The 57671-nt window shown below is 47.1% G+C and carries 47 protein-coding genes (1 of these 47 running past the window's edge); 25 read left to right on the top strand and 22 right to left on the bottom strand.

The genetic code is table 11. The features are described from left to right. The 3 genes from QUA33_RS10755 to panB form a co-directional block, all read left to right on the top strand. On the top strand, nucleotides 1-649 hold a 649-nt coding region (locus QUA33_RS10755), incomplete at its 5' end, for an IS66 family transposase (RefSeq protein ID WP_333148592.1). Nucleotides 650-1066: 417 nt separating this feature from the next. Continuing rightward, nucleotides 1067-1363 carry a hypothetical protein gene (locus QUA33_RS10760; RefSeq protein WP_333148593.1) on the top strand — a complete coding sequence of 99 codons (297 nt, stop codon included), beginning with the start codon at nucleotides 1067-1069 and terminating at the stop codon, nucleotides 1361-1363. Nucleotides 1364-2106: 743 nt separating this feature from the next. Continuing rightward, nucleotides 2107-2883, top strand: coding sequence for a 3-methyl-2-oxobutanoate hydroxymethyltransferase (gene panB / locus QUA33_RS10765; protein WP_333148594.1), 777 nt, complete (start codon nucleotides 2107-2109; stop codon nucleotides 2881-2883). 61 nt (nucleotides 2884-2944) lie between these two features. On the opposite strand, the gene tatA is transcribed toward panB, so the two are convergent. Beyond that, complete coding sequence (gene tatA / locus QUA33_RS10770; protein WP_333066776.1) at nucleotides 2945-3136, bottom strand: twin-arginine translocase TatA/TatE family subunit; 192 nt, start codon at nucleotides 3134-3136, stop codon at nucleotides 2945-2947. Nucleotides 3137-3264: 128 nt separating this feature from the next. Here tatA and QUA33_RS10775 point away from each other — a divergent pair, with 128 nt between their 5' ends. The 4 genes from QUA33_RS10775 to QUA33_RS10790 all read left to right on the top strand — a co-directional run bounded on the left by QUA33_RS10775 (nucleotide 3265) and on the right by QUA33_RS10790 (nucleotide 7851). Continuing rightward, nucleotides 3265-4002: a phycocyanobilin:ferredoxin oxidoreductase gene (locus QUA33_RS10775; protein WP_333096061.1), complete on the top strand. Its 738-nt coding sequence runs from the start codon at nucleotides 3265-3267 to the stop codon at nucleotides 4000-4002. A gap of 71 nt (nucleotides 4003-4073) precedes the next feature. Then, complete coding sequence (locus tag QUA33_RS10780; protein WP_333148595.1) at nucleotides 4074-5717, top strand: HlyD family efflux transporter periplasmic adaptor subunit; 1644 nt, start codon at nucleotides 4074-4076, stop codon at nucleotides 5715-5717. 150 nt (nucleotides 5718-5867) lie between these two features. Continuing rightward, nucleotides 5868-7028 carry an ABC transporter permease DevC gene (devC, locus tag QUA33_RS10785; protein WP_333148596.1) on the top strand — a complete coding sequence of 387 codons (1161 nt, stop codon included), beginning with the start codon at nucleotides 5868-5870 and terminating at the stop codon, nucleotides 7026-7028. Nucleotides 7029-7128: 100 nt separating this feature from the next. After that, the gene (locus tag QUA33_RS10790; protein ID WP_333148597.1) at nucleotides 7129-7851 is read left to right on the top strand and encodes a DevA family ABC transporter ATP-binding protein; all 723 of its coding nucleotides are present in this window, start codon (nucleotides 7129-7131) and stop codon (nucleotides 7849-7851) included. Between the two features lie 17 nt (nucleotides 7852-7868). Here the strand turns inward: QUA33_RS10790 and QUA33_RS10795 are convergent, their stop codons facing one another. Beyond that, nucleotides 7869-8780 (bottom strand): hypothetical protein, encoded by a 912-nt coding sequence (locus QUA33_RS10795; protein ID WP_333096065.1) that lies wholly within the window; start codon nucleotides 8778-8780, stop codon nucleotides 7869-7871. Between the two features lie 413 nt (nucleotides 8781-9193). Then, complete coding sequence (locus QUA33_RS10800) at nucleotides 9194-9337, bottom strand: hypothetical protein (protein ID WP_333148598.1); 144 nt, start codon at nucleotides 9335-9337, stop codon at nucleotides 9194-9196. On the opposite strand from QUA33_RS10800, the gene QUA33_RS10805 reads away from it, so the two are divergent. Beyond that, a complete protein-coding gene (locus QUA33_RS10805) occupies nucleotides 9317-11374 on the top strand; it encodes a DNA polymerase III subunit gamma/tau (protein ID WP_333148599.1) in 2058 nt (685 codons plus the stop codon). The genes QUA33_RS10800 and QUA33_RS10805 overlap by 21 nt on opposite strands. A gap of 2 nt (nucleotides 11375-11376) precedes the next feature. Here QUA33_RS10805 and QUA33_RS10810 read toward each other — a convergent pair whose 3' ends face one another. From QUA33_RS10810 to QUA33_RS10830, 5 genes are all read right to left on the bottom strand, one after another. Then, complete coding sequence (locus QUA33_RS10810) at nucleotides 11377-12135, bottom strand: GNAT family N-acetyltransferase (protein WP_333148600.1); 759 nt, start codon at nucleotides 12133-12135, stop codon at nucleotides 11377-11379. A gap of 26 nt (nucleotides 12136-12161) precedes the next feature. Next, nucleotides 12162-13505, bottom strand: a complete 1344-nt coding sequence (gene clpX, locus QUA33_RS10815; RefSeq protein WP_333148601.1) for an ATP-dependent protease ATP-binding subunit ClpX — start codon at nucleotides 13503-13505, stop codon at nucleotides 12162-12164. Nucleotides 13506-13514: 9 nt separating this feature from the next. Next, nucleotides 13515-14204: an ATP-dependent Clp endopeptidase proteolytic subunit ClpP gene (clpP, locus tag QUA33_RS10820; protein ID WP_333066788.1), complete on the bottom strand. Its 690-nt coding sequence runs from the start codon at nucleotides 14202-14204 to the stop codon at nucleotides 13515-13517. Between the two features lie 347 nt (nucleotides 14205-14551). Continuing rightward, nucleotides 14552-15967: a trigger factor gene (tig, locus tag QUA33_RS10825; protein WP_333148602.1), complete on the bottom strand. Its 1416-nt coding sequence runs from the start codon at nucleotides 15965-15967 to the stop codon at nucleotides 14552-14554. A gap of 290 nt (nucleotides 15968-16257) precedes the next feature. After that, on the bottom strand, nucleotides 16258-16413 hold the full coding sequence (locus tag QUA33_RS10830; protein WP_333148603.1) for a hypothetical protein: 156 nt from the start codon (nucleotides 16411-16413) through the stop codon (nucleotides 16258-16260). Between the two features lie 118 nt (nucleotides 16414-16531). Between QUA33_RS10830 and QUA33_RS10835 the strand changes: the two genes are divergently transcribed. The 3 genes from QUA33_RS10835 (at nucleotide 16532) to QUA33_RS10845 (ending at nucleotide 20750) form a co-directional block, all read left to right on the top strand. Next, a complete protein-coding gene (locus tag QUA33_RS10835; RefSeq protein ID WP_333148604.1) occupies nucleotides 16532-17575 on the top strand; it encodes an aspartate-semialdehyde dehydrogenase in 1044 nt (347 codons plus the stop codon). Nucleotides 17576-17682: 107 nt separating this feature from the next. Further along, on the top strand, nucleotides 17683-18606 hold the full coding sequence (gene dapA / locus QUA33_RS10840) for a 4-hydroxy-tetrahydrodipicolinate synthase (RefSeq protein ID WP_015179190.1): 924 nt from the start codon (nucleotides 17683-17685) through the stop codon (nucleotides 18604-18606). A gap of 260 nt (nucleotides 18607-18866) precedes the next feature. Then, a complete protein-coding gene (locus QUA33_RS10845) occupies nucleotides 18867-20750 on the top strand; it encodes a ribonuclease J (RefSeq protein ID WP_333148605.1) in 1884 nt (627 codons plus the stop codon). Nucleotides 20751-20977: 227 nt separating this feature from the next. On the opposite strand, the gene QUA33_RS10850 is transcribed toward QUA33_RS10845, so the two are convergent. The 3 genes from QUA33_RS10850 to QUA33_RS10860 all read right to left on the bottom strand — a co-directional run bounded on the left by QUA33_RS10850 (nucleotide 20978) and on the right by QUA33_RS10860 (nucleotide 23327). Continuing rightward, entirely contained in the window at nucleotides 20978-21253 is a 276-nt protein-coding gene (locus QUA33_RS10850) for a MoaD/ThiS family protein (protein WP_006632924.1), read from the bottom strand. Between the two features lie 144 nt (nucleotides 21254-21397). Next, the gene (thrC, locus tag QUA33_RS10855; protein WP_333075066.1) at nucleotides 21398-22696 is read right to left on the bottom strand and encodes a threonine synthase; all 1299 of its coding nucleotides are present in this window, start codon (nucleotides 22694-22696) and stop codon (nucleotides 21398-21400) included. A 370-nt stretch (nucleotides 22697-23066) separates the two neighbouring features. Beyond that, the gene (locus tag QUA33_RS10860; protein WP_015179186.1) at nucleotides 23067-23327 is read right to left on the bottom strand and encodes a MoaD/ThiS family protein; all 261 of its coding nucleotides are present in this window, start codon (nucleotides 23325-23327) and stop codon (nucleotides 23067-23069) included. Nucleotides 23328-23821: 494 nt separating this feature from the next. On the opposite strand from QUA33_RS10860, the gene QUA33_RS10865 reads away from it, so the two are divergent. After that, on the top strand, nucleotides 23822-24109 hold the full coding sequence (locus tag QUA33_RS10865) for a hypothetical protein (protein WP_006632921.1): 288 nt from the start codon (nucleotides 23822-23824) through the stop codon (nucleotides 24107-24109). A gap of 539 nt (nucleotides 24110-24648) precedes the next feature. Here the strand turns inward: QUA33_RS10865 and QUA33_RS10870 are convergent. Further along, complete coding sequence (locus QUA33_RS10870; RefSeq protein ID WP_333148606.1) at nucleotides 24649-26025, bottom strand: cytochrome P450; 1377 nt, start codon at nucleotides 26023-26025, stop codon at nucleotides 24649-24651. Between the two features lie 138 nt (nucleotides 26026-26163). Next, complete coding sequence (locus tag QUA33_RS10875) at nucleotides 26164-26769, bottom strand: hypothetical protein (protein WP_333096160.1); 606 nt, start codon at nucleotides 26767-26769, stop codon at nucleotides 26164-26166. 686 nt (nucleotides 26770-27455) lie between these two features. Here QUA33_RS10875 and QUA33_RS10880 point away from each other — a divergent pair. The 6 genes from QUA33_RS10880 (at nucleotide 27456) to QUA33_RS10905 (ending at nucleotide 33175) form a co-directional block, all read left to right on the top strand. Beyond that, nucleotides 27456-28022: a COP23 domain-containing protein gene (locus tag QUA33_RS10880; RefSeq protein ID WP_333096159.1), complete on the top strand. Its 567-nt coding sequence runs from the start codon at nucleotides 27456-27458 to the stop codon at nucleotides 28020-28022. A gap of 175 nt (nucleotides 28023-28197) precedes the next feature. Continuing rightward, entirely contained in the window at nucleotides 28198-28362 is a 165-nt protein-coding gene (locus tag QUA33_RS10885) for a hypothetical protein (RefSeq protein ID WP_333148607.1), read from the top strand. Nucleotides 28363-28407: 45 nt separating this feature from the next. After that, nucleotides 28408-28722: a hypothetical protein gene (locus tag QUA33_RS10890; protein ID WP_333148608.1), complete on the top strand. Its 315-nt coding sequence runs from the start codon at nucleotides 28408-28410 to the stop codon at nucleotides 28720-28722. A gap of 99 nt (nucleotides 28723-28821) precedes the next feature. After that, the gene (locus QUA33_RS10895; RefSeq protein ID WP_333148609.1) at nucleotides 28822-30045 is read left to right on the top strand and encodes a COP23 domain-containing protein; all 1224 of its coding nucleotides are present in this window, start codon (nucleotides 28822-28824) and stop codon (nucleotides 30043-30045) included. A 210-nt stretch (nucleotides 30046-30255) separates the two neighbouring features. Then, complete coding sequence (locus tag QUA33_RS10900; RefSeq protein ID WP_333148610.1) at nucleotides 30256-32496, top strand: phosphoketolase; 2241 nt, start codon at nucleotides 30256-30258, stop codon at nucleotides 32494-32496. 79 nt (nucleotides 32497-32575) lie between these two features. Next, nucleotides 32576-33175, top strand: coding sequence for a Uma2 family endonuclease (locus tag QUA33_RS10905; RefSeq protein WP_333148611.1), 600 nt, complete (start codon nucleotides 32576-32578; stop codon nucleotides 33173-33175). 600 nt (nucleotides 33176-33775) lie between these two features. Here QUA33_RS10905 and QUA33_RS10910 read toward each other — a convergent pair. From QUA33_RS10910 to QUA33_RS10920, 3 genes are all read right to left on the bottom strand, one after another. After that, the gene (locus tag QUA33_RS10910; RefSeq protein WP_333148612.1) at nucleotides 33776-34597 is read right to left on the bottom strand and encodes a methyltransferase domain-containing protein; all 822 of its coding nucleotides are present in this window, start codon (nucleotides 34595-34597) and stop codon (nucleotides 33776-33778) included. Nucleotides 34598-34819: 222 nt separating this feature from the next. Continuing rightward, nucleotides 34820-36781 carry a cation:proton antiporter domain-containing protein gene (locus QUA33_RS10915; RefSeq protein ID WP_333148613.1) on the bottom strand — a complete coding sequence of 654 codons (1962 nt, stop codon included), beginning with the start codon at nucleotides 36779-36781 and terminating at the stop codon, nucleotides 34820-34822. A gap of 493 nt (nucleotides 36782-37274) precedes the next feature. After that, nucleotides 37275-38537 carry a GH25 family lysozyme gene (locus tag QUA33_RS10920; protein ID WP_333148614.1) on the bottom strand — a complete coding sequence of 421 codons (1263 nt, stop codon included), beginning with the start codon at nucleotides 38535-38537 and terminating at the stop codon, nucleotides 37275-37277. Between the two features lie 115 nt (nucleotides 38538-38652). Here QUA33_RS10920 and QUA33_RS10925 point away from each other — a divergent pair, with 115 nt between their 5' ends. Together QUA33_RS10925 and QUA33_RS10930 are read left to right on the top strand one after the other, a co-directional pair. Further along, complete coding sequence (locus QUA33_RS10925) at nucleotides 38653-39147, top strand: DUF427 domain-containing protein (RefSeq protein WP_333148615.1); 495 nt, start codon at nucleotides 38653-38655, stop codon at nucleotides 39145-39147. A gap of 401 nt (nucleotides 39148-39548) precedes the next feature. Beyond that, entirely contained in the window at nucleotides 39549-40658 is a 1110-nt protein-coding gene (locus tag QUA33_RS10930) for a diguanylate cyclase domain-containing protein (protein ID WP_333148616.1), read from the top strand. A gap of 73 nt (nucleotides 40659-40731) precedes the next feature. Here the strand turns inward: QUA33_RS10930 and QUA33_RS10935 are convergent, their stop codons facing one another. Continuing rightward, nucleotides 40732-40971, bottom strand: a complete 240-nt coding sequence (locus QUA33_RS10935) for a helix-turn-helix domain-containing protein (protein ID WP_190735342.1) — start codon at nucleotides 40969-40971, stop codon at nucleotides 40732-40734. Nucleotides 40972-41232: 261 nt separating this feature from the next. Beyond that, on the bottom strand, nucleotides 41233-42198 hold the full coding sequence (locus QUA33_RS10940; protein ID WP_333148617.1) for a methyltransferase domain-containing protein: 966 nt from the start codon (nucleotides 42196-42198) through the stop codon (nucleotides 41233-41235). A gap of 636 nt (nucleotides 42199-42834) precedes the next feature. Here QUA33_RS10940 and trxB point away from each other — a divergent pair. The 4 genes from trxB (at nucleotide 42835) to rpoD (ending at nucleotide 48288) form a co-directional block, all read left to right on the top strand. Then, nucleotides 42835-44205 carry a thioredoxin-disulfide reductase gene (gene trxB, locus QUA33_RS10945; protein WP_333148618.1) on the top strand — a complete coding sequence of 457 codons (1371 nt, stop codon included), beginning with the start codon at nucleotides 42835-42837 and terminating at the stop codon, nucleotides 44203-44205. Between the two features lie 177 nt (nucleotides 44206-44382). Next, nucleotides 44383-45267, top strand: coding sequence for an ABC transporter permease (locus QUA33_RS10950; RefSeq protein WP_333096144.1), 885 nt, complete (start codon nucleotides 44383-44385; stop codon nucleotides 45265-45267). Nucleotides 45268-46268: 1001 nt separating this feature from the next. Continuing rightward, entirely contained in the window at nucleotides 46269-46433 is a 165-nt protein-coding gene (locus tag QUA33_RS10955; protein WP_333096143.1) for a hypothetical protein, read from the top strand. Between the two features lie 688 nt (nucleotides 46434-47121). Then, nucleotides 47122-48288: an RNA polymerase sigma factor RpoD gene (gene rpoD / locus QUA33_RS10960; protein ID WP_190735350.1), complete on the top strand. Its 1167-nt coding sequence runs from the start codon at nucleotides 47122-47124 to the stop codon at nucleotides 48286-48288. Between the two features lie 214 nt (nucleotides 48289-48502). On the opposite strand, the gene QUA33_RS10965 is transcribed toward rpoD, so the two are convergent. The 3 genes from QUA33_RS10965 to QUA33_RS10975 all read right to left on the bottom strand — a co-directional run bounded on the left by QUA33_RS10965 (nucleotide 48503) and on the right by QUA33_RS10975 (nucleotide 52977). After that, nucleotides 48503-48655, bottom strand: a complete 153-nt coding sequence (locus QUA33_RS10965) for a chlorophyll A-B binding protein (protein WP_172186457.1) — start codon at nucleotides 48653-48655, stop codon at nucleotides 48503-48505. A 121-nt stretch (nucleotides 48656-48776) separates the two neighbouring features. Beyond that, a complete protein-coding gene (locus QUA33_RS10970; RefSeq protein ID WP_333148619.1) occupies nucleotides 48777-50234 on the bottom strand; it encodes an ATP-binding cassette domain-containing protein in 1458 nt (485 codons plus the stop codon). Between the two features lie 190 nt (nucleotides 50235-50424). Further along, a complete protein-coding gene (locus QUA33_RS10975; RefSeq protein ID WP_333148620.1) occupies nucleotides 50425-52977 on the bottom strand; it encodes a DNA topoisomerase (ATP-hydrolyzing) in 2553 nt (850 codons plus the stop codon). A 1567-nt stretch (nucleotides 52978-54544) separates the two neighbouring features. Between QUA33_RS10975 and QUA33_RS10980 the strand changes: the two genes are divergently transcribed. Continuing rightward, nucleotides 54545-54940 (top strand): response regulator, encoded by a 396-nt coding sequence (locus tag QUA33_RS10980; protein ID WP_006632892.1) that lies wholly within the window; start codon nucleotides 54545-54547, stop codon nucleotides 54938-54940. Nucleotides 54941-55251: 311 nt separating this feature from the next. Here QUA33_RS10980 and QUA33_RS10985 read toward each other — a convergent pair whose 3' ends face one another. After that, nucleotides 55252-57671, bottom strand: partial view of a DNA-directed RNA polymerase subunit beta'' gene (locus QUA33_RS10985; protein WP_333148621.1) — the 3' portion only. The gene runs 1708 nt beyond the window's last position; 2420 of the gene's 4128 nt are visible here — the last part of the coding sequence; the start codon falls outside the window, past its right edge; it ends in the stop codon at nucleotides 55252-55254.

Here is a 57671-nt window from a genome sequence, read left to right on the forward strand (position 1 = left end):
TGTACTCCTGTTAGCGTCTACCCGCAGTAGTGCTGAACTAAAACAGTTATTAGGAGAAGACTTTGGGGGAATTCTCAGTAGCGATTGTTTCAGTGCTTACAACCCACAGTCGGCAGCGGCGAAACAGAAATGTTTAACGCATTTGGAACGTGACTTGGAAGCACTAAAGCTGAGTCGGTTTGAAGCTAATCGTTTGTTTGCCCAAACCGTGGGTGAGATTTTAACTACTGCCAGAATCTGTCACCGAGACTATCATACCGGGAAATTGAGCCGTCAAGAAATTGCCCAGCAGCGTCCGGTAATTGAAGCGCAACTGCTTGCTGTTTTGCACCATCCACCAGTTACAGGATGGCCGGCTGATGCCCAACGATTAGCCAACCGGATTCAACGTCATTGGAGAGAATGGTTCACTTTTTTAGATTATCCAGAAGTTAAACCCGATAACAACGATGCTGAGAGAGCTTTACGTCCGGTAGTTGTACATCGGAAGGTAACTGGAGGAGCCAGAAGTGACTGGGGCGCTCAATTGGTAGCTCAAATGTTTAGCTTTTTAGAAACAGTCCGGCTGCAAGGGGGGGAAGCGATCACTCAATTATATGAGTTACTGTCTTTAGCTGGTCGTAGTCCTCCAGGCTTACAGTTAAATTGAACTTTTCGTCGAAAGAAATTGCCTCAACCAGTTTACCACAAACTCCTTCTTGCTTGTGGCAACAATTTTGTCTGGAATACCACCTATCTGGAGTGCATACCTATCGCTGACATCATTGGCGATACCGCAATGCAGTTGCGGTGAGCAGTTACAACAGGAGTAAGTTATTGTTCTAGAGATGGATGGCAACAAAAGATTGATCGCCAGCTATATCGGGGAAGTTCATAATTTTTATTGGGTTTAATCGTCGTGCTAATTAAATCTCTTTCAATTAAGTCAAGATCGAAGTTTTTAGGGGTGTGTGCGTTAGCTATATCCCTTGTAATCGGTGGTTCCAATCTAGATAGTGCTACAGCGCGCGATTATGAATCACGCACTCAAGCTGTGGATAGGTTTACGGATTGGTTTTTTTATAAAGTGAATCCTCAATTAGGAGGTCGCAAATTGCGATCGGACGATTCTTCTGCCTACATCCGCGAATGGAATGCTATTCGCAATACAGTCGATCGAGAAATGATTACTACACAAGGAGATTGCGTCGGTGATGCTTTCTGGGACTTCGATTATCGTTCTCACGGGCGATCGCTCGATCGGATTGCAGATACAATTTGGGATATCCGCGATCCATCGGGTGACAAAACTCGTGCAGATGTTTCTAAACAAGAATGGCAGAAGCTTCGTGATTCAATAATTAGAGAGCATTTTTGCTATTAATTTGCAACAATTGTTAACCATTATTAAACAATAAAGAACAACAGCGCTCTCAGTTACAAATATTGTTAAAACATAGATACAATATGTACCCTGAATTGTACGATTGCTCAGTTAAGTTTAACATTAGTTGGTGAAATTCCAGGAAAGACAGCAATAGGAACCAGAAAATTTCGTCGGTTCAAAAATGTTGGTCTTGCGGTAGCTGGACGAGAAGGCAGGTATGGTTGTGTAGAACGTCCAGCAGGAGAAGAACCTTGAATCGGCTTAATTATCCAGGAAGATTTGGGTGGAGAAGGGGACTTGAAAAATCAGGGGTTGATTGTTTTGCCTGCTGAGGGAATGCAAAGTTATATTGGCGTATAAAATTTATATAATTTTCTCATCTTACTCTTAGTCTCCCTCTGTTGGAACGAAAGTTTGACTCTTAAGCGATTTCAATAGTCAAATGATAAATAATAGACCTCTTGCAAAATAATTTTGTGCTATTATGGAAAGTTTAGCCAATTTTATAATCTAGCAGGCTGGGCAAGTTTAAGGAGAGGCCAATCAACCCAATAATTCAAAGTTTGACCTAAACTTGAGCAAACTTTTAAGTATAACACATATTTTTTTTGCAAGAGGTCTATTGAAAACTTTCTATTATAGCATAGATTTTTTTTGCAAGAGGTCTAATATAACCTGCGATCGCCCGGATTTGATATCATAAGTAATAGCGGGAGATAATATTATATTTTTGCACTAAAATGTCAGTCACGACTCATCAATTAATTCAGTGGAAACAACAACGGCGACCAATTGTCGCGCTGACAGCTTATGATTATGCGATCGCCCAACTCATCGATCGAGCAGGCGTAGATATCATCCTAGTCGGCGATTCCCTCGCCATGACAGTCTTAGGCTACGACACAACCCTACCCATAACCCTCGATGAAATGCTGCACCACGCTAAAGCAGTGCGCCGTGGTGTTAAACAAGGATTAATTGTGGTGGATTTGCCGTTTTTGACTTACCAAGAAAGTCCCCAGCAAGCCATGCACTCTGCCGGGAGAGTTTTGAAAGAAACCGGCGCTCAAGCTGTAAAATTAGAAGGTGGATATCCAGCAATGGCTGCCACAATTTCGCAGCTAACATCCGCCGGAATTCCGGTGATGGGCCACGTTGGTTTAACTCCGCAGTCGGTACACCAACTCGGCTACAAAAAACAGGGAAAAACTGTTGAAGATGCCGATCGCATCATAGCAGAGTCGATCGCGCTTCAAGAAGCAGGTGCCTTTGCGATCGTCTTAGAACACATTCCCGCCGACTTAGCCGCTCAAATTACCCAAAAATTAACTATTCCCACCATTGGTATCGGCGCCGGGCCGCACTGCGACGGTCAAGTTTTAGTTACTTCCGATTTGTTGGGACTTTCTGAAAAACAGCCGCCTTTTGCGAAAGCTTACGCCAATTTGCGAGAAACAATTACCCATGCTGTGAAAGATTATTCCCTTGAAGTTAGAGAAGGCAAATTTCCCGAATAGGTTGTTAGTGAGGGCTTCAACCCTTAAAAAGGAGGACTAAAATCCTCACTACAAACCTAATTTACACTTTCGGCTGGCCCTCTTCCTCTTTATCCTTCTCAACAGGTTCATCCTCAGATTGACCAACCCCTTCCTTAAAACTCCGCAGCGTTTTGCCCAAAGCATTTCCTAACTCAGGAATCTTCTTGGGGCCGAAAATTAGTATGGCCACCACCGCAATAATGCCCATTTCGGGCAATCCCAGACCAAACATACAAAATCTCCTCTAAAACTTGCTCGATCGTAAGTCAATCTACTGATATTGTTAAAGTATCTACCTTTTTTCCTGCATCCTGCAACAGTAGAATCAAGTTTTATTAAGCTATCCCCCGATAAATAGGAATGTTAGAAATATCCCAGCCTTCCCTCCGCGAACAACAGCACTACCTCATCCGCAATTTAGCAGACCGGATGGAAGCAGTATGGCACCGTTATCTAGACCTGGAACCCTACCACCTGCCCGCTGAGTTGGGATACGTAGAAGGGCGCTTGGAAGGAGAAAAACTGATCATAGAAAACCGCTGCTATCAAACGCCCCAGTTCCGCAAAATACACCTCGAACTCGCTAAAGTCGGGCCGGTACTTGACATACTGCACTGCGTGATGTTTCCCAGACCGAATTATGCTTTGCCGATGTTCGGTACGGATATAGTAGCAGGCAAAGGCCAAGTTAGCGCCGCGATCGCAGACCTTTCTCCCCTCAATCGAGATCGAACTTTGTCGGAAACCTACCGAACCCAACTGGAAATTTTGCCGGTCAACCAATTTTCTTGTCCCCGCCAAATTCCCGAATGGGGGGATATTTTCTCAGAATTTTGTCTGTTTGTGCGGCCAGAGTCGATGGAAGAAGAAAACAGATTTTTGGACATAGTTGAATCCTACGTGGAAATTCACTGCAAACAGGCAGTCGCCTCTGAACCAGTATCTGCCACCGAAGAATCGAAAATTCTCGACGCTCATATTTACTACTGTAGCCAGCAGCAGCAAAACGACAAAACCCGCCGCGTACTCGAAAAAGCTTTCGGTCAAGATTGGGCCGAACATTACATGACCGAGGTGCTTTTTGATTTCCCTAAATAGCTGAAATTTGTTTACAATACTTAATAGTAGGTGGGCAAAACTTAATTAGGAAATCACCTACTTTATAAGTAATGGTAAAGGAATCACGGGTCAAGGATAAATCATTTTTAAAACCCCCAGGGCGAGGAATCATCGGTTTAGCGATCGCCGCTACTGTGATTACCACAGGAGTAGGTTTTTGGCAAGTATCTCAAATTAGAAAAGCCGAAGAGTTAAAGGCTGCTGCTGCAACGGCGGCTGCAACTTCCGTCGCCACCCGCACCAGCGTTACCGCTTTGGGTAGGTTGACTCCGCAGGGGGAAGTTATCAAATTGTCCGCCCCTTCGGCTTCGGAGGGAGCAAGAATTGAACAGTTGCAGGTGGAAGAGGGCGATCGAGTCAGTCAAGGACAAATCATAGCAGTTCTCGATACGCGCGATCGGCTCCAAGCAATCCTCCAACAAGCCGACAAAGAAGTCAAAGTCAAACAAGCAGAATTAGCGAAAATTCAAGCAGGCGCAAAAACAGGCGTTGTCGGCGCCGGGAAAGCCGAAGTTGCCAAGTTTGAAGCACAAGTGCAAAGGGAAACCGAAGGCGAAGCAGCCAATATCGCCCGCTTAGAAGCTCAACTGCGAAGAGAAACCGAAGCCGAACAAGCTAACGTCGCCAAATTCGAGGCACAACTTCAAAGAGAAACCGAAGCCGAACAAGCTAATCTTGCCAAATTGGAGGCACAACTCGAAAGAGAAACAGAGGTGCAGCAATCCAAATTGGCTAGGCTAGAAGCTCAATTGCGCGGCGAAATTGCCTCTCAAAACGCTACAGTCGATCGGCTAAAAGCCGAATTAACCAACGCCGAAGCCGAGGAACAACGCAACAAAGAACTTTCCGAAACAGGCGCAATTTCTGCTTCCGCCTACGACACCAAACGCTTAGCAGCAGAGACGGCTCGCCAGAGAGTCAAAGAAGCTCAAGCTGTATTAGAAAAAACAGTGCAAACACTGCAAGAGCAAATAGTCGAAACTAAAGCCACAATCAAACAAACAGTAGAAACAGGCAAGCAGGAAATCAATCAATCCCGCGCCAATCTCCGACGCAAGTTAGAAACAGGTAGGCAGGAAATTAACCAAGCCAGAGCCACCTTAAATCAAAAGATAGAAACCGGTAGAGAACAAATCAATCAAGCCGAAGCAATACTAAAACAAAAAGCAGAAACTGGCCAAGAACAAATCAATCAAGCCAAAGCAAATCTAGACCAAATTGCCGAAGTACGTCCCGAAGACGTGCAAGCCGCCCAAGCCGCCGTCGAAAGTGCGATCGCCACCAAACAAAAAGCTCAAGTAGACTTAAACTTAAGTTACGTCAAAGCACCCGTATCCGGCTACATCCTCAAAGTGCACAGCCGACAAGGAGAACGTGTCAACACTCAAGATGGCATCGTAGAACTAGGCGGCACCGACCAAATGTACGCCGTAGCAGAAGTTTACGAAACCGACATCGCCAAAGTGCGAAACGGTCAGCGCGCAACAGTCACCAGCCCGGTTTTTACAGGCACTGTGGAAGGAACAGTCGATCGCATCGGCAAACAAGTCGGCAAAAAAGATGTCCTCAATACAGACCCCGCAGCCGACACCGATGCGAGAGTTATCGAAGTAAGAATTCGCCTCAATCCAGAATCTAGCAAGAAAGTTGCAACCCTAACAAACTTGCAGGTAGAAGTAAAAATAGACATCTAAAATGGGTAATTTGTAATTTGTAATTTGTCACAGGAGCGATCGATCTTGTTACTCATTACTCGTTCTTCCCTCTTACTCCTTCCTTATTCCCTTTTCCTTATTCTTCCTCCTTCCTTCTTCCCTCTTCCTTCTTCCTTATTCCTTGATTGTATGGCAAAAATACCACTAGCTTGGGCACAATTAACCCGCGAAAGAATGCGTTTAGTAATCGCGCTAGCAGGCATTGGATTTGCCGACTTACTGATGTTTATGCAGTTTGGATTTAGAGACGCGCTATTTGAAAGCTCCATCACCTTTCACTCGAAGTTAAAAGGGGATATTTTTATCACCAGCACTCAATCTACGGCTTTAATAGCCATGAAAAGTTTTCCCCAGCGTCGCTTGTATCAAGCTTTGAGTTTTGACGGCGTTACAGAAATCAGCCCGGTATATTTAGGCTTTGGATTGTGGAAAAACCCCGATCCCAACCAGCGAAATACTCGCCAATTGATGGTCATCGGTTTTGACCCCGCTCATCCCATCTTTGATCTGCCTGAAATCCAAAATAATTTGGACAAAATCAAAATTTCGGATGTGGTTTTATTTGACCAAGCTTCCCGGCCAGAGTTTGGGCCGGTAGCAGAATATTTTAAACAGGGAAAAGTTGTTGAAAGTGAAGTTGACAATCGCCGCGTTAGGGTAGATGGTTTATTTACTATAGGGGCTTCTTTCGGTGCCGACGGAAATCTTGTCACCAGCGATTTGAACTTTATGCGAATTTTTTCGACCCGGAGAACAAGAGGTTTAATCGATATAGGTATTGTTCACTTGCAGCCGGGAACAGATGTTAAGGTGGTTGTTGATAAAATGAGGGCAACTTTGCCGAAAGATGTGAGAATTTCTACTAAAGAAGAGTTTGTAAATTTTGAAAAAAAATATTGGCAGGAAAGTACCTCAATCGGATTTGTTTTCACTCTCGGCGCGGCAATGGGCTTTATCGTTGGGATAGTGATTGTTTATCAAATTCTTTATACTGATGTTACCGATCATTTACCAGAATACGCTACGCTCAAGGCGATGGGATATAAGGACATTTACTTTTTGGGTGTGGTGTTTCAAGAGGCTTTGATTTTGGCAATTCTTGGCTATTTGCCAGGGTTTGGAGTTTCTTTGGTGCTGTACAATTTAGGGAGAAGTGCTACGAGTTTGCCAATGTATATGACTTTGGCGAAAGCTATGACTGTTTTTATTATGACAGTTGTCATGTGTTCTGTGTCGGGGGCGATCGCAGTTAGGAAGTTGCAGGCGGCAGATCCGGCAGATATTTTTTAAGGAAGGCACGACACGGATTCTGACACGGATACACGGATTGAAGAAGGAGGAATTATGAAATAAAAAACCACTAATAACTAATAACTAATAACTGATAACCATGAATACTTTACCAGTAGTCTCAATTAAAAATCTCAATCATTCCTTCGGCGAAGGACAACTTCGCAAACAGACATTATTTGGCATCAACCTCGAAATTTATCCCGGCGAAATCGTGCTGATGACTGGGCCTTCTGGGTCTGGTAAAACAACATTGTTAACCTTGATTGGAGCTTTGCGATCGATCCAAGAAGGTAGTTTGAAAATTCTCGACCAAGAATTGCGGGGAACGCCGAAAAATAAATTAGTTAAAGTCCGGCGCGACATCGGCTATATTTTCCAAGCTCACAATTTGCTCAAATGCTTGACAGCTAGGCAAAATGTGCAAATGTCTTTAGAACTGCACAGTCATCTTTCTCCCCAAGAAACTAATGATAGAATAGAGGGAATGCTGCAAGCTGTAGGCTTGGGAGAAAGAATAGATTATTACCCAGACAGTCTTTCTGGCGGTCAGAAACAAAGAGTTGCGATCGCCCGGGCATTAGTCAGCCAGCCAAAATTAGTTTTAGCAGACGAACCCACAGCAGCACTAGACAGTAAATCAGGTCGAGATGTGGTAGAAATTATGCGAGGTTTGGCAAAAGAACAGCACTGCACTATTTTGCTTGTCACCCATGACAACCGCATTTTAGACATAGCCGATCGCATTATTCACATGGAAGACGGCTACCTCGCCCAAGATACATCAACAACGGCGGCAACCGGCGTTCTTTCGGGAAAATAATATTAATCCACCTCAATTTATTTCCTCGAACCTGGACGCTTTCCTCCTACCTTGGCAGGACTTTTTGTTGCACCTTTGGCTGTAGTTTTAGAACTACTTTTGCCACTTTTTTGACCCTTAGCTCCTACCAATTGGCTATCATTGGCATTGGTAGGCCGCCCGGCAGGCGTTCTCGTAGTCCTAAAGGTAACATTCACCCCTTCATTCGACTGTTCCAGCACCAACATCGGCGTCGGCTTGGCTTTTTGATCCCACTCAATATGAACGATGCGACCTTGAATTGTTGGCTGCCAACTGTCGTGATCGTCTGAAGGACTCAGATAAGTTTCCAAACAGTCAATAATTTGATTAATTGTCGCTGATGTTGCCTGAGTCGGCAGTTTCATCAACTTAATTTGAATCCGAAACAGCACGCGTTTTTCTATTTTTATTGCCGGATCGCCAGTTTCGTATTCGATATCAAACATCGAATCCACTTGCCTGCCGCTGCCCGCATTCCCATTTTTATCTCCCACTGCCCCCTGAGTCGGACGCAGGGCAATACTAATTTTTTCTTTAACTTTTACCTTGATCTGGTTCACAATGGCAAAGTGAAAGACTTCTTCCGCCATCCGCATTCTCAGGTAGTCTAAATTAAAGTCTCGCGAGTGGATAAGGTCGGGATTCTTTTCCATCTTTAACATGGTTTCCAGAGCCATTTTGTATTTTTTCTGGAGTTCTCGATTTCTAAACTCCTCAAATTTGAGCTTTTTACTCAAATCGTCGAGTTTTAGCTTGGTAAACACCGCTAAACCGATAAGCAATAACAACAGTAATCCCGACCCTCCCATTAAGAGTTGGTCTGAGGACGGATCTCCGGGTTTAGCCTTTTTAGGTTTGGGAGAGGCTACTGCCAACCTTGGTTCTACAAGGATTATTTGGGTTGACATGGGCTTTTAAAGGGTAAAATTTGACGCTATATTTATACAGGACTCCAGAGTAGAGCTGGTAGTGCAACTGGATCAACCAACATTGACATCATTCCACCATCATCTTGGTACAACTGGATTTCTGCAACTGGAGCACGCACCCTCTAATTAATACTTTATCTTTAACTGCAAGCAGGTTTCCGAAATATCGGAAAATCGCGCGCTGGCACTGGCCAATAGAAATGGTGAATTGTCTGTAATATATTATACCTATACAGCTAAAAAAATGTTTGTTCGACGGTCTCCGTTTCTAGCAAAATAAAAAGAAATACACATAAATTAATAGTAACTCTGGGAGCCAGCAGCGGAAAACATCAAGGAGAACAGCCGATCGCCCGGACGATCGAGGGGCGGACGTTGGAGAGTGATAATTCCTACTGTTGGCTGACTGCCGCCGTGCCAGCCCACCGGGCGGCTTGCTGTGAAAGTCGAGCTGCGGTGCGATCGAACAACGTCTCCTTAGCTAAGATTACAGCTAATACCACCAATATTCGATCGTGACCTACGAACCCCTGCACCACAAATATCGCCCTCAGACATTTGCCGAATTAGTCGGTCAAGAGGCGATCGCCCAAACCCTCACCAGCGCCATCCTACAAGAGCGCATAGCACCAGCATATCTATTCACCGGCCCCAGAGGCACCGGTAAAACCTCCAGTGCCAGAATTTTCGCCAAATCCCTCAACTGTATTTCTACGGTTTCCCCCACCCCGACACCCTGTGGCAAATGCAACGTTTGCCAAGAAATTGCCCGAGGTTCGACACTAGATGTCATCGAAATTGACGCCGCCAGCAACACGGGAGTAGATAACATTCGGGATTTAATCGAAAGATCTCAGTTTGCTCCCGTACAATGCCGCTATAAAGTATATGTAATCGACGAAGTTCATATGCTCAGTACCCAGGCATTTAATGCCTTATTAAAAACATTAGAAGAGCCGCCCGATCGCGTTGTATTCGTTCTCGCAACAACCGATCCACAAAGAGTATTACCAACTATTATTTCTCGTTGCCAAAAGTTTGACTTTCGTCGCATCCCCCTCGATGCAATGATTGCTCACTTGCACAAAATTGCTAAATTAGAAAATATCAATATTGCCAGTGATGCAGTACAAATGGTTGCTCAACTTGCCCAAGGAGGTCTGCGAGATGCCGAAAGTTTGCTCGACCAACTAAGCTTATTTCAGGGTGAAGTAACAGTCGAAAAAGTTTGGGATTTAGTCGGCGCAGTCCCCGAAAATGACTTAATGGATTTGCTGCAAGCTATTGATACAGATAACGCTACAGCACTAATAGACATGACCCGCCACCTCATGGATCGCGGTCGGGAACCGTTAATCGTGCTGCAAAGCCTCGCGAGCTTTTACCGAGATTTGCTAATAGCCAAAGCTGCCCCGAAACGGTCAGATTTAGTAGCTTTAACATCTGCAACTTGGGAAAAACTGCGGGATTTTGCCCGCAATTGGGAGGCGGAGTTAATTTTGGCAGGCCAGAAACATTTGCAAACCCACGAAGTGCAAATTAAAAACACTACTCAGCCGCGTTTGTGGCTGGAAGTAACCCTGTTGGGATTGTTGCCCTCAGCAATTAGAACTCAGCCACAACCAACAGCCGAACCAGGTAGAAATATTGCTCCATCACAAATTCACCCCCCCCAGCCCCCCCTTGCTAAGGGGGGGAGCCAGACATCTAATATCGAACCGCCTCCCGCTGCCAATTCGCAAAATCCTCCACCTCACTCGCCGCCTGTGGCTAATCGAACAGAAAGCACACCTCCTGCACCGATTCCCGCACCTGTACCAACTGCTGAAACGAATCAAACAAATTATTCACCGACTAATTCAGGCGATGAAATCGATTTAAATCTAGTGTGGGAACAGGTACTTGACCGCGTGCGACCGTTCAGCACTCAAGTCCTGCTTCGCCAACAGGGAAATCTAGTAATTTTTACCAATGATACTGCTTATGTTAAGATTAGTTCGCAACCGTTGCTCAATATAGTTAAAAACAAAGTAGCTAATATTGAAGAAGCTTTTGTGCAAGTTTTTAACCGTCGAGTAAAAGTAACAGTGGGCGTGACAAATCCCGCTGAAACTAATAGTTCCCGCGCCAAGGATTTGCCAACTTCTAACGGACGTGTTGGCGAAAATCCCAGGAATTCTAATCCTGCGGATGATGCGGGCCAACAGGTGCAAAACTCGGCGGGTTCTGAGATTACAGATGATTTTTTGGGGAATGGTGGAGAAGAACAAAAATACCCGCCAGCGGCTGAAAATACCGCCGTTAACGTGCCCCTAATTTCCGAAGTGCGATCGCCCACAAACGGCTCTACAGACTCTCAAAATGACTTTAACGCTCAGGCTATAGCGGTGCGTGATGACGCTCAATATGTCGCGAATACGGCTAGGAAATTGGCTGATATGTTTGACGGGGAAGTAGTCGATTTGTCGGATGACTTGGAGATTTGGGAGTCGGAAACTTTTAGATTGGAATCTGAACCGGATTTTTCCGAGTTATCTTCTGAGTTAGGTGAGGATGATTTTATAGATTGGTAAATCTATGCTTGCGGGAGCGAAATGTGCAAAATTTCGCCGGTCGCACAAAATCCAGCGCGGGTGTAAACTCGGAATCCCTCCTCGTGTCCCGGCATCAGAAACGCCACCGCAACACCCGCGTCGAAAGCTTCTCGCACCAGCCGGGCCGTCAAAGCCCCTGCTATGCCCCGCCGGCGAAAAGGGACGCGCACGCCGATACCGGCGATTTCTGTCGTCTCATTTGCCGGCACAGTACACATTCCAGCCCCCGCAGGTTTGCCAGTTGCTGCTACGCGAGCGAGTACCGCGATGCTGCCTGCAGCCAGACTTTTCCGAAGACTGTCAACGTCTTCAGGGCTTGGTGCAGCCTCTGTAAAAGCCTCGTGTTGCGCCGCCACTGTACCGAGGATCTCGGCCTCGGAAACTGGCAAAATTAGTTCGATGCCCGGGGGGACGGGAAGCAATTTCTCGGAACCCGGAGTGCAAGTCATCAGCGGCAAGCGTCCCTCAACGGTGAAACCCGCCGATATCAGCGTTTCTTCAACAGCAGGCGCTAGTTTCGCGACATACTCCAAACGCGGCTTTCGCCCGCGCACAGAGTACGCAGCGATTAAGGCGTTGACATCAGCGAGCGAGGGTGCGGCGCCGTCGTCGGGAATCGCATAGTTGAGATAAGGGTTGGCGCTGTGGCGGCTGAAGGTAGCGAGGAACGGCCCGATCCGCTCGGTGTCGCGCTGCTGGCTCGCGGCAAAGCGCAGGTATGATTGAATGCGAGATTCCATAAGTGGCTGTGCTGAAAACCTTGCTTTTAAGCTGACTCTGGCTTGGGCAGCGAAGACGGAAGTACCAACAGCTCGGCGGTCGATCGCTTCTCGACCATTTCCTTAGTAATCGTACACCGGGCAACATCCTTCCGCGACGGCAACTCGTACATCACATCCAACATCAATTCTTCGACTATTCCCCGCAGCGCCCGCGCTCCAGTTTTGCGGCGGTATGCTTCCTGGGCGATCGCCCGAATCGCATCCGGCTTAAAGTCCAACTGCACGTTATCCATCTTCAGCAGCTTTTGATACTGCTTAACCAAAGCATTGCGCGGCTCAGTCAAAATCGCCATCAGCGTTTCCTCGTCCAGCGGCTCTAACACCGCCGCCACCGGCACCCGCCCAATAAACTCGGGAATCATCCCAAACTTCACCAAATCATCCGGTTCCAGTTGCTTGAGTACATCAGCAGCCCGCTTTTCCTTCGGCTGAGCTTCTCCGGGCTGAATAAAACCCATTGACTTTTTACCCGTTCTCTGCTCTATCACTTTTTCCAGACCGACAAAAGCACCGCCGCAGATAAACATGATATTGCTAGTATCAATTTGGATGCAGTCTTGATAGGGATGCTTGCGGCCGCCTTGGGGAGGTACATTGGCGATCGTCCCCTCCAGCATTTTCAGCAGCGCCTGCTGTACGCCTTCACCCGACACATCCCGCGTAATCGAAGGATTTTCGCTCTTGCGGGCAATTTTGTCAATTTCATCAATATAAATAATTCCGCGCTGCGCCTCTTCCACGTCCATATCTGCCACTTGCAGCAGCCGCAGCAAAATATTTTCCACATCTTCCCCGACATAGCCTGCTTCCGTCAGCGTCGTCGCGTCAGCCACCGCAAACGGCACGTCCAGCATATCCGCCAACGTCTGAGCCAGCAGAGTTTTTCCGCAACCAGTCGGCCCGATTAACAAAATATTCGATTTTTGCAGTTCTACTTCTTCCGGCGGGTGTTTGCCGCTATTTTTTGCATGAATAAAGCTGAGGCGCTTGTAGTGGTTGTAAACTGCCACCGAGAGCACCTTTTTCGCCTCATCTTGCCCGATCGCATTTTCGTCGAGGTAATTTTTAATTTCCCTCGGCTTGGGAATTTGGCTCAGCGACATACTTTTGCCCGAGGTACCGCGGCGCTTTGGCGTCGTTTCCTGCTTCGGAGCCGTCGCTGCTGCCGGAACTGCACTCGAATCAAACAACTCCTCATCTAAAATTTCATTGCACAAGTCAACGCATTCGTCGCAGATATACACCCCTGGCCCTGCGATCAACTTGCGTACTTGCTCTTGAGACTTGCCACAAAACGAACATTTTAGATGGGAGTCGTACTTAGACATAACAGCCTCTTAATTCAGTGCAGTGACATTCTCTCCCGCCGCCGGAAGGTTTTCTTTAGCGATAACTCGATCGACCAAACCGTAATTTTTGGCTTCCTCGGCTGACATAAAAAAGTCGCGCTCTGTATCAGCCTCTAATTTCTCGATCGGTTGACCTGTGTGGTGCGCTAGCAGTTGATTCAGCTTACGCTTATGATAAAGGATTTCTTTGGCTTGAATCTCAATATCAACTGCTTGACCTTGAGCGCCTCCAAGCGGCTGGTGGATCATAATTCGGGAACTCGGAAGAGACATCCGCTTACCGTGAGCTCCTGCTGTCAGCAGAAAAGCGCCCATACTCGCTGCCAAACCGTAACAAATCGTCACCACATCGGGGCGGATTTGCTGCATTGTGTCATAAATTGCCATGCCGGCCGTCACCGAGCCGCCGGGGGAATTTATGTACATTTGGATATCTTTTTCTGGGTCTTCGGCATCCAGATACAATAGCTGAGCCACTATCGAGTCAGCAACTTCGTCGGTTACGGGAGTTCCTAAAAACACAATTCGCTCCCGCAGCAAGCGCGAGTAAATGTCAAAAGCCCGCTCGCCCATCCCCGACTGTTCTAGTACCATCGGCACTACATTGCTGGGGCTGGAACTGACATCAAAATCGTTATAGCTTGTAATTAGGTAATTGGAAGATTGAGATACAACCATAAGACACCAGTCAAGGATTCTAGACAATTTGCTGCTGCTGATGAAAGCTTTAAATTAAGCCGCCAGCTTTTAACTATTATGCCTCTTCTGAACAGAGATCGGGGGAATGGGGAGTTTTGAGTTCTGAAATTGCTTTCTGCGCTGGACACAACGCTGGAGTGACTTGCAAGGCTAGCTGGGTGAGTGAGTTAAAACACCTACTTGTAAATCATCGCTGCTTCCAGTGGACACTCCGAGCTTTTAGTAAGAATCAGGCGCACCCGGAGCTTGTAGTTAAGGATCAGGTGCGCCGTTAAAATCACAGTTGATTTCATGTCCCCAATTAGGACATTTGAACACATTAAGTTCTATTCTTCGCCTACGACTTCCACTTCAACGCTCGTGGCTGCTTCTGCTGAATCTTCAGCATCCGATTCTTCTGATTCTGCTGCTGCAGGAGTCAGAGAGCCTTCAGGTACGAGTTCGATTGTTCCTTTTTCTTCCAACCATTTCAGGGTTTTTTGTTTGAGCAAGTCTTCTGCTACAAATTCCTGCAACCTTTGGGGGTCAAAATCTCCTCTGGGAAACTGCTTTCTGATTTTTGCTACTTCTGCTGCTACTTCTGCGGGTTCAACAGATAAGGATTCCAGCTTGGCTACTTCTGCCAGAGCTAAATTCTGCTTGAGGCGCTCGACTGCTTCCGGGCGCGAGCGTTCCCGCATCGGGCCCATATTTTCTTCGGTAAACAGTTGGTTGATATCTATCCCGTAATTTTTCAATTGGACGGCTTGTTGATTCAGCAAATAATCGATTTCGCGATCGACCATTGTTTCGGGAATTTCCACTTCTATTAGCTGCGCGAGTGCTGCTGATATAGCTTTTTCCTTATTAGCTGATGTCTTGTTTTCTTGGTCTGCTTTAAACCGAGTTTCGAGCGATTCGCGCAGTTCTGCTAAAGTTTCAAACTCGCTGACTTCTTGGGCAAAGTCGTCGTCCAACTCCGGCAATTCTTTTTCCTTAAGTTCTTTGAGAGTAATCGTAAAGACTGCTGGTTTTCCCGCTAGTTCTTCACTGCTATACTCATCTGGAAACTGCACGGAAACTTCTCTAGTTTCTCCTGGATTCATCCCGATCATGCCTTGGATAAAGCCCGGTACAAACTGATTTTCCGACAATTCTACTTGGAAGTCTTCTGCTTCGCCGCCGGGAATTTCTGCAGGAGTTTCGCCTTCGGGTGCTTCCGCAAATCTACCTGAGAAATCAACCAAAGCCGTGTCTCCCAACTGAGCCGGTCGGCCTTCTACGGGGATTAAAGTAGCTTTGTCCGATCGATATTTTGCCAATACCTCATCTACCTGACCCTCATCATACTTAGCTTCTTCTGCTTGAAGCTGCAAACCTGTGTACTGACCCATTTTCACTTCGGGTTGTACGTCAACCTTCGCCGAAAAAATCAGAGGCTGTTCTGGATCGAACTTCTCTAGTAATTCTTCAAACTCGGTGCGAAGTTCAAAACTGCCAATTGCAGCAATTTTTTCTTGTTCGAGGGCTTTTTGCAGGGAATCATTAATCAAATTTTCCAAAGCCGTCGCTTTCAAGCGAGTCTGGCCTAGGCGCTGTAGCAAAACTTGACGGGGAACTTTGCCTTTGCGGAACCCAGGAATATTTACCTCGCGAGCAAATTGTTTAATTACTTGCTCGTAAGCTTGTTTTGACTTTTCTGACGGTACTTCGATTTCCAGACCAATTTGGCTAGCTGGAAGTTTTTCCTGGGTTACTTTCATCGGCTTTTGTGATATTTAACAATAGTGTAATAAAATACATACAAATCTGACTTTGCCTGCATTTTAATTTTGTTACGCTTTGACTCGTAACGGCACAACTACAACACCTTTACCGGATGAGACTGTAAGTCATTTCCGGCTACTTTTTTGGCTCTTGCCAAATAGTTTTGGTTTGACGATACTAGCTTTTGCTGCTAGGAATGTGGAGGTTAAGTCCACTAATTGCCGATGCACCATAGCACATATCGCCCTGTGATGTCAATCTTGCCGGCCTCTGTGGCCAGTCAAAGTCAATGGATGCGCCTGCGAAAATGCAGATATATCGCAAAACTTAACCGGATGCGGATTGGGCGTGGGCGAGCTGCAAAAGATGCTAAACTGGCATTGGCTACGATCGCACGGATCGATCGGGAAGTTCGATCGCCTGTTTCCGTTAACTGCACCATTGCTATCCTCTCATGCTCCCGATCTGGCATAACATTAATTAAGTTTGATATTGAGAATTGCAGTTATTTAAATTTTTGATTTCGATCGTTGAAACTATAATTTCTGGAGGAAACTAATTTGTCTCAATCCTATCGAGTTGCCATTTTAGGAGCTACCGGCGCTGTCGGTGCCGAGTTGCTAGAACTATTGCACAGCCGGAGTTTTCCGATTTCTAACTTGAAGCTGCTGGCTTCGGAACGTTCAGCAGGCACAACTTTGCCTTTTGGCGGTGAGATGCTGCCGGTCGAAGCAGTTTCGGGGCGATCGTTTGATAATGTAGATCTGGTGCTCGCCTCTGCCGGCGGCTCTACTTCTAAATTATGGGCTCCGCAAGCGGTGGCAGCCGGGGCATTGGTAATTGACAATTCTAGCGCTTTCCGCATGGATGCGACGGTACCGCTAGTGGTTCCCGAAGTCAATCCCCAAGCAGCAGCAGCTCACCGAGGTATAATTGCTAATCCCAATTGCACGACTATTTTGATGGCAGTTGCGGTTTGGCCACTTCACAAAGTTATGCCGGTAAAGCGCATAGTTGTAGCCACTTACCAGTCTGCCAGCGGGGCGGGGGCGAGGGCAATGGAGGAAATGAAAGCTCAAGCAAGAGCAATTTTGCAGGGGGAAACGCCCAAAACAGATATATTTCCCTACCCTTTAGCATTTAATTTGTTTCCGCACAACACCCCGATTAATGATTTGGGTTATTGTGAAGAAGAGATGAAAATGGTAAACGAAACTCGGAAGATATTTGGTACGGACGAGATTAAAATTACGGCAACTTGTGTGCGGGTTCCCGTACTGCGGGCTCATTCGGAAGCGATTAATCTAGAGTTTGCAGAGCCTTTTAGCGCGATCGAGGCCAGGGAAATCTTAAAGCAGGCAAGCGGGGTTAAGCTGGTAGAAGACTGGCAAGCTAATTATTTCCCGATGCCAGCAGAAGCCAGCGGTAAGGATGAGGTGTTAGTTGGCAGGATTCGCCAAGATATTTCTCACCCCTGCGGGTTGGAGATGTGGCTGTCTGGCGATCAAATCCGCAAAGGGGCGGCTTTAAATGCGGTGCAGATAGCTGAGTTGCTGGTCGAAAAAAATTTGTTGCGAACCCAAGTGGCGGCGGCTTCTAATTAGCGGTAGCCCTGGCAATTTGGAAATTGAAATTGGGGATTTTAGATAAACCTTTCATCTGAAATCAAAAATTTAAAATCAAAAATCAACAGTCTAAAATCGGAGAAAGTGTGGTAAAGTTTGGACGGGTTCTGACTGCAATGATTACGCCGTTTAAGGAAGACGGCAGCGTTAACTATGCGGTAGCAGAACAATTGGCAGTTCATTTAGCCGATCGCGGTACAGATAGCTTGGTAGTGTGCGGCACTACTGGCGAGTCTCCCACTATGACCTGGGATGAAGAGTACGAATTATTTCAGGTGGTACAAAAGGCGGTGGCCGGTAAGGCGTTGGTAATCGCCGGAGCCGGATCGAATTCTACTTCAGAAGCAGTCGCAGCTACGAAAAAAGCAGCTAAACTCGGGTTAGACGGCTGTTTGCAGGTGGTTCCTTATTACAACAAACCCCCGCAAGAAGGTTTATACAATCATTTTCGGGCGATCGCGCAATCTGCTCCAGAATTGCCTATAATGTTATATAACATCCCCGGTCGCACTGGTCAGAATATGTTGCCGGAGACGGTGGCTCGATTGGCAGAAATCCCCAACATTGTGGCCGTAAAAGAAGCAAGTGGCAACTTGGATCAAGCAAGTCAAATTCGGTGCTTGACATCCCCTGAATTTGCCATCTATTCTGGAGATGATTCCCTAACTTTGCCAATGTTGGCGGTAGGAGGATCTGGTGTAGTTAGCGTAGCCAGCCATCTGGTAGGAGAGCAACTGCAACAGATGATCGAAGCTTTCGAGGCCGGTCAAGTTCAAGTCGCTACCCAGATTCACTTGCAACTTTTTGACCTGTTTAAAGCTCTTTTTCTCACCACAAATCCCATTCCCGTCAAGACAGCTCTCAAACTTCAAGGCTGGGATGTAGGCTCCACCCGTCCGCCCCTGTGCGATCCGCCCGTTGAGGTAACTCAAAAGTTAAAGGACGTACTGAGTCAGCTAGCAGCAGTATCAGCTAGCAAGACGAGCGAGAACGAGTTTTCAGACAACTGAATATTGGTTGTTATCAGTCATTAGTTCTGAGTCATCAGTCATTAGTAATTAAGTGTTAGTAAGTAGCTAACAGTCAAGGATTAAAGACTGAAGATAGAAGAATGAAGACCCAAGACAACTGACTGTACGGGATAGTAAAACCCGCCAGGGAGTTTTCCATAAATATTTGGAAAAATATCGCCCTACCAACGAACAGTAGACGAAAGACGAAAGACGAAAGACCACAGACCAATAACAAAAATAACTAACAAAGGATACGCATGATCAAAAATACAACTGCATCTGCTCTAAAAGTTATTCCCCTCGGCGGGCTGCACGAAATCGGTAAAAACACTTGTGTGTTCGAGTACGGCGACGAAATAATTCTTTTAGATGCCGGTTTAGCGTTCCCGACAGATGGAATGCACGGGGTAAATATTGTCCTCCCAGACATGACTTACCTGCGGGAAAACAGTCACAAAATTAAAGGTATGATCGTGACTCACGGTCACGAAGATCACATAGGCGGTATCCCTTATCACCTCAAACAATTTGAAATTCCCGTCATCTACGGCCCCCGTTTGGCGATGGCTTTGTTAGCGGGAAAACTCGAAGAAGCCGGAGTGTCTCACCGCACTGAATTGAGAACGGTTCGACCCAGGGATACTGTCAGAATTGGCAAGAATTTCTTAGTAGAATACATTCGCAACACTCACTCGATGGCCGACAGTTTTACTGTGGCAATTCACACTCCCGTGGGAATTGTGATCCACACCGGAGACTTTAAAATTGACCACACTCCTGTAGACGGCGAGCATTTTGATTTGCAAAAGCTGGCCGAGTACGGCGAGAAAGGCGTGCTGTGCTTGATCAGCGATTCTACTAACTCGGAAGTTCCCGGTTTTACTGCTTCGGAACGTTCTGTTGCTCCGAATTTAGACAGAATTATCGCTCAAGCACCGGGACGGGTGATGGTGACAACGTTTGCTTCCTCGGTACACCGATTGCAAATTGTTTTGGACTTGGCTAAGAAAAACAATCGCTATGTCGGAGTAGTTGGCCGGTCGATGCTTAACGTCATCGCTCACTGCCGCAATCTCGGCTACATCAAATGCGAAGATAGTATTTTCAAACCGCTGAAAGAAATCCGCAATTTGGCTGAAGATAAGGTACTGATTTTAACTACAGGTTCCCAAGGCGAACCGATGGCGGCGATGACTCGCATTGCTAACGGCGAACATCACGAACTGAAAATTAGGAAGGGCGATACAGTCATTTTCTCAGCTAATCCGATTCCGGGAAATACGATCGCAGTGGTAAACACGATCGATAAACTGATGATGCTGGGAGCACACGTGGTTTACGGCCGCGACAAAGGCATTCACGTTTCCGGCCACGGCTGTCAAGAAGACCAAAAGTTAATGATTAACATGACTCGTCCCAAGTTCTTCTTGCCGGTTCACGGGGAACACCGGATGCTGATCCAGCACTCCAAGACGGCTCAAAGCATGGGCATTCCCGCCAGCAATATGGTGATTATTGACAACGGCGATGTCGTAGAATTAACTGAAAATTCGATACGGGTGGCTGGTCAAGTGCCTTCAGGAATTGAATTAGTAGATGCTTCTCGATCGGGCGTTGTCAAAGCCAGCGTCCTCAAGGAACGTCAGCAGTTGGCCGGAGATGGCGTTGTAACTGTAGCGGCGGCTTTGAATTGGGAAGGCAAATTAGTTGCAAAACCAGAAGTCCACTTGAAAGGCGTAGTGACATCAGCCGATCGTGCGGAGGTGATCAAATTAATCACTCAAACCATTGAAACAGTTTTGAGCGATCGCTGGTCAGAATTTGTCAAACCCGCCACTGCTGACTCACAAGTTGATGTTGACTGGGTAGGAGTTCAAACGCAAATAGAAAAGGCTATTCAGCGAGTGATGCGCCGGGAACTTCAAAGCAATCCGCTGCTGGTATTCCTGATGCAGATTCCTGAAGAAGCAGTGCGATCGGAAAAAGTAGCAGCATCTCCCGGTTCCCTAGAAGCACCTAAGCTATTATCCTCCCCATCCTCGGCATCGCCATCATCGGCATCATCCCCATCCTTGCCATCTCCTGCCAATCAGGTGACGGGCCGGCGCCGTCCCCGGACTGCTGCAAGGGCAGCTTCTTAGGGCGATAATTCTCGGACGCACTGCGAACCAACAAAGGAGTTTTAGGTTTTGTAGTTGCGCTTGGACGCCCAAGCGCAACTACAAGCCTAGATTTGATTTCATAAATACATTTCCTCACTAAATGAGGGAATAGTTTTTAACCGTCGATAAACGCAAATGAACGCAGATAGTAATTAATTCTATCTGCGTTCATCTGTGTTTATCTGCCACCATCTGCGGTTGCAAAATCAGCCACCAGCAACTGCTGGAACAATGCTGACTTCATCGCCATCTTGAAGAGCAGTTTTTGAGCCGTCCAAAAAGCGGATGTCTTCGCTGTTGACGTAGAAGTTGAGAAATCTGCGGGGCTCTCCTTTTTCGTCGCACAGGCTTTTTTTGATGCCGGGACAATTTGTTTCCAGCGATTCAATTAGTTCGGAAATGTTATCGCCGGCGCATTCGATGGTGGCTTGATTGTTGGTGAATTTTTGCAGGGGGGTTGGAATTAAAACTTTAACAGTCATGGTTAGTTGTTAGTTGTTAGTTGTTAGTTGTTAGTTGTTAGTTGTTAGTTGTTAGTTGTTAGTTGTTAGTTGTTAGTTGTTGATCCCAATAACCAATAACCAATAACCAATGACCAACAACCAATAACCAATAACCAATAACTATTAAACAGAAACTTGTTGCCATTCTAAGCGTTCCAGTGTGCGGGCGCGTTCTAGGGCGCGCTCGAACGCTTCTAGTTTCGGTTCGAGGGTGATGGGTTCGCCGATGTAGCCTTGAACTGCTTCTTGCGTTTTCAAACCGTTGCCGGTGATGTAAGCGACGGTGGTTTCATCGGGATTGATTTTACCTGCTTCTACGAGTTTCTTCAAGACTGCGATTGTGGTGCCGCCTGCGGTTTCAGTGAATATGCCTTCTGTTTCTGCTAGCAGTTTCATGCCTTCGATGATTTCGGTGTCGCTGACGGATTCAATGTTGCCACCTGTTTTGCGGGCGATTTCCAAGGCGTACATACCGTCGGCTGGATTGCCGATCGCGATCGACTTAGCAATTGTATTCGGTTTCACCGGTTTCACGAAATCACGGTTTTCGCGGAATGCTTGGGCGATGGGGGAACAGCCGTCAGCTTGGGCACCGCTGAACCGTACTTTCTTTTCATCAACTAAACCGACTTCGATGAATTCATTAAAGCCTTTGTAAATTTTTGTGAACAAAGAGCCGGAGGCGAGGGGAGCGACGATGTGATCGGGCAATTGCCAGCCTAGCTGTTCGGCAACTTCGTAGCCGAGGGTTTTTGAGCCTTCGGAATAGTAGGGACGCAAGTTGATATTGACAAATCCCCAGCCATGTGTATTGGCGACTTCGCAACAGAGGCGGTTAACTTGGTCGTAATTGCCGTGAACTGCCATGACAGTTGGATTGTAAATCAGAGTGCCGAGGACTTTGCCTGCTTCTAAGTCTGAGGGGATGAAGACTACGCAGTCGAGTCCGGCGTGGGCGGCGATCGCAGCGGTGGAGTTAGCTAAATTGCCGGTGCTGGCACAGGATACCGTTGTGAAACCCAATTCTCTGGCTCTGCTGAGGGCTACTGACACCACTCTGTCTTTAAAGCTCAGAGTGGGCATATTGACGGCATCGTTTTTAATATAAAGATTTTTTAGACCGAGGCGGCGCGCCAAGCGGTGGGATTTTAATAGAGGAGTCATGCCGGTGCCGACATCGATGACGTTATCTGTAGCAACTGGTAAAAATGCGCGGTAGCGCCAGATTGAGTTGGGGCCGGCTTGGATGGTTTGGCGAGTGACGGTGCGGCGGATGGCGTCGTAGTCGTACTTGACTTCAAGCGGGCCAAAACAGCAATCGCAGACGTGCTTGGCTTGGAGTTCGTACTCTTCACCGCATTCTTTACATTTAAGGGCTGTGAAGGTTGCTGCTGTGGATTGGGTTCTGGTCGCCTGGGTCATAGCTCAACTCTCTAGTTTTGCGATGTTTTCTTAGTCTTGTGCAAGATTAGCACGGTCAATTTAGCCCGTCAACCATACCCGATTTTTTTAGTCGGGATTGATTTTTCAGTTACTTTTGAGTTAAACAGCGGTGTATTTAACTTAGATATTTGGGCGAGCAGAACGCCCACTCCACAAGGATTTGACTTGTTTTCAGGATCGGGCTGGGAATCCAGATTGTCAGGCCCGCACCCGATCCAGATCGAGTTCAAGGATGATTTGCCGACGAAATTGTTACAAAACTTAATAAACCTTTTTTGGGATCGCAATTGGGCAGTCGTGCGATCGAACACAACTACAAAACCTCGAATTTTTGATTAACCAACTCAGCCTAGCCGCCGCTGACGGGAGGGATGAGTACAACTTCGTCGCCGTCTTGGAGGATGGTGTCGGGGGAGACGAATTCCAGGTTGAGGCCGAAGCGGGTGCGATCGCGCCATTGTTCTAATTGAGGATATTGGGCGATCGAGCTTTCGAGCACTTGAGACACTGGGGTTTCGGGAGGAAGTTCTAATGTAAGTTCCGAAACGCCGTAGGCTTCACCGAAGGCGGCGAAAAGTTTAACGGTGATGGTAATCGAAGAGTTAGACACGGCTGTTGAGTGCGATCGACGGTTTGGCAATTATCAACTACACCATACAATTAATTAGGAATTAGGCGCGCCGAGGCTTAGAATTGAAAGCAGCAACCTCTAGTTAAGTTTTACCCCATCGGGTAAAGATGATAGTTGATTGCAGCAAAAATTCTTAACAAGATTGTATGCCGATCGCTCTCACCAACCCGGCGTTAGAAGCAGTTGGCATCCAGTTAGATGCAGCTAGCTAAGGTCTAGTAGGCTGCTGTTGAGGCTAATGCGAGAATAATTTTTGAGGATGCGGTATAGATACTTGACAGTAATTGTGGGAGAGTACAAAAAGCTCGCACTACATTTAGCGGGCAACAACGCAGACAATGCCTTATCAACCCGCTTCTCTTGAATAAAAATCAGGTTATCTAGTGCGGCTTGGAATTGCAAAACCTTTGCCCTGCTTAGTAAGCTAGCAGTTCTATCTAAGAAGAATACTGAAGTTAACGCGATATAAATATATGGCAAATAACGATTTTAAAGTGCTTCAAATTATTGAAGCGAAAGGCTGGTATGCCTTTGGGAGTACGAAGCAAAGCCAGCACGTTGAGAGATGGGTAAGACCTGTCGTGTGTTGGGTTTTAATAGAAGATAAAAAAAAGCGACGGGTTGTGACAGCTACCGCTAGCTATCAGATCCAGATTGACGACAAAGAAGTCGAGTTCTTTGCCCACGAAAGCGAAATTCAAGATCTGGAGAGTCTCCCGAAGTCTGTCTCGGTATCGGAATTTCTGAAAACAGAAGATTGAGAAAAGGGCAGAAGGAGATAATTTAACAAGTTATTAATTATTCCTTAGTGATTCCTTAAACTTGCTGTCGGATTCTATTGGAATTAGAGGCAGAAGCTCTAGATTGGGGACAGGGGTAGACGAGGACAGGGGGAGAATTTATACTTTTGCCTTGCCTTCTGCATCTTGTCCCCAATGCCTCAAGTAGCCCAAAAAATAAAGAGGCCGGAAGATTGCTGGCAATGCCAACACGCTTCCGACCTTGCTGAATAACAGGGTATGCATATGTTTTTAAAGTATGGCAGGCAGGCTTTTGAGATATCAAGAGGACTATTGCAATCACCCACTTTTGCTTTCAGGCTGTGTTTGCAAGGCTGCAACTATTTTAGACTGAAAATTTGAAAATTGAGATGGGCGATGGTTACAGGTTAAGGATTCTAGCTATTTATCTGTAGCGGGTGCTACAAAAAATGGTGGCATTTGCGGACGATCGCACATTCTCCCTCAATTGTTTGCACTCAAAGCTGAAAGTTCGATCGCCCGCTGCAACTGCTGCGACTTTAAACCCCACTAACAACAGGTTCAGGCTTCTGCTGCCGCATCCGCCGCCCCAGCAGGGCCATCCGCACGCCGCCGGCAGGCCCTAAAGTCACCCCTCGGCGTTTGGCCTGTACGGGCTTTTTCTCGGCCAATACTAGGTCGAAATCCCGCAAAATGGTTGCCAGCACGAGTTTCATCTCCAACTGCGCCAGCGCCAAGCCGATACAGCGGCGGCTGCCGCCTCCAAAAGGCAAATACTCATAAGGCGAGAATTGCCTCTCCAAAAACCGTTCCGGTTTAAATTGCAGCGGTTCTGGATACAAATCCTCCCGTCTGTGGGTCAAATAAATCGAGCCGATGACAACCGTCCCCGGTTCGAGTCGATGTCCCATCAGTTCCACGGGCCTGAGAACTTCTCGCGAAAACGTCAGCATTGCCACGGGGTAAATTCGCAGGGTCTCCTGACAAACTGCACTCAGGTAAGGTAAGCGGAAAATCTCCATCGGGTCGGGATTTTCCCCCAAACTGTCCAATTCTTGCAGCAACTTCTGGCGCACCGAGGGCAAACTGTGAATCCAGTAAAATGCCCAAGCTAGGGCCGTTGCTGTGGTTTCGTGGCCTGCCACCAGCAGCGTCATCAACTCGTCGCGCAATTCTTCATTGGTCATTGGTTGCCCGTTTTCGTCGCGGGCGGCCATCATTAAGCTGAGAATGTCGGTGCGGTTGGCGTCTGGTTGCTGTCTGCGTTCTTCAATTTCCGCGTCGATCAGTGCGTCAACTTTCCGCTGCCGCTGTTTCATGCGTCCCCAAGGACTCCAAGAGCCCCAATCTTGCTGCATCCAGCCGAAAAACAGCATACTCGATCGCAGGGGAGAGTTGGTCATATCGAGGACTGAGGCAAGTAGGGGCCTGAGCTCTTCCAATCGCGGCCCGTCATCGAGCCCGAAGACAGCTTGCAAGATTATCCGCATGGTGACTTCCTGCATCGCGTTGCGGGCCACAAAAGGTCGATCGACCGACCATTTGCTAGCAACATCTTGAGCAATATCGCAAATTAGTTGGCCGTAATTCCGCATCCGTTCCCCGTGAAAGGGTGGCATCAATAATTGGCGCTCGCGTTTGTGCCTTTCTCCTGAGAGGAGAAACATGGATTGTTCTCCCACGAGCGCTTTGAGAATACTATTCAGGCGGCCTGGAGCGTGAAACGCGCTGCTGTTGAGCATCTCCTGGACAGCTTGCGGGTGGTCGATCATCACCAATGGTTGCCCGTTGTTCACTCTAGCTGTGAAAATGTCGCCGTATTGTTTGGCACATTTATCCATGAATGTCAGGGGATCGCCGATCCATTGAATTAGCTGCACAAGGGGTGGAGCTTTGGGGCCGTTAGGTAGTGTCATAGGAATTACCTGGGTTTGGGTCACAGGACTTAGCAGCATCAAGAAATCTCAAACGGTTTGAAGGTTTGTTCAATCCCTCCCAACCCTTGTTTTTAAGGGGAGAATTGCGTAAGTCCCATCTCCAATAATTTTAATAGCTTATTCTCGAACGGTACTCAAAATATCCTCTCCAAGCTCTGTAAAACGAACAGTTTTGATTTGCCAAGGAGCATAACTGGTTAAAGTTTGGCGCACGCCCCCGAACAAACCTAACATCTGACAACTGGACAGATTTTGCAATTTCTGCCGCGAATTTCCGGAGGCTCGCAGATCCACGGTAGCTATTCCGAGGTTGCGATCGATCTTGAGGCGATAACCAGCCAAACCAAGACTATCGAAAATCTGCTGCTTTAACACTTCATTAACCGCGGATGACATTAACTGTTTGTCTGGGCCTGTAACTGTTTCCGGCTTCAGAGTTTGACACAGATTGTCTACCTTATAAACCGTAACGGTGGCAGTATTTTCTGAGAGGGCAGCACTGCCTAAAACTGAGGCAACAGAGTTAGAAGGCTGCGTTAATTGGCTCGATCGAGCCTCAATTTGATTTCCCATTAGCTGTAAGTGTGGGAACTGACGCCCGCTTGCTGGGAATTGCCTCTGGTTTTCGGCCGAGTTAGCTGCATCATAGCTAGAACAACTGCTAGCGCCAGTCAGAATTAATCCAGTCGCTAAATACCCGAACTGTTTGCAGATACGGTTCATAGTTTTTAATACTCAACTAAACGTTAGTGTACCGAGGATGAACTTTGGTGGTAGAAAGCACTTACTCCCTGATTACACTCACTTAGAAGTATTTCTAGGTATCCCTAATCCGGAGATGAAAACAAGTTAAGAGTTCTGGTTAATACGTTCAATTTAGTGTTCGATCAGGCACATAGGGTAATACCCCTCATACGTGCAACCCAGGCGTCTCCGTATCTCAGCAGATAAAGCTAGCGACCTAGAGCTTAAGTGATACCAAATACCGTGTCAGTGGTCAGATGTACCGTTGCAATTCGAGCCATCCCAATGTCTGAGACCAAGAGCCTCTTTCCGGTTTGCGACAGCCTGAGTTGGATTAGTAGTAATGACAACATAGTTCAGACTGGCGGGGGCATTTTAAGCTCGCCTTCGGAGCGCTTTTTTAACAGCGCCGAAATCGCCGTTAGAGGGAATGTGCAAGTCGCGAACAATATCAAAACTTACGAATCAAGAGCAAAGAAACCGGGTTTTTTAACCAGGCATAAGAGCTGCAACGAAGTGTTTTCGTAAAAAAAACTGCTTTCTGGTCAAGTCGTGAATCACATAATTCCCCAGTCAGCCGATCTGTAACGAACAGGCGTGTCAAGGGTGTTATAGGAGCGTTCGCTGATTTTGTGCCAAATCTCATAAAACACAGTGAAAAAATCATGAAACAGCAATTATTGACAAAAGTTTTGGTGGCAACAGCGATCGCCCTCAGCGGCTTGACGGTTGCTTCTCAACCTAGTTACGCTCGGCGAGCACAGGGGGAAAGTGGATTTTGGTGCAGTACCTCGACCGGTGCGCCGGTGACGGTGTACCAAAACGCTCAAGGTGCCGTAGAGCCTTGGATTGAGTGGACTTCCGATTATTTCTCCGGTTCTGGGTACGATCCGGTAACTCGGTGTCAATTAGTGAGTCAACGCCTCGAAACCTATCGCCGCCGACGAATGCTTAAGTACATTACTGCAGGTCAGATGAACGGCCAGAACGTCATCTGCACGGCGAATCAAGTCAATGGGCTGTGTCAAAATTTGATTTATACCCTCAGACCCGGCCAAGACCCGATCGGCTCTTTGTATAATTTGTTGGCTTGGCGCCAAGGATATGTCGGGATGCCGTCTTTTGATGAAACCAGTAAAATTCCTTACATTGATGTCAGGGAAAAGCTAGGGGAAAAAATGGATGATGAGGCGCAACTGCCCCCTTTTTCCCCGCCGTCGGGACTGCCTTAAAGATGGAAAAATTTTCCATTTCGTCACCAATTCCAAGGGTGGATGTGGAAAACTTGGCACGTTAAACAGCGGTACGCATCCAGACGGGGAAATCTTGGGGTTCGGGGACGATCGTCCGGCAGCAGGGCCACACCTATAGAGTGCTGACTAGCTGGTAGGTTGTGGCGATCGGACAATGGTCGCCGACGACGGTCTCCTCCACCCACTGCTAGGAGTTCTGAGGCGGCTGGGCGATATCGATCTGGCGATCGTTCAGTTTCCCAGGGCGATCGAGTATAAAATAGCACCATTCAGCAGCGAGCCAGGATCGGTGTCAGATCCCGTGCTGGCAGTCTCCTAGGGTTGCTGAGGTTGGGGCTTGGGCGGCGGGGCGGACTTCGTTTCGGTGCTGCTACCCAAATCTTTGGCTCAAGGTTATAGCTTGGGCTATACAAATGAGGTTAAAATCGGCATGAGTGGCAGCCCGATTTTTAATGCCAAAGGTTTCTTGGTTGGGATTAACGGTAGGGGCAAGTATCGAGATCCAAATTTTGGCGTCTATGCTTTTGAAGATGGAAGTGATATCAAATTCGGTAGCATCGAAATTAATATTACCCACAGCTTTCGACACGGCAGTGCCGTTTCCCTACCGCGATTAATTGTAGGGAAACGTCAGTGCCGTTTCCTCTATATCATTCCGATGTACCCGGATTTGATATGAATTAATAGCGGAATTATGGAAGAAAATGGTTAAATCCAGTTGGGGAATTCCGCTCGGTATATACTTGCAGTTCGCCTCGTCTTATCTAGGGAGTTATCGATGAATGTGTGGAGTTTGCGGTTTGACGCGCTAACAATCATCTTGACAGGTGCATTAACAGTGACGGCGGTTGTCAGCCAACAATATGCTGCCTGTGCCAAAACAGCCGAAGAAATTGCCCAGCTAGCGACCTTGACAACTGTGGAAGTCAACAATACGCTGGGTTTTTTTGCTAGCGGATCGGGAGTAATTATTGCCAAACAGGGTAATATTTACACTGTTCTGACAGCTAATCATGTAGTGGCAAGCCTCGCTCAAAAATACAGCATTCGCACTCATTTGGAGAAGGACTATGCTGCGATTAGAATACAGCGACTACCGAAAAATGACAGGGATATAGACTTGGCATTGATACAGTTTCAGAGCCGAGAACAGTATCCAGTAGCACCAATTGGCCAGTCAGAACGTGCTGTTGTTGGTTCTGCTATTTACGTTTCTGGCTATCCGCTGCCAATTTCGGGATTTGAACGAAAACTTGAGTTTACTGCTGGTATCATCTCTTCTCGCTTGGGCAGCGCCTCATCGGGGTATCGTCTGCGCTACCAAGCTGTAACCAGGCGCGGGATGAGTGGCGGGCCTGTATTTGATGCTGATGGCAGGGTGGTAGGAATTCACGGCCAGGGGGATACTGTTGGCACAATTAGAAGTCAGTGGAACGGTCAGATTGAGGAGATAAAAACGGGGTTGAACGCAGCAATCCCGATCGATGCTTTTAGGGAGTTGCTATCACAAAATAAGCGTAACGGATTTGATATTCTCAGCAATCTTTCAATCAGCACCGCCTCTGGTCAAAACCAGCCGAGTCTGGGTTATGGAGGATTTGTGTGCGATACCTCGACGGGCGAGCCCGTCACTGTGTATCAAAATCCGCAAGGGTTCAGGGAGCCTTGGATTCGCTGGAATTCTAATTTCTTTTCTAGTTCGGGCTACGATCCTCTAACTCGCTGCCAACAAGTGACTCAGCGCCTTGAAAATTATAACCGAAATAAACAGCTAAATTATGTCACGGTGGGCATTGTAAATAACCAGAAAGCGATTTGCACTACAAGCCGCGTTAATGGGCCTTGCGAAGGTTTGATCTACACGCTGCGCCGCGATCAAGATCCGACTCCTGCACTTAGCAGTTTTTTTGTTTGGCTGGGGAATCAAAAGGCTGTGCCTTCTCTTTCTGAAAGCGGTACTGCGCTTTATATCGATGTCCGGGAACGGCTGGAACAATTTTAGATTTGGGATTTGAGATGGATTAGTAATGGGTAAACACAGAAACCCGACTTATGCAAAAAGTCGGGGTTCTCAAACAACTACTTGTTAGCTTAAAAATTGAGATATTTTACTTATTTATCACTGACATAATAGAACTCATGATTTTTTGGAACGCGGAAGCTATAAAATTACTCTTACATTAATCGAATTCAAATTTTTTAGGTATCAAGCATGACAGCAACTACCCCGCAGGCAACGTCAACAACGCCCGCTTTTTGCGAAGGCATTCAATATTTTTCGGAAACACTCCCTGGTTTTGAGACTTACGGGAAAGCACCTGCGATCGCCGAGGGGAGCAAGTCGATCGCCGATCCTGCCGATCCCGCCGCCGTCTTTCAAACTATGCTGGGAGCAGACGCCCTGCGCTACCTGACGCTGCAAGTTACCGCCAGCAAGGCATCGGGACATCCGGGGGGTTTTGCTAGCCAAGCTGAGGCTTACGCAGCGCTGGTAATGCTCGGACACAAGAACATTGTCACCGAAGTCGGCCATCACGCGCCGGGATTTTACAGTGCCATGTTTCTCGATCGATCTTTGGAGGATATGGGAATTTTCAACGTGCAGCAAGTACGCGATAAATTCCGAGAAAAAGACGGTTTGTTAGGACATCTTTCCGGTTTCATTCCCGGCCTTTTAGCGCCGGCAGGCCCCCTCGGACAAGGGCAGCATTTCGCAATGGCTGGAGCGCTTTTACACCCCGAAAAACTGTTTGCTTTCACAATGGGCGACGGTGGCATGGGCGAACCGTATCCGATGAGCAGCATGGCGCATTTCCACACTGCTTATCCCAAAGCTACTAACTTTTTGCCAGTGTTAGTTTGGAACGGATATTCTCAGGAACATCACAGTATGGTTTCGACGAAAACTAATGCTGAAATGATAGCTTATTGGCAAGGCAACGGTTTTGAAGAAGTTATCTTAGTTGATGCTAAGGAATTTGACGATAAAAATCAGCCGGAAGATTATGTTGACAGCACTGCTTTTTCGCTCGAACAGCGCATGGCATTTACCAAAGCTGTTTTACAAGGAGTTGACAAAGCAGCCAAATCTGCTCTCGGCGGCAAATTAACTGTATTTATCATCAAACAGTTGAAAGGTGCCGGCGTCCACGCGCGCGGCGCAAAATCTCACAACCTTTATCCGAAAGATACGCTGGATGCTCCGCACATTATCAGTGCTTTAAAAGAGCGCGCTTTGACTGCTGGTGCTTGGGAGTTGGTGCGGACAAATTGCGAGCGTGCGGGCGGCGGGCCGGCGGCGAAAACAGTTGTTACTGAGTTTACATTGCCGCTGGCAGATTTAGGCGAATTGCCTTTAGAAGAATTTGCAGTTGGGGGAGAACCGAAGATTTCGACAACAGCAATGGGGGTTTTGGTAGGGAAAGTTGGCGAGCGCGATCGTAATTTTCTTGTTACTAATGCTGACGGCAATGAAGCATCGGCAATTGCCAATATCAACCAAGCTCTCAAAATTATTCACCCAACGACAGATGACCTGTACAATCAATCGCCAAACGGCCAAGTTTACGAACCTTTGAGCGAAGATGCTTGCGCCGGTTTAGCCGTAGGTTTATCGCTATTTGGAGCGCGGAGTTTGTGGTGTTCCTACGAATCTTTTGCTATCAACGGTTTACCAATTTGGCAAACTGTAACCCAAGCAATGGCAGAATTGCGCCGTCCAACTCCGGCAACTGTCACCTTATTTACAGCGGGTGCATTGGAACAAGGCCGCAACGGTTGGACGCACCAGCGGCCGGAAATTGAGGCTTATTTTGCGGCGATGATGCGGAACGGAAATGTATTTCCTTTGTTTCCACCGGATGCTAACAGCATTCAAGCTTGTTACGAGTGGGCTTTGACTGCTAAAAATAAGGGAGTTGTGATTACTGCGAGCAAGTCGCCGCTGCCAATTCGCACTACTTTTGAACAGACTCGCCAAGCTTTGCAAGACGGTGCAATAGTGCTGCACGAAGTCGATTCCCCGCAAGCTTCCCAGAATCAAGGGGGGAGCAAGAAAGTTGTGTTTGCAGTTGTCGGCGACATGACGTTAATGCCAGTGTTTGAAGCGGCGGCATTTTTGGAAACAGAAGGGATTGGAGTGCGGATTGTTTCTGTTGTGAATCCCCGGCGTTTGTATCGTGCTAGCGATGTTGCTTGGGATACTTGTTCGGAAGCTGACGGCGGCTTTTTGAGCGATGAGAAATTTGCCGAATTGTTTGGCGGAGATGCTTTGATTGGCGTGACAGGCGGTGCTTCTGGGATGTTGGAACCTGTGATGCTCCGCAGCAATTGCAAGCGGGATACTTTCGCTTGGAAGCGGGGGGAAACTACTGCTAGTGCTGGTCAGTTGATGGCGTTTAATGGGTTGACTGCTGAGGCGTTGACTAAAAGGGCGATCGAGCTAGTTCATTAAGTTAGAATATGAGTGAATGCCCCTGCCTGGTTTGTCCTGGGTAGGGGCTAGTAATATTTAAAATAGGATGGTGATACCTGTGACTGCACAACTTTTAGAAGAAAAAGGTACGCTTGCGGAACAGCGATTGCTTCTCCCCGGTTATTATACTTGGGAGCAATTTGAGGATCTCGAATCTTTAATGGCAGACTCTCCGGGTTTGCGGATAACTTATCTTGATGGGTGGATCGAGTTTATGACACTGGGCGAAGCACATGAGACAATCAGTTGTATTCTTAATTTTTTGCTACAACTCTACTTTTGTGAAATGGGAATTGAATATATTCCTGTAGGTAGTGCGACTCGCAGAAACCGGGCAAGAGATGTATCATTTGAACCAGACGAGTCTTATTATATAGGTTCAAGAAAAGAACATCCCGATTTAGCCGTGGAAGTAACGATTACTAGCGGTAGCACAAATAAACTAGCTAAATATCTGCGACTTCGCATTGCGGAAGTTTGGTTTTGGGAAAATAATCAGCTTGCTGTCTATCGGCTGCGCGAGGATGATTACGAGCAAGTTTCAAGAAGCGAGTTTTTGCCGGAGTTGGATTTAGAATTGTTGGTACGCTGCGTTTTAATGCCTTCAAGGATTGAGGCAAAGACAGAGTTTCTTAATGGAATTCGGCAAGTGGGTTGAATGCTGAGGAGTTGGTAGAAAGTGCGATCGTCTACGAGGGCCTCGCTAAGGACTTGATTGGTTAAGCTAAAATGTGACAGACAACCATTGGCTCTCACAAACAGCCTTTGCGCGATCGGCTCCAATGATTTGTTAGATTAGTAGGTGTAAAGTTACTAAACTCAGAAATAGGAAGAAATTTTATAGCTTTTATATGCAATTTTTTAGGATCGGAATTATTCCTATCTCTATTCTGTTGAGCTGCCTGAACCTGCGTCAATCTCTTGTCATCTGCGATCAGAAAATTTCTCTTTTTAAAACCGCAGATGAGGGCAGATAAACACAGATTAACGCAGATGAATTAGATCGAGTTCGGTAGCAGCGTCCGTGATGCTTGACTGTTGACTCGATTTGACCAGAACGATTCTACCGGATTTGAGCGGATACGATTCTAGAGCTATAGGTGCAGTTTTAACCTAATGCTGAGGGGAGAATTTATTCGGAAGTTTTTCTTGTTTTACTGTTAGATAATTTTGCTTTGTTAGCTGCGAATTTAGCGATAGTGCTAGAAGCTTCGCTGTGGCGGAATATCAACGTTTAGTGAAAAAAATTGCCTTAATTTTATTCATTTTTTTCCCCGCAAGCCATTAGCCAAAAACTCATCATTAATCGTCTATCGCCCGCAGCTAAAAATTCATCCCGCGAAACCAGGTAGCTTTCTATGTCTGACTCTGAAATTAACCCCTGTTTGACCATTTGTAAAATGGGCCCGGAGTCCAGCAAAGGTTCAAATGCTTCAATTCCGATAATATCGCTGTGGCTGACAGCCACTTCTAAATCAACGCTAACAAATCCAACTTCTTTCAGAAGCCGACACAGATGTCGTCCAAAGTATCCATGGCCACCCCTCAATGCCGTTACCTGGTTTAATTTCTTCTTGAGAGTCTCCACTGACAAAGGTGGATCTGTCAGCCAAAACAGATCCCCATCGGCATCGATAATTACCAGTTTTCCCCCAGGCTTCAAGATGCGGAATATTTCTCTAGCTGCTGCGACAGGATCGGGGAGGTGAAGGAACAGCAAACGGGCGATCGCGAAATCAAAACTGTTAGCAGGTAGACCCGTATCCCCAACCGATGCTTGCACGTAATTTACTCGATCGTCCGCTTTTCGGTGCAAATATTCTGCTGCTTTTTCCTGCAGTACGGGGTCAATTTCTACCGCTGTTATCGAACTGTTGGGCAGGAATTCTACAAGTTTTTCCGTGAAGAATCCCGGCCCGCTACCCGCTTCCATAACATTCATCCCGTCGGTCAAGCCGAACCACTTTAAAGTGCGCGCTTCCTTTGCCCAACTGAGGTGAACTTGAGCTTTTAACCGCTGGATTTCTGTCTCAAGGTCTCGATTGAACGTACTTGCTTGATACGAACCTTCTGCTGTCATAAAATTATCCTTCTTCTTGCTGGACGCCTAGATTTTATACGATTTTTCCAATCGTGCAACAGTAATCTTCAGGTGCGTAGCTGGCTCGATCCCTAAATTTAATCGACTTTTTTTCGGCGACGCACCCTACACATTGAATAAGCAAAACAAACCCAAAAATTCTATGGTAGCAATAATTTTTCAGGCTTGGTATTAGCGCTAGTCCGACCTAGGATTAATCCCCTACCTAGAAACTGGCGGCTGCAAAATTTCCTCTTCCTTGGCTATTACTAATTTTTCTTCCAAAACCTGCTCTAAAACCGGAGGAGGAATCGGCACTTCTTCAACTACCTGATGCTTTTCCAAAGTCAAGCGAGACTGCGACGAACCAGACAATCTTTTCAACAATTTTGGTGTCGGATCGTACAGCAAATAAATAATTCGATCGCCTGCTTGCCAAATCTGGGTCGCCGACACTACTTGCAAGTATCCTTGCCTTTCCAGCAGCAGCGGCACCAACTCCCCGGCTTTAACCAAAGCTTGTAAGTGAGCAATCTGAAACTGCAATCCCTCTGTTTTTAACTCAGTTTCCCCCAATTTTACTTCGCCATCGCTCAAATATTCGTTCCAATCCTTCAGCGACAAATCCGAGACAAAAGCTTGATTAATTTTAGTCGGATTTGCAGGCGTATTTGCTTGCGGATCTTTGGGAAATATTGCCAAAACCCTCGGCGGTGCAAACTCTTCTGCCGCCCGCTGAGCTAACACTAAGTTTACCTCGCCGTTATTAGTCATTGCCAGAAAAGTTCCCATCGATTCTAGTCCGGCTTCTTCTAACACGCTGTGGTCGAGAGCACTGCTCAAAAACACCCGCAAACCCTCTCGTTCTGCTTGTGCACAAGCTTCCGGGTTCGTGTCGATAATTGCCACCGATTCTCCCCGTTCTTGAAACAAGCGAGCAATTAATCTGCTCAAAGGATTTGACCCCACAATTGCAGCACCGGTTGCAGATTTTGAGGTGATGCCCAAAAGTTGAGCCATCCGTCCGGCCGTTAGTCCCTGGACGAAAACTGTCATAATAATTGTTAGGAAAACTAAGGCTTTAATCGAGTCGCCGCCGTTGATTCCCCGCTGGGTGAGCAAAATTGCAAATAAAGATGCGATCGACGCTGAGACAATTCCCCTCGGCGCTACCCAACAAACAAATAATTTCTGCCGCCAATTCAGTCCGCTGTTCCAAGTACACAGCCAAACGTTGATCGGCCGCACTACCCACATTAAAGCTAAAACTGTAAACAAACTTCCCCAACCGAGGGCGACCACACTAGCGAGGGATAAATCGGCCGCCAGCAGCACGAACAGCATGGAAATAGCCAAGACTGTCAGTTGACCTTTAAACCTCCTCAGCAGCCTTTCTTCCGGCACAGCAGCGGCTCTGAGGACGATGCCCGATACGACAGTTGCCATCAGTCCCGATTCGCTGCGGATTTCTTCTGCTAAACCGAAAAACCCCCACAAACCGGCTAAAACTACTAAGTTTTTGAGGTCTTCGGAGAGAAATTGCGATCGCTTGAGAATGAATCCCAGCAACCAACCGCCCGCAACTCCGACGACTGCGCCAACGAAAAGCCGCACGATTAAATCTCGGAACAAAACCACCAAATCAGCATTGCCGTTTAAAATAATATTCAGCACCAATACCGCCAGAATTGCTCCGACAGGATCGATTAAAACGCCTTCAGCTTCTAGCAAAGCTGCGACTTGTTTGTCAACCGATACTTGTTTGAGCAAAGGGCCGATTACTGTCGGGCCTGTGACGACTACTAGAGAAGCATACAAAAATGCGATCGGCCAGGGAAATTCCCCCAACCAGTGTGCGGCCATTCCGCCGCCTATTAGCGTAATTAAAGTGCCTACGGTAACTAAATTGCGGATGCTGCCGGAAAGTTTTCCTAAATCTCGCAATTCCAAATTCAAGCCGCCTTCAAACAGAATTAACGCTACGCAAAGCGATACCATAACTTCCAAACCGCTGCCCAGCAGATTCGGGTGCAGCACTCCGAAGCAGTCTGGGCCGGCTAAAATTCCAAACAACAGCAAAAAGACGATCGCCGGAACTTTCAGATAGGCGGCGAGAACTTGAGCGCTGATTCCACAGATGACGGTCATGACCATCAACAGGGTGATGTTAAAGGAGATTTCCATAGATATAATTGTTACAGGCTGCCCGCTTAGTTTTAAATGTTCGATCGCGGGTAATTGGAGTGCAGGCGCTATTTTCGGCGCAGCTTACCAACTCGGCACGGCACTGGATTTTTGCGAATAAGATTAAAAAACCTTGATATTGGCTATAACTTTATCAGATAATTCTCTTGGCGTCAAAGATGGCAGTAAGCTGTAGCTAAGCGAGAGATTGTCTGTTATGTTAGAGAGTCCGATGGGGATGCGGGCACAGAGGGAGAGGATTTGACGAATTTTGATGGGGAGTCAATTTTACATCTCAGATACCAATATTTCCCTGCTTTTCCATTATAGAGGACTTCAACCCGCAGATTCATCTGTGGAGTCAATCTCCAATCAAAAAGCTCACATCTCAAATCGAGCACCCCCAGACTCATCTTTAGAGTAGATTTCCCCTCTAAAATGTCAAACCGCAAGATTCATCTTTAGAGTCAATCTAAAATCTATAATCTATAATCTATAATCGATTGGCATTCTGCCACCTGCGAAAAAACTCCGATAGAACGGTCGGCGAAATTCGCCCTTCCAGCCAATCTAAAGCCTGGTTTTGCTGGGGTGCGGCCCGATAAAATTTGCACGCATCTATTAACCGAATCGGAGAATTAGTGCCAGTAGATTGAGAGCGCCACTTTTGGGCAAACTCGGCAATAATAGCCGGAGAAATTTGTTTTTGCAGCCAATCTAAAGCTTGGTCTTGTTGTGCTAAACCGCGATAAAATTTGCCGACATCTATCAATCGCAAATTACTGTCTTGAGGTAAGGTAGTTGCCCGCCATTTTTGAGCGAATTCCCCTAAAATAGAGGTAGAAACTTGACTTTGCAGCCAAATTAAGGCAGTATCTTGGCTAGCGCTAGCTCGATAAGACGAAAATACCTGAGTCAGTCGCACGGCTGATATGGGAGGGGGAGTTGGAGCGGGAGTCGGCGCTGGAGGGGGGACAACTACTTTGGGAGATTTTCGCATCAAAGCGGCCCAGGTTTGGAGACTTGCAATGCCGTCTGGATTGAGACCTTGAGATTTCTGAAACGAGATGAGCGCCGCTGTGGTAGTGGTTCCAAATTTACCATCCATCGCACCTGGATAAAAACCTTTAATTCTTAATTCCCTCTGGATGTCTGCCACTTTATAACTTACGGCGCCTTCTCGGACACTTTCATAAATATTGGTGTCTACATTGCCCGAAACGCCGGACACGGTGCCTGTGTCGCTGTACTGCCAAAAAGTCCAAGTTTTCCAGCCGCCGGGAACCCAAGGTTCCTCAGCAGTGGTATAGTGAGCAATCCACAGTGGGTAATCGGCAAACCGTGTTGTCCCCAGGTTGTCCCAGAAACCGGGGTAGGTGTAGATAATCGGCCGCATCAAGGTGGCTTTTTCGACTGCTTCTAACCACATTGCGGCTCGATCGCACAGTTGATCCACACTCAAACCGCCTGTAGTTTCTACATCCAAGACTGGCGGCAAATCTCCCGGTTCGAGTTTGACTGTTTTGAGGAACAAATCTATTTGTTCTTGAATGCTGCTTGCAGGTTGAAAAAAGTGGTAAGCACCGCGTTGAATCCCCGCCGCTTTCATCGCAGCCCAATTGCGAGCGAAACTTTGGGCAACGAACGTTGCACCTTCGGTCGATTTGACAAAAGCAAAGGCAATACCATCCCGGGCAACTTCTTGCCAATTGACATTGGGCTGGTAGTCAGAAACATCTATACCGCGAATACTCATATTACCAAGAGTTGAGAAAAGCTGGTTGGCTCTGAAGCAGCGACTCGATTAAGGGTACATTAAATTGTAATGCTAAGTCGCTAATTGTTTTTTTTTTGCAGGGGAGATGGTGCAAATGAACTTCGATCGAATAGAGCCGGGCCCTGGTGAAGAGTCTGTTTGGGATTACCCGCGTCCCCCTCGGCTTGAGGAATCGACCAAACACGTACAGATAATTTTTAATGGAGTGACGATCGCCGACACGCACCGCCCTCAGCGGGTATTGGAGACAAGTCACCCTCCTGTCTACTATATCTGCCCCGATGACATCAAAATGGAATATTTGCACAAAACTTTACGGGGTTCTTGGTGCGAGTGGAAGGGACAAGCCGGTTATTACACTGTAACGGTAGAGTCGAAAGAAGTAGTAAATGCTGCTTGGTTTTATCCCAATCCTAATCAGGTTTTTGCAGCTATTAAAGATTATGTGGCTTTTTATCCCAGCAAGATGGATGCCTGTTATGTGGACGGGGAATTAGTGCAATCTCAACCAGGGGATTTTTACGGCGGCTGGATTACCAAAGATATTGTCGGCCCGTTTAAGGGAGGGCCAGGAACTTGGGGGTGGTGAGGGAAGGTTGAGTTTTGAATTTTGAGTTGAGAACAGGGGCAGAAACCACGTTTTTTGATGCAAAACCTCGTTACAGCCTCGACCCGGTTTAAAAACCAGGTTTCTTGAGTTTATGTGCACCGTCAATGAGCGGCGGAGTGGGGCCGAAATCGTTTTTTTTACCCCGTAAAAAGCCCCTAGTAAAAAATTGAGTAAAAAATCGAAAATAATTCAATAAATCTGTAATTTAGTGAGCATGGATCGATGAAATGCAGGTACGGCAACAACTCACGCAGTAGCTTATTCCATTACTATAAATAGTGTACTAAATAATACAACCAATGATCGCAAATAAATACTAATATAAGTTAATCGTTGACACTAGCTTCGTTGCTGCTTTATTATTTATTCGGATCTGCGCTGTGTCTGTTGAATTTATTGAGCCGTCTAACTCGCCAGAAAACTCACCCAATAATTTATCTTTAGAGTCTACTCTTAAGGATCTGGCTCTATTCAATTTTCAGGTTGACTCCTCATATCTCGCCAAAGAAGTAGCTCGGTTGTTTCAATCTCACCCGCTGCTTCCGGGAGTTATCTTGACCGTAAATGGGGAATTTTTAGGGATGATATCGCGTCGGCGATTTATGGAACGCATGAGCCGCCCTTACGGAGTAGATATATTTGCTTGCAGGCCGATTATAGCCTTGTATCAAATAGCTCAAACCGATATTTTGATTTTACCAGGAGTAGCCTTAATTGTCATGGCAGCTCAGCGCTCCGTGCAGCGACCGCCGGAACTGCTTTACGAGCCGATTGTTGTGCAGTTAGAACCTCAAGTTTACCGACTTTTAGACGTGCATCAACTCTGGGTAGCTTTATCCCAAATTCACCAACAAGCTACTTGGTCTATGAGCGAACTTTATTACAATTTATCGCTCACGCAATCCGAGTTAGAAGCAGCTAATTCTAAATTAAAAGCAGCTAATTCCGAATTGTATCGCCTTGCCAACTTAGATGGCTTAACTCAGATTGCCAACCGCCACTGTTTTAACGAATACTTACAGAAAAAATGGCAAGAATTGGGAGAATCAGCAGCAGAACTATCTTTGATTTTATGCGATGTTGACTTTTTTAAGACATACAACGATACTTACGGGCATCAGGCGGGAGATGCTTGTTTGCAACAGGTAGCCAAAACTATTGTTGAGGCTGTACATTACTCAGCAGGGGCAGTTTCGGGGGAGACTCTGGTAGCTCGTTACGGAGGTGAAGAATTTGCGGTAATTTTACCCCGCACTTCGTCAGAAATAGCTGTTTGGATTGCAGAGCAAATTCGAGTTTGGGTAAAAGAACTAGAAATCGAACACCTTAATTCAGCGGTGTGTTCTTTCGTGACGCTGAGTTTGGGGGTAGCGAGCACGTTTCCTCAGCCCGAAACTTCCCCGGAAAAACTGCTTGCGGCGGCAGACCGTTCGCTTTATCAAGCTAAAGACTTAGGGCGCGATCGAGTGATTTTAGATTTTAGATTTTAGATTTTAGATTTTAGATTTTAGATTGGAAAAAGTGCTCCACGGATTTATTCGTGGGCTTGTTTAATTGTTTCGATCACAGATTGTCGGGCAAATCGCCGATCGACCTCCCGATGCTAGCCAGCAATTTCTCCAAAGCTTTCATCTGCTTGACGGTGAACGTCGGCACATTCTTCCCCAACTCCCAACGACTGATGGTTTGCGACGAAACGCCAAGCTCTCGCGCCAAATCTTCCTGACTCATCTCCAGTTCTTCCCTGAGCTTCTTCAAATGCGACTCTTCATTTTCTGGTCGCGGAACGGGCTTTTTCGGCATAATCTCGATCGCACATTTTTTATATAAGATGCTTAAGCATCTTGACTAAATAATAAATTGATTAGACAATTTTGGAAAGGAGCATGAATCGATTATGCCTTACAAACAGCGTCTGAATTCCTAGGTTATTGTTCGCCAGCTTCTCAATTGACAATAAAAGCGTCGTAGGTCGGTTCCGCAGTTGCTCGGATTTGGGCAAGTATTTAGCTTGAAGGTGTACAATAACTGCGTATAAAATTTTATCGGGCGATCGTCCCCAGTCTACAAAGACTCGCACCAAGCACGTTCCGCCGTCCAGTGCCTGTCCGAAGATTCATAAATCCTCAACCCATCCAACCCGGCATTTTCGATCATCTCCTCAACTTCATCCAGCGTAAATGCTGCTTGCAACGAATCGCTGAATAACTGTTTCTGATGCGCGTTGCAATCTCCCGCATACAGCTTGACTAAATTATCCCTGATTTCCGCTTTTTCCGGCCGCAGCAAATCCCGCAAAAAAATTGCTCCCTGCGGCTTCAACACCCGCTTGACTTCCTGCAAAAACGGCAGCGGATCGGGCAAATGGTGGATAATGCTGTTGGAAATCACCATGTCAAAATAACTGTCTGGATACGGCATGGCCTTAGCATCGATTAATTCGAGACTAATTTGCGATCGCACGCCCGCCTTTTCCACATTTTCCGCCCCGACTTTCAGCATATTTGCCGACAAATCAATGCAAGTCAATTTCCATGCTGGCCGGAGTTGACAAAGGGCGATCGGAATTCTCGCCGTACCCGTCCCCGCATCCAAAACGTTTCCAAAAACCGGCCCCAAGGCCGCAGCACTCTGAGCAAAAGCAGCATTAACCTCAGCAAAATCCATCGAATCGTATTCGATCGCCTCTTCCAAGGAATCCATCACTTCCGGTTCCAAAACTCGCTGCATAAAATTTATCTCGTTCTCTGGCATTTCCATATAGGGGTTCAGTTTCGCCTGCAAAAGCTCGACTAACTCCGGTTCCATATATTCGTAATTGTCCGGGATTTGCAGGCAAATAACTTTTTTGCCTTCGAGACTTTCGGGAAATTTGCTGCGAAGTCGATCGCCATGCTTCTTCTCCATCACAAATATCAAATCCGCCCAACCGACAAGACCCTCAGTTACTCTGATTCTTGCACCTTTTTCCGTTCCAGCCGATCGCACGCTGTAGCCGCTAACATTCTCCCATATCTTCTCGGCAGTCAAACTCCTCCACTTATTCCGGCTGCACACAAACAATATCTTGATTTTATCCATTCAGATACAAATACAAAATTCTATGTTAATCGTGGCACGGCCGTCCCGCCTGTGCTTCCGAAGCGGTTAAAAAGTTCTATCGAATTTCCCCCCGACCGCACCTTACATACCACTAATCATGTACTTTGTCAAATTGACCCAAATATCCTTTACAATTCTTAAACCATAAAATGCGGATTTTGCATAAATAATTGTACTTGTTACATTTGCAGAGTTCGTTAATTTTACGATTTTAAAAGCTTTCAGCGCCAAAAATTTAAATAAGTCATAATGCCCCTGGATTGTGAAAATCTTACCATAAGCCTCAAAGCAACTAAATAGGTAAAATAATTGAGAATGAAGTCAATAATTTGGGTCATCTTTAGGTTTTCTTAAGATTTCAGCAGTCAAAATAGATCGAACATTTAAAACTAAATCGACTTTTAGATTGTTTTTGCTTATTAAAGTAGTTGTAATTGCCCCGAAGACCGATCGACCCTCAAAAATAGATACAGATGCTCGATCGCCCAATGGCATCCAACCAAACTCGATCGAACTCTGCTAGAATTAGTAAAACGAAGTCGTTATGAGTTTAAGTAAACAGCTATGACCAACGAAACCGTAGAAAACCTAGTAATTATCGGCTCAGGCCCTGCAGGCTATACAGCAGCCATCTACGCCGGGAGGGCAAACCTGAAACCCTTAGTCTTTGAAGGCTACCAAGCCGGAGGCGTCCCCGGCGGTCAACTGATGACCACCACAGAAGTAGAAAACTTCCCCGGTTTCCCCGAAGGCATCACCGGGCCGGCACTCATGGATCGGATGAAAGCTCAAGCAGTGCGCTGGGGTGCAGAATTATACACAGAAGATGTAATTTCGGTAGATTTGAGCCAGCGGCCGTTTACAGTGCGATCGGAAGACAGAGAAATCAAAACCCACACGATAGTAATAGCTACAGGCGCGACGGCGAAACGGCTGGGGCTGCCTAGCGAACACGTATTTTGGAGTCACGGCATTTCTGCCTGTGCGATTTGCGACGGCGCTACCCCAATTTTTAAAGGAGTAGACTTAGCTGTAATCGGCGCGGGCGACACAGCAGCGGAAGAATCTATTTATTTGACAAAATACGGCTCTCACGTACATATGCTGGTGCGGCGCGATCAAATGCGCGCCAGCAAAGCCATGCAAGACCGAGTGCTGAGCAACCCTAAAATTACCGTGCACTGGAACACCGAAGCAGTGGATATCTTGGGCGAACCGGGCGGAAAAATGGACGGGGTGAGAATTAGAAATATTGAGACAGGTGCCGAAAGCGATTTGCTGGTGAAGGGATTGTTTTACGCGATCGGTCACACTCCCAACACTCAACTTTTCCAAGGTCAGTTAGAACTCGACGAAGTAGGCTATATCGTTACCAAACACGGTTCCGTAGAAACCAGCGTCGAGGGAGTTTACGCCGTCGGCGACGTACAAGACCACGAGTTTCGCCAAGCCATCACTGCGGCCGGTAGCGGTTGTATGGGTGCGATGCTGGCAGAACGTTGGCTGTCAGTTAAGGGTTTAACACAGGAATTCCACCAAACCGAGGAATCCGAGCAACCCACAGCAGCGCCCGAAGCTCAAAAAGTACGCAAAACCAGCGAGAACTTTGATATCCAAGATACGCGCCACGAAGGAGGTTATGCTTTGCGGAAGTTGTTCCACGATAGCGATCGACTGATTGTGGTCAAATATGCCTCTCCGACTTGTGGACCTTGCCACAGCCTCAAGCCGATTTTGAGCAAAGTAGTAGATGAGTTCGAGGGCAAGATCCACTACGTGGAAATTGACATCGAAGAAGATCCAGAAATTGCTGAAAATGCTGGCGTGATCGGTACGCCGACGATTCAGTATTTCAAAGACAAAGATTTGGTAGCTGAGCTCAAAGGAGTTAAGCCGAAAAGCCAGTACCGCGAGTTAATTGCCAGTAATTTGTAGAAAGGCAAATTAGCGAAGACTTTTTAACCGCAGATATCAGCGGATGAACACAGATAAACGCAGATAAGATTACATCTGCGTTTATTTGTGTTCATCTGCGGTTCAAAAGTCTTCCTATGGTTTCCGGTAAATATTGATATGCTGATGAAAACAAATCTGACGCACGAATTATCAATTATGGCTCAAAGCCGCCTCCGACTGCCGCGATTTCTCAACAGTGCCTCGCCCTCAAGCCTGTCAATGAAAATGATGTGGGCAGGTTTGACAATAACTGCCGTGTTTGTATTGGTAGCCACCTTGTCTCCAGCTATGCAAGCTTGGGGATGGCTGCAAAATCCTACTGAGGCTTTGATTAACCCCATCCACGAACCGCCGTCGGCGAATTATTGGTTCGGTACTAGCCGCAGCGGCTACGATGTGTTTTCCCGCACGCTGTTTGCTTCTCGCGCGGCTTGGCAAGTGGTAATTTTAGCCACTGCTTTGAGTTTGTTTATCGGTGTGCCGCTGGGTTTGGTTAGCGGTTATTTGGGCGGTAAGCTCGATCGAGTGTTGTTATTTTTAATGGATACAATTTATACTTTGCCGGGGCTGCTACTTTCTTTGACGCTAGCGTTTGTAGTGGGGAAAGGAGTTTTGAATGCTGCGATCGCCCTGAGCATTTCCTACATCCCTCAATACTACCGCGTCGTCAGGAATCACACCGTCAGCGTCAAAACCGAATTGTTTGTCGAAGCTGCGCGAGCAATGGGTGCTGACACTTGGACAGTGCTTTCGCGCTACCTGTTTCTGAATGTGATTCAGAGCGTACCGGTGCTGTTTGCGCTCAACGCTGCCGATGCAATTTTAACATTAGGAGGTTTGGGGTTTCTCGGATTAGGACTTCCCGAAGCAACTCCCGAATGGGGACACGACTTGCGTTTAGCTTTAGATGCGCTACCTACTGGCATTTGGTGGACGGCTTTGTTTCCCGGTTTGGCGATGACTTTAATGGTGGTGGGACTGTCTTTGGTGGGGGAAGGATTAAACGAATTTGTCAACCCTCGCCTGCGGAATCAGCAGTAATTTGTCTCGCGGTTAAATTAAGTTGGCAGTCAGGACTTTAGTGCTTATTCACAAATATAAAAAAAACTGAAGTCCTGACTAGAAACAGGCAATATAAAGAGATGGTAATCTCTGCCCGATTAATTACTAAATCTTTCTCTCAATCAGGTTAATTCTTTCTAGGTAGTCAACCTTCGTTGGGTTGTCAATATAGACGCGGATCAGAAATTGTGCTTGATAGCTTCATCTTCTAAAGGTCAAGCCACATAATTTAAACCTGAGCAGAGGATAAAGCAAGGCTCTGTGCTTTCTGATGAGACGCTGTAAATAATAACAAAATTTTGAGCATCGCACCAACGTCCTACCGTTCCATTGCTTTAAGTATCCTGGAGTTTAGGTCTTCTCTAACCATAGCAAGCACATCGCTAACTGGGTAAATTTTTCTTCCCTGGCGGAGTTATCATCAGGCAGTTGCATCAACATCCGCTGGGGAATTTTTTGCGTCTGCTTGAAATTATCAAGACAATTGGGGAATGCTACCTAAAATTGATTGAGGGGCTTTATGGAATCTTCACAGTGTCACGATATATTTAAAGGGATCGTGAAGTTATACTTCCGGAAGATGGCGAATTGTGTTGTTTGTGAGAGAAAAGTGCGATCGCGACAGTGCGCACTGAAAGCCAAAAAATTTTAGAGAAATCCGCAGTCGAGAGTTGCGCGGCGGGTTAACTCTTAGTAGAATTTATCCGGGTGGTTTTTGCCATTGACGCGACAAACTCGTGTCGAACTGCTTAAATAAGAATGTGACGTTAAGAACTTAATGTGATTTAACGTCAAAATTAAACCCAATTTCTGAGATTTGAGCTAACTTAACAATGAAAGCCCCTGTTGCACTACTCAACCCGCAACGCTTCATGGGGGGTCAGAGTCGGTCTCTAATCCAGAGCGGCCGGCTTAAAACTAAAGCTACGAGCTTTATTCAATCGCAGATTGCGTATGATTCAATTCAGGGAAACAGGGTAATGATGGGTGTATCTACACGGATTGTATTGGTTCCAATTTGGGCAACTCAAAAATTGTCTGCTAAGTGTCTGGCCAACTACGCCGCAGCCGTTCACCCAGATATACGCAGAAAACAGCGCCGTTCGATCGTGCCAAAGTTTTTGCGGGCCGTTCTCAGGATTTAGCAGAGCCGGACATGAGTTAGTATTGTCAAGCTAAGCTGACAGAGTTTTCCTAGTTCTTGACAAACAATGGAAAACAACTTCCATTTTTTGTGAGAAAGGCTACAATCGGGAAGGTCTTTGCAAGATCCGATTCTGCCCGTTTGGTGCTTCAACCCTCTGCTGTTGCATTTGAGGCAGCAGACTAGCATCCAAGGTGGCGAAAACTTGCCGTGCAACTGTCATGTCTGACAACCAGAGTGAAAGCAAGGCGAATCAAAAGTTCGACACCTCCAATACAAAAGTTAGAGGGTTCCGTGCCGGAAAACTTGTACGGGTAAAAGCTCGAAGTACCGAGTAAAAAAGTCAGTATTTTTGGAAGTGCGATCGATCGCACTTCATGGTTTGCTTCTCTGGGCAAGGTATTGCAGATGATGTGGTAACTCGCTCCGAAAAAAAAGCCGCTAGCTCAATTTAAGGTCGCGATGTTAAAATCTGCGATCGATTGAATGCGCTGCCTGCTTCAAACCCGAACTCGAGCTTTGACTCATAAAAATGGTGCAATTTCGGTAACAGATTCAGCTAGCAGACCGAAAATCCCACTATTTTTTCCTGCGGGAATGTCAATACTGGCTAACTTGTCTAAACTACAAACAGACGACACTATTCCACTGTTATTTATTCTTTAATTCAGGAGCATGAGGAAGACGGCATGATCCAGGCTAACACCGTACTCGAAACCACAATTACACCGGAAATGGAAACAATCGAGTTGCTTCGGGGCGCCGAAAGCGTTCTACCTGAGAGCGAGTTAGAACTCTTTATCGACGAAGAAGACGATCGAGAAGAATTCTTAGACTCTCAATCTGAGGAAGACCCTAAATCTGGCAAAGGCGCCAAAGCCCGCCGTCGGGCACAGGCAAAGAAAAAGCATTATACTGAAGACTCTATTCGTCTTTACCTGCAAGAAATCGGTCGGATTCGACTGCTGCGAGCTGACGAAGAGATTGAACTAGCGCGCAAGATTGCAGATTTGCTGGAATTAGAGCGAGTTCGAGAACAACTTCTCGAAGAGTATAACCGCGAACCCAAAGACAGCGAATGGGCTAATGCTGTAGATATGGCACTTCCTGCATTCCGTCACCGACTCCACGTCGGCCGTCGGGCAAAGGAAAAAATGGTGCAATCAAACCTGCGTTTGGTGGTGTCGATCGCCAAAAAATACATGAATCGCGGTTTGTCTTTCCAAGATCTGATTCAGGAAGGCTCTTTGGGTCTGATCCGCGCTGCTGAAAAATTCGATCACGAAAAAGGCTACAAGTTTTCTACCTACGCAACTTGGTGGATACGTCAAGCCATTACGCGGGCAATCGCCGACCAATCCCGCACTATCCGCCTACCGGTTCACCTTTACGAAACCATTTCGCGGATCAAGAAAACTACCAAACTCCTGTCTCAGGAAATGGGTCGCAAGCCTACGGAAGAAGAAATTGCTACCCGCATGGAAATGACGATCGAGAAGTTGCGGTTCATTGCTAAGTCCGCACAGTTGCCTATCTCTCTAGAAACTCCGATCGGCAAAGAGGAAGACTCGCGTCTGGGAGACTTTATTGAATCTGACGGGGAAACACCAGAAGATCAAGTCTCGAAAAACTTGCTCAGGGAAGACTTGGAAAGCGTTTTGGATACTCTCAGCCCCCGAGAAAGGGATGTACTACGGCTGCGTTACGGCTTAGATGACGGACGGATGAAGACCTTGGAGGAAATTGGTCAAATCTTTAACGTCACTCGCGAGCGGATTCGCCAAATCGAGGCTAAAGCCCTGCGGAAGTTACGCCATCCCAACCGCAACAGCATATTAAAAGAATATATCCGCTAGAGTAATTTGCTAGCATCACCCAAAAGAGTGATTCGCACTCTTTTTTTTGGGGGGGAGACCCCCCGCCCCGGTTTGGGCTATAGCTGTTAAATTTTATGCTCCTAACTGCCCGGAGCAAGCGGCTATTGGCTGCCAAAATCCCGCTGCCAAAATTTAGGGAGTCCGTTACGGAACTCCCAAGCTTTGCAGTGTCACAAAATTCTTAACTAGAAAATTACATCAGACCCCAAAAGTGAAGCAGGCCTTGACCGGAAACCAATTCGATGATGACAGCGGCAGAGAAACCAATCATCGCCAAACGACCGTTCCAATTTTCGGCTCCTTCGCTGAAGCCCCAGTTCCAAGCGTTGCGTTTTTGTTCTTGCATAGTGCGAACTCCTTTCGTTAACTTGTGTAAGGCTTATGTGAATAAATATAACATTCCTCGATCAAAATGCAAGCTTGTGATTACTGATATCGGTCATAACGGTCGATCGACCTCGATGATTTTACCTAACAGGAAAAATAGCCAACTCGGTATCAGGGTCGAACAAGTGAATTTTGTCATGGGCGATGGCCAACCAAAGCTCCTCGCCAACTCGGATCGATCGCTCAGGAGGAACCCGCACTTGCATCCGCACCGCCGGAGCATCCGTCAAAGAAACCCCCAAATAAGTTTCGTGTCCCAAAGCCTCTACAATTTCCACTTGTACCGAAAGATTTTTGGTAGCCGGAGGGTTAATGCTCAGATGTTCCGGGCGAATGCCCAAAATTAGGCCTCGCCCGTCATATTGTTGTAGACTTTTTGCCCAAATATCGGGTAAAGTAAAGCGAAATTGCGGGTGAGAAATCAACAGCGGAGTACTAAATTCCACCGCCAAAAAATTCATCGGCGGAGAACCGATAAACTCAGCAACAAAAAGATTTGCCGGCTTGTTGTAAAGCTCTAGAGGTCGAGCTACTTGCTGAATCTGACCGACATTCATAATAGCAATTCGATCGCCCATAGTCATCGCCTCAGTTTGGTCGTGAGTCACATAAATAGTTGTAGTTCCCAACTGTCGCTGCAACTGCACAATTTGCGATCGAGTTTCCGCTCTCAATTTTGCATCAAGATTCGATAACGGTTCGTCCATCAAAAAAACTTCAGGATTTCGAGCCATCGCCCTACCCAAAGCTACCCGCTGCTTTTGCCCTCCCGAAAGTTGTTTTGGCAAGCGATTTAAAAGAGATTCTATTTGTAATAATTCAGCTACCTCTCGCACTCGTTTTCCTACAGCCTTTTCCCGTTCCGACAAATAGCGCAAACCCGGAGGCAACTTGCGAGTCGCTCCTCCTAAAAAGTCCTCAAACAAAAGATAAATAAGAGGATTTTTAAAAGAATTAGAAGCTAAATAATTAATAACCTCTTCTACTTTATTGCTGATTCCTTCTGCATTCTGGCTTCTGCCTTCTCTTCCTCCTTCTGCCTTCTGCCTTAGCTCTTCTTCCGTCTTTCGTCTTCCTTCTTCCGTCTTCCGTCTTTCGTCTTCTTTCTTCCTTCTTCCTTCTTCCTTCTTCCTTCTTTCGTCTTTCTCCCTTTCCGAGCGGCGCAATCCAAAGGCGAGATTATCGTAAACTGTTAAGTGAGGATAGAGAGCATAATTTTGAAATACCATAGCGATATCTCGGTCTTTAGGAGGCAAATCGTTAAGGAGCCGATCGCCAACCCAAATATTACCGCCCGTCAAAACTTCCAAACCGGCGATCGATCGCAGCAAAGTGCTTTTTCCGCAGCCAGAAGGCCCCACCAGCACCATGAACTCGCCGTCTTCGACCGTTAGGTTAATGCGCCGCAAAACGCTGTTAGACGAAGGGCGATCGGCCACAGGCGAGACATTTTCTGCGAGGGTGTTTGCTTCTTTTTCCTGTTCTCCTTGGCGGAGAGGAAAACTTTTGTAGATATTTTCTAATACAACTTGCGCCATCAAACAATTTTAGATTTTAGATTTTAGATTTTAGATTGGGCATGGGGCATGGGGCATTGGTAATTGAGATATTCAAGGAAGGAGGAAGTTCGGTAACGAGCAGTGTACAGGATTTAAATGATTTAACGGATGGATGTTGAAGTCAGAAGTCAGATTAATTCCCCAATGCCCAATGCCCAATGCCCAATGACTATTGACTGCTGATAACTTTGATGATTCTTTCACCCGGATTGAGGTCAAAAACTCGATCGCCCGCAGCATCTTTCCCCCAAAAAGCTATAGCATCAATAGTCGATCGCAGCAGGCGGCCAGAATTAGTAAAAAGTTTAACATCCGTACCCGGAACAGCCTGCAGCAAGCCAACTAAAGCATCTTTAGGCTCTGAGAAACGAAAAGCTTGAGTGCCAATTTCGCCCCGGTTAGTAAGTCTGACAGAACCTGCAGGCATTCGTTTTGCCCAACCCAACTCGGAAAATAGTACCAGACTGTCGTCCGGGTCGAGAGTTATGCAACCCACCAACTCTTCCTGCTTCCGCAACCTGGTTACTTGAGAACCCTGGGCCGCGCGGCCCATTGGTGGCAATTGTTCATCATCAATCTCAAACCGGAGGACTCGGCCTCCTGAAGTTGCGATCGCCACTTGCTCGCCTACTTTAGCCAGACTCGCACAGCGCAGCCGATCGTCCTCCTTGAGTTTAACAACAGTAACGCCGCGATTAGTCAAATCAGCAAATTCCTGCATCGCCAAGCGTTTAATTTTCCCTTGCTGAGTCAGAGTTACTAAATCTGCCGCTTCCGAATTTTCCGGCAAAATAAAGTGTGCAACTGTGATTTCCGACAAAGCGCGACCGGCACTTTCTTTAGTAGCACTCGGCGACAACAAACTAACGATCGGCGTTCCCCGGTCTTTGGCGCTACTACTAGGAATATCGGCCACTTTCAGCGGGTAAGCTTTGCCGTTAGGAGTTAAGACGACCAAAGTGCGATCGGTTTTTGTCAGATTTGCAGTCACAATAAAATCTTCATTTTTTTCTAAAGCTGAAACCGATTTTTCGCGACTTTTCGAGCGTGGCTTTTCCCCAGTCGGCAAGCGTCGCACGTACTGCTTGTGCGAAAATTCAACAATAGTTTCCTCTGCCTCTAGAACGGGCAATAAGTTAGGCTGAATCGTTGCCGGCGACAACTGCTTCACCGCAGAATTTTTCTTACCAGCAAATTGTGGTTCGGCGTTTGCTGCGCGTCCGGTTCCATTGGCGAATTTAGTGCGCCGGGGGTCAGCGTACTTGCGTTTGAGCGATCGAAATTCCTTCTTTAAAGCCTTCAAAAGTTCGCGCCTGTCGCTCAACAACCGCTGCAATTCTTGAATATTAGCCATCAACTCATCAAACTCAGACTGCAAATTTTGCCTTTCCAAACCCGTCAGCCTACGCATAGGCATCGCCAAAATCGCATCAGCTTGACTTTCGCTCAAATTGAGGCGAACTTGGAAAGTTTGCTTAGCAGTAGAGCCGTCAGGAGAATTTCTGAGAATGTCGATCGCTGTATCGAGATTTGTCAAAGCCAACATTAAGCCTTCGACAATGTGACATCGGCGTTCCGCAGCCTGCAACTCGTAATTGTAGCGGCGGGTAAGAGTCACTTCCCGGAAATCCAGAAATTCCTGCAACAATTGTCTGAGCGTCAACTGTCGGGGTTGACCGTTGACAATTGCCAGCAAAATCGCCCCAAAATTTGTTTGCAGGTCAGTTTGTTGGTAAAGGCGAGCGAGAACCGCTTCTGGGGTAAATTCCCGCTTGAGTTCAATCACCACTCGAATGCCTTCGCGATCGCTCTCGTCACGCAAATCAGAAATACCGTCGAGGCGGCCAGCATTGACCAACTCCGCCACCTTTTCAATCCAAGCCGCCTTATTTACCTGAAACGGAAACTCCGTCACCACGATCGCCGTTTTAGTACGCACCTTGCGATTACCAGGCACCTCTTCCACCCCGGCCACACCCCTGACCGCAATGCTGCCTCGACCCTTAGTGTAGGCGTCAACAATGCCCTCTGTAGCGACGATTTCCCCTCCGGTTGGAAAATCCGGGCCTGGAATCAGTTCTATCAACTTCTCGTCGGATAGTTCCGGGTTTTCAATCAAAGCAATTAAACCGTCTACCACCTCCCCCAAATTGTGCGGCGGGATATTAGTTGCCATCCCCACAGCAATGCCCGTACAGCCGTTGAGTAACAGAAACGGCAACTGAGCAGGCAGCGCCGTCGGTTCCTGCTGCGAATTGTCAAAGTTTCCAGTAAAATCAACAGTTGCATCGCCGACTTGGGTTAGCATAGCTTCGTGGGCGATCGGCGCTAGCCTCGTTTCCGTATAGCGCATAGCAGCCGCCGGATCGTTGTCCACCGAACCGAAATTGCCGTGACCCGCCAGTAAAGGATAGCGGCTCGAAAACTCCTGAACCATGCGTACCAGAGCGTCGTAAACCGATTGGTCGCCGTGGGGGTGATATTTTCCCAAAACATCTCCAACTACCCGGGCGCACTTACGGTAAGGTCGGTCTGGCGTCAGACCGAGTTCGTGCATCGCATATAAAATTCGACGGTGAACAGGTTTTAAACCGTCGCGGACATCAGGCAAAGCTCGCCCGACGATCACACTCATGGCATATTCGAGGTACGATTGCTGCATCTCGGCGTGCAGAGGCGTAGAAATTACTTGCCCGGAAAGTAGGTTGAGTTGTTTAGCCATGAGTCCTTGTGTCCGTTAATTCCTGAGTGAAAACAGCCTCTGTCAATAATGCCGAGGTTCCCTGTCTCGATTGAAAAGCCTTTGCTGCTGGCGAACCGAAAGTTCGACCCAACCGCCCATTTGAAGAATAAAAATAAACTTAACTTGTGAAAGCAGAATCAGAGTCCCGAAGACGGGCAACACTTGCCTCTTACTCTCCACTCTTACCCTAACCTCTATGTTGCCTTCATTTGCGCCTACCTGTCTATTTACCTTCTGCCGTGAGAAGGTAAATAGACAGGAGAACACGGAATGCCAGAAACTCAGAACGTAGTGAGGCTGTAGCTCTTCCTAGGCAAGCGTCACGAGGGACTTGAGTCCCCGTCAATCTATGATAGAATTTAATTGCAATTAGGAATAACCATCTACACGAAGAAATATTCTATTCAGGAGAAACCCCGGATCGATCTCGTCTCAGTACAGCCGTAGTGTGGATCGAGCAGCAACGGTTGACGATCGAGCTTACCGTATTTTGGCAAGCGTGATGGACTCCGAAAGTATTAAAAAAGAAAAGTAAGCGCAATTGGAATACCCCTGGTAGTGGTAATTGTTCTGAGCGTGTAGAGACGACTGGACGATGAGTGAAGTCCCTGTTTTGGGCTTATTCAACAATAGAGCGTGGCCGTGACTCACTGAGGAAGCATCTGAATGAAAGCACCCAAGCTAGAAATTGGAGGCAGGAAACAGGAGCCAGGAGGAAAGAGGAAGAAAGAAGGGGCCAGAAGAAGTGTTTGTACAAATTATCAGATGCTCCCCTCGCTGAAAGTGTCAAAAATGCCGATATCGATGAATTCATCAGTCAAAAGCTCTCCTGGCGATATCTCCTAGTCGGGCATCCGCTTGATCGAAGAAAGCGTTGATATTTTAAGCCGTTTTGATGGGTTAAAACTGAGAATTAGGAATCTCCAACAATCCCCGCTAGATTCGCTACTTCGACTGCTGTGGCGACGCGAGGAAGGCAATAATTATCACACATTCCCGATTCTAATACCAGTTCAAAAAATAATGCAACTGTAGGCCCGCGATCCAAACTGATATCCAGTCAATCAGTTCCCATATAAAATATAAAATATAAAATCAGAAATGGTAGAAGCCGGAGGCTTGACCGAAAGAAAGGATATTATAAGTCCAGGACGCACGGGTAGTCAGAAACCGGGTTTTTTCATAGCAATAGTTCGTTATAGCCCGCCGAAACGAGCAAAAACCCGGTTGCGAGGCGTCGTCCATGCGTCCTGGATTGTACTAGAAACCTGCTACCTGAGAATCTTGAGACTTTCACCAGTGTCAGGTCTAGTTATAAAAAAGAACTAAACTGTCTGTGTGTAGTAGTCTAAATGATGGTACTGGATGCTTCTAGGCATCTGTAAACCCTCTCACAGCTAGTGGCTCAAGGATATACATACGGGTTTTGCAGGGTTCCCGGCTGATGGCGCTAAAAACTCTGCATTTTTGACGGGGAATCTAGTCCCCGTCTCGTGTTCCTCTTTGGACTAAAGTCACAAAGTTTCTATACTTCCCATATTTATTTATGAAAACCGTTCTGATTGTAGAGGACGATTTGGTTAATGCTCGGGTTTTTTCCAAAATTCTGACTAAGCGGGGGGGCTTAGCCGTGAAGCACACGGAAAATGTTGAAGAGGTGATGCAGATTGCTGCCAACGGCGAAGCTGATTTGATTTTAATGGATGTGTCTCTTTCGCGCAGCGTGTACCAGGGCAAATCTGTTGACGGCATTAAGATTACTCAACTGCTCAAAGCTGACCCGCAAACGGCCTCGCTGCCGATTATTTTGGTGACTGCTCACGCGATGGCTGGTGATAAAGAAACATTTCTGGATCAAAGCGGTGCCGACGGTTACATCTCTAAACCTGTGGTAGACCATCAAGAGTTTGTTAATCAAATCAAGGCTTTGCTACCTGATTGAGTGAACCATACATGAATAAAAAATAAAAAGGGAGAAGGAAAAAGGAAGCAGGAAGAAAGAATTGTTTGTTTGAACCCACAAACAATTAAAACTCTAGAATTACAAAGTTTGCTTAAACTCTGAATCTTCCTTCTTCCTTCTTCCTTTGGATGTCCCGATTACACGATGCTATGAGTTCGCAGCTTGAATTAGTGAGGAAAAATTTGAGATTTTTCAACTCATGAAATCGAAGTGTGCGTTGCGGCGAGGAAGCAACTTATCCTCACCGAGCGCAACGCTCTTCATTCATTCATGCAATCTCAAAACTATGATTAGTCTTCGTCCTCATCGAAGTCAAAACCGATATCATCATCATCATCATCGGGTCCCAAGGCATCATCCTCAGTCTCAGCGACAAAATCGTCTTCATCAACCTCAACTTCCTCAAAATCCTCATCAGGCTCAAGCTCTGACCCGCGCCCGATCTCATAACCGCTCTCGATCGTATAGGCGCGGCGCGCAGTACGGTCATCAAGTACCACATCCTCCTGCAAATCGTGGATGTCGTCATCAAACACAGCACCATCAAAACCCGCATCCTGAACCCCAGCATCCTCATAGGCATTGAACCCAGTACCCGCAGGAATCAGGCGGCCGATAATCACATTTTCCTTGAGCCCGCGCAGCCAGTCAGACTTACCTTCGATCGCAGCCTCAGTCAACACCCGCGTAGTCTCCTGGAACGAAGCAGCGGAAATAAAGCTATCAGTATTCAGCGAAGCCTTAGTAATCCCCAGCAACACCGGAGTATAATCCGCCGGCGCTCCACCAGTAATTGACATCGCCTCATTCACCTGCTCAACCTGCCGCAATTCTACCAACTCGCCGGGGAGCATAGTAGTATCTCCGCCATCTTCCATCCTGACTTTGTTGGTCATCTGGCGGACAATCACCTCGATGTGCTTGTCGGAAATATCTACGCCCTGAGACTGATAAACCGACTGCACCTCATTCACCAAAAACGTCTGCACCTGTTGGAAACTCTCCAAGGCAGCCTCAAAAGTAGACTGCCGCTCCTTGAGCACGTGGAAGAACACCTCCAGAATTTCGTGAGGATTGGCGGGCCCATCGGTCAAAGCTTCGGCGACGCCTACGCGCTGTCCGTCGGAAACGATCGGGTTTTGACCGGGCAACAAAGGATACTCCTCAATCCGGCCATCATCCTCAATCACCGCAAGTTCCACAACATCGTCATCCGTAACCACGCGAGCCGTCCCCGGCCGCTTGGCTAAAATACAAGCTTCCTTCGGCTTCCGTCCTTCAAGAAGTTCCTCGATCCGTGGCAAACCTTGAATGATATCCCCAGTCTTTGCCCGCTCAAACACCAGAATCACCAAATTGTCACCCCGCTGCACCAAGTCGCCGTCGTCTACGTGCAGCACCGCACCGGCCGAAACCCGGTAAGGACGAGCCACCCTGAGCAATAGTTTCGTCGGTTCTGTCTCCGACGCAGGTACAACCTTCACAACTTGGCCGGACTCTTCGAGAACAACCCCCGGAGCTATTTCAGTACCAGCCACCAGCAGTTGCCCCGGACTGACATCCGGCGTACCCGCCACAGAGATCGAAATAGAATCCGCATCTCGCATCACCAACAGTCGGCGCACTGGTTCGCCATGCCCCTCACGGATGCCTCGAACGATACCCGCTTCTTTGCAGAGAATCTCTGTGCGGGCGACTACTGCCCCGGGCGCGATCGACTGCCCATCTTCGACCAACAGCCGCGTGTGGGTGCTGCCTTGAGTAGGATCGGCAGATACGTCCCGCCGAATCACCAGCGATTCCAAAATCACTAACTGCAAGCGGAAAGTCTTGGAAGCTCGATCGCCCCCATCGGCTACTGTCACAGCCAATTCTTGCGACTCCGTACCGTCTTCAGCCGATCCCCAAGCCGGGCCCGAACCATCCGCCCCAAAAGCCATAGCATCGTCCTCATCCGGCAGCAGCTCGATATCCGCCGCCAGTTGCGGAGCTCCGGAACCAATTTCCAAGATAAGCTGAGTCCGCAGCAGTTCCAATCCCTCGACAGACTTGACGCGCTCCCCATCCTTATAAGGAAGTCGCTGCACCGCTTTCAAAGAGATGGACTCATTGAGCGCCGTTTGAGAAGGCACAGGTGGCTTATCCGGCACTGGAAACTCCACTACAGGCCGCAGCAGCAAAGCCGGGCCTTCGGGAGTTTCGATATACTCCGCATAGCCCAACTCTTCGGCAACCAAGCCAGGGAAAATTTCTTGACCGGCGTTGACGATTTGACCTTCCCCAAATGTTAGCGGCGGGCGGTCTACTACATGGAGTGTGCCCGGTTTGATCACAATTTCCCGGAGGATGTCATTTTTCTGAGTGATTTCCACTGCCCCGCTGGTTTGGCAGAAAATATCCTTAACGACTTCTGTACCGGCCTCAACGTACTGGCCATCTTCCACCAGCAGCAGAGAAATATCCTTATTAACCTCGTGGCACTCTTCCGGTATCCAGAGCAGAGTGCCACCTTTGACCACTTCGTAGCCAAGTTTAGCTTTGCCGCGCTTGTGGACTTCCACCCCGCCGTACTTGACAATGCCCCCTGTAGCTGTGCGGTAGCTGTCGTCGAGCAGTTCGGCGACGACTTCCCCGTTGATGACTTTGCTCCCAGGAGCCGTCTTCAGGGAAAACCGCTGCTTAGAAGATGTTTCGATCGTGTAGTGGTCGC

The organism is Microcoleus sp. Pol14D4, from assembly GCF_036701245.1.
Taxonomy (GTDB): Bacteria; Cyanobacteriota; Cyanobacteriia; order Cyanobacteriales; family Microcoleaceae; genus Microcoleus.

Excerpts from the sequence above, each read along its gene's own strand:
- panB (WP_333148594.1), top strand. The coding sequence starts at position 2,107 with ATGTCAGTCACGACTCATCAATTAATTCAGTGGAAACAACAACGGCGA.
- tatA (WP_333066776.1), bottom strand. The coding sequence starts at position 3,136 with ATGTTTGGTCTGGGATTGCCCGAAATGGGCATTATTGCGGTGGTGGCC.
- QUA33_RS10775 (WP_333096061.1), top strand. The coding sequence starts at position 3,265 with ATGTTAGAAATATCCCAGCCTTCCCTCCGCGAACAACAGCACTACCTC.
- QUA33_RS10780 (WP_333148595.1), top strand. The coding sequence starts at position 4,074 with ATGGTAAAGGAATCACGGGTCAAGGATAAATCATTTTTAAAACCCCCA.
- devC (WP_333148596.1), top strand. The coding sequence starts at position 5,868 with ATGGCAAAAATACCACTAGCTTGGGCACAATTAACCCGCGAAAGAATG.
- QUA33_RS10790 (WP_333148597.1), top strand. The coding sequence starts at position 7,129 with ATGAATACTTTACCAGTAGTCTCAATTAAAAATCTCAATCATTCCTTC.
- QUA33_RS10795 (WP_333096065.1), bottom strand. The coding sequence starts at position 8,780 with ATGTCAACCCAAATAATCCTTGTAGAACCAAGGTTGGCAGTAGCCTCT.
- QUA33_RS10810 (WP_333148600.1), bottom strand. The coding sequence starts at position 12,135 with ATGGAATCTCGCATTCAATCATACCTGCGCTTTGCCGCGAGCCAGCAG.
- clpX (WP_333148601.1), bottom strand. The coding sequence starts at position 13,505 with ATGTCTAAGTACGACTCCCATCTAAAATGTTCGTTTTGTGGCAAGTCT.
- clpP (WP_333066788.1), bottom strand. The coding sequence starts at position 14,204 with ATGGTTGTATCTCAATCTTCCAATTACCTAATTACAAGCTATAACGAT.
- tig (WP_333148602.1), bottom strand. The coding sequence starts at position 15,967 with ATGAAAGTAACCCAGGAAAAACTTCCAGCTAGCCAAATTGGTCTGGAA.
- QUA33_RS10830 (WP_333148603.1), bottom strand. The coding sequence starts at position 16,413 with ATGGTGCAGTTAACGGAAACAGGCGATCGAACTTCCCGATCGATCCGT.
- QUA33_RS10845 (WP_333148605.1), top strand. The coding sequence starts at position 18,867 with ATGATCAAAAATACAACTGCATCTGCTCTAAAAGTTATTCCCCTCGGC.
- QUA33_RS10850 (WP_006632924.1), bottom strand. The coding sequence starts at position 21,253 with ATGACTGTTAAAGTTTTAATTCCAACCCCCCTGCAAAAATTCACCAAC.
- thrC (WP_333075066.1), bottom strand. The coding sequence starts at position 22,696 with ATGACCCAGGCGACCAGAACCCAATCCACAGCAGCAACCTTCACAGCC.
- QUA33_RS10865 (WP_006632921.1), top strand. The coding sequence starts at position 23,822 with ATGGCAAATAACGATTTTAAAGTGCTTCAAATTATTGAAGCGAAAGGC.
- QUA33_RS10870 (WP_333148606.1), bottom strand. The coding sequence starts at position 26,025 with ATGACACTACCTAACGGCCCCAAAGCTCCACCCCTTGTGCAGCTAATT.
- QUA33_RS10875 (WP_333096160.1), bottom strand. The coding sequence starts at position 26,769 with ATGAACCGTATCTGCAAACAGTTCGGGTATTTAGCGACTGGATTAATT.
- QUA33_RS10880 (WP_333096159.1), top strand. The coding sequence starts at position 27,456 with ATGAAACAGCAATTATTGACAAAAGTTTTGGTGGCAACAGCGATCGCC.
- QUA33_RS10885 (WP_333148607.1), top strand. The coding sequence starts at position 28,198 with ATGGTCGCCGACGACGGTCTCCTCCACCCACTGCTAGGAGTTCTGAGG.
- QUA33_RS10895 (WP_333148609.1), top strand. The coding sequence starts at position 28,822 with ATGAATGTGTGGAGTTTGCGGTTTGACGCGCTAACAATCATCTTGACA.
- QUA33_RS10900 (WP_333148610.1), top strand. The coding sequence starts at position 30,256 with ATGACAGCAACTACCCCGCAGGCAACGTCAACAACGCCCGCTTTTTGC.
- QUA33_RS10910 (WP_333148612.1), bottom strand. The coding sequence starts at position 34,597 with ATGACAGCAGAAGGTTCGTATCAAGCAAGTACGTTCAATCGAGACCTT.
- QUA33_RS10915 (WP_333148613.1), bottom strand. The coding sequence starts at position 36,781 with ATGGAAATCTCCTTTAACATCACCCTGTTGATGGTCATGACCGTCATC.
- QUA33_RS10920 (WP_333148614.1), bottom strand. The coding sequence starts at position 38,537 with ATGAGTATTCGCGGTATAGATGTTTCTGACTACCAGCCCAATGTCAAT.
- QUA33_RS10925 (WP_333148615.1), top strand. The coding sequence starts at position 38,653 with ATGAACTTCGATCGAATAGAGCCGGGCCCTGGTGAAGAGTCTGTTTGG.
- QUA33_RS10935 (WP_190735342.1), bottom strand. The coding sequence starts at position 40,971 with ATGCCGAAAAAGCCCGTTCCGCGACCAGAAAATGAAGAGTCGCATTTG.
- trxB (WP_333148618.1), top strand. The coding sequence starts at position 42,835 with ATGACCAACGAAACCGTAGAAAACCTAGTAATTATCGGCTCAGGCCCT.
- QUA33_RS10950 (WP_333096144.1), top strand. The coding sequence starts at position 44,383 with ATGGCTCAAAGCCGCCTCCGACTGCCGCGATTTCTCAACAGTGCCTCG.
- QUA33_RS10955 (WP_333096143.1), top strand. The coding sequence starts at position 46,269 with ATGATGGGTGTATCTACACGGATTGTATTGGTTCCAATTTGGGCAACT.
- rpoD (WP_190735350.1), top strand. The coding sequence starts at position 47,122 with ATGATCCAGGCTAACACCGTACTCGAAACCACAATTACACCGGAAATG.
- QUA33_RS10965 (WP_172186457.1), bottom strand. The coding sequence starts at position 48,655 with ATGCAAGAACAAAAACGCAACGCTTGGAACTGGGGCTTCAGCGAAGGA.
- QUA33_RS10970 (WP_333148619.1), bottom strand. The coding sequence starts at position 50,234 with ATGGCGCAAGTTGTATTAGAAAATATCTACAAAAGTTTTCCTCTCCGC.
- QUA33_RS10975 (WP_333148620.1), bottom strand. The coding sequence starts at position 52,977 with ATGGCTAAACAACTCAACCTACTTTCCGGGCAAGTAATTTCTACGCCT.
- QUA33_RS10980 (WP_006632892.1), top strand. The coding sequence starts at position 54,545 with ATGAAAACCGTTCTGATTGTAGAGGACGATTTGGTTAATGCTCGGGTT.